Below are 57,671 nucleotides of genomic sequence, written 5' to 3'. Positions count from 1 at the left end.
ACCAGGCGGGCGGCCAGGCGGTCGGCCTCGGCGTCCAGTTTCCGGTAGCTGACGCGGCGCTGGCCGTCGACGACCGCAATGGCGTCCGGCGTCCGCAGCACCTGCGCGGCGAAACGTTCCTGAATGGAGGTGAATCGCATCACGCACCTCTTTTCCCCGACAGTTTTCAATGGCGCGAATTGGTGTTCCGACTTGCAGAAAGCGTCCCACCTGGATCACCGGGAGACATCTCCCGAATTGCCCTGACGGGGCGGGCGCGGTGGCGGATTCTGATCAGCGCACCGCTGACGCGTTCGGTGCGACGTCGAGGCGAAACAGATCGTCCGGGTCGACCCGGCGGCGGACCCGGTCGACCACGGCGACCTGGTCGGCGTCCAGGTGCAGCTGCGGCTGGTCGACGGTCTCGACGAAGGTAGGTGCCGTACGCCCGGTGTTCCAGGGCGTCAGCGTCCGGCGCACGGTCGCGCAGTGCCCACGGATGTCGTCGACCGTCACCAAACCGAACGGCATGCCCCCGCTGACGTAGGCGTAGCGGGCGGGGAGATGGTCGAGGATGCCGCCGTCCGGGTCGGGCACGGCCAGTGCCCCTCCGAGTTGACGCAGCTCGGCGTTGATCAGGGGGGAACCGGAGTCCGGCCCCACCGAGGCCAGGAACGCCGCCGCACCGGATTCGTCCAGCTCGTCGAGCAGCATGTGGTCGCCGACAAGCGGCACCGGCTCGGCCGGGTCCAGGTGGGTGGCGAGCACGTCGATCGGCCCGGCGGTGGTCCAGCTGTCCTGGATTGTCGGCGCCACGGCGCGCAGCGGACCGAGCAGCTCGTCGGCCACCCGCTGGGCGTCGGGCAGCTCGTCGGCGGTGGCCGCGAGCACCGCGCCGTCGACGCACACCACTGTTCCGGCGGACAGGGCAGACGGGATCACCCCCTCGATGGCCGGCAGGTTCATCACCCGAAACGTGGTCGTCGCCCGGTCCGGTGCGTGCCGGGTCCAGCCTCGCCACGCGTCCAGCAGGGCGGGCGCGTGGGCCGCCGGCCAGAACGCCGCGCCGGTCACCACGGCGGCCACCGGATGCAGCGCGACCTCGACGGCGGTGACCACGCCGAATCCACCGCCACCACCGCGCAGGGCGTGGAACAGCTCCGGATCGTTGTCCGCGTCCACGCGGCGGTACTCCCCGTCGGCGGTGACCAGTTCCACAGCCCGGACCCGGTTCCCCGCCAGGCCCACCTGCCGGCCGTAGAAACTGACTCCGCCGCGCAGCAGATAGCCGACGACGCCGACGGTGGGCGAGGAACCGTGCGGCGCGGCGAGCCCGTACGCGGCGGCGGCCTGCGCCACCTCGCCCCACCGGGTGCCCGCCGGCACCCGGGCCACCCGCGCCAGCGGGTCGATCGACACCCCGCCGGTCAGGCGGGTGCGTATCAGCAGGCCGCCGTCGACCGGCCGCGCGGCGGCGCTGCCGTGGCCCGTCGAGTGCACACGAACGTGCCAGCCGCGGCGGCGCGCGTCCAGGATCGCGGCGCGCACCTGCCCGACCGTGCGGGCGGTCACGGCGGCTGCCGGGCGTACGGGAGCCGCAAGGTTGAACACCTCGACGGCGGCCCGGTATCCGGCGTCCGCCGGGAACAGCGTCAGCCCGTCCACCTCACCGACATTGGTCACCACAGCCTCCAGGGGGTTCCGGCGCGCCGGTGGCCGGCGACGCGGGGTGTCAGCCCACCGCGAAGTGGGCCCGGGTGTACTCGCGGGTGGCCCGGGTGGGAAGGAAGACGGCGAAGCCCGCGTGGGTGTGCAGCATGGACATGTCGCGCCAGATCCGTTCCAGACGCTCACCGTGGCGTACCGCGCTCGAACCGGCCGTCGGGAACAGGTGCCGCTCGACGGCCTGCCAGCACAGCCGGATCACCTGTCGGCAGATGGTGGCCAGGCGCAGATCCTGCTCCCGGGTGAATGCCTCTGGTCCGGCGGCGCAGAGCGCGTTCCACTGGCGGACCGCGTCGCGCAGAGCGGCCTCGGCCGTCGCGATCATGCCGGTGGCCTCGCCGTACCAGATCTGGTAGTCGGGGTCCTCCGCGCGGCCGACGACCGGCGGGAATGCGGTCCGCCGCGACCGCATCAGCTCGCCGTAGACGTCCAGCGCGCCGTACGCCATGCCGATGGCGAGTGCGGCCACCTCGAACACCATGAAGCTGATCGGGCCGCCTCCGTACTGCGGGTTGCCGTGCAGCGTCCGGCCGGGCGTGCCTGCGCTCACGTCGACCTCACTGAGGTGGGTGTCCGGGAGGACGAACCTCGCGGGCAGGTCGGCGTCGACGGTGATGCTGTGCGATCCGCTGCCCCGCAGTCCGAGCTGCCCGCCCCAGTCGTCGAGTCGCCGCCACTGCTGCCGGGGTGCCACGAACAGCACCGGTCGAGGCGGCCCACCGTCGGTCGGCTCGGCCAGCGCGTGCCCGAGGAAGTGCGTGCCGTACGGCGCGCCGGAGCAGTAGTTCCAGGTGCCGGTGACCCTCCAGCGCCCGTCCGGGCCTCGGCGTGCGGTGCCGGAGGGAACGATCGTCGCCGGGCAGACGAAGTCGCCGCCGGCGAAGAGTTCCGCCTGGGCGGGCTCGTCGAACAGGGTCGCCACGGCGACCGCGTGGGTGGCGCCGAGGCAGTACATCCAGCCGGTCGACGGGCAGGCCCGGGCCAGTTCGGTAACCACGGCGAGGAAGGTGCCGATGTCTGTCTCGTAGCCGCCGTAGCGGCGCGGCACCAGCATCCGGTGGAACCCGGCGCGCTGGAACCGGGCGTGCACGTCCGAGGCGTAGAAGGTGCGGTCTTCGGTTTCGGCCTGCCGCTGGACCAGCAGCGGGGCCAGCTCCCGGGCGCGTTCGAGCAGTTCGGTGGGACTCGGGACGGGCTCCGGCGACGAGGCGGGCACCGACCCGGCCTGCTCCCTGACGACCGCCATGGCAGCACGCTCCTTCACCGTCGATCCTCGTCGCGTCCGCCGCGCCGGGTGGCGCGGACGGTCGCCCTGCCGCCGGTCCGCGGCCCGGCCAGCGTCACACCGCGCCGGCCGGACGGTCACCTTCCGGGTTGCGGTCTGCCGCAGGGGCCGGACAACGCCGCCGATGCCGACCGAGGGTGCGACCGCACCGCCGTCCGGGTCGCCCGGCGGCGCTGCGCACGCTGAGAGAAGGGGCGTCCCCGGGCTGCCGGTAGCGTCGATCGCGGTCACCACGGCCGTGCCGGCGCGCGCCCGGCCGTCGGGCCGCGCCGACCGCCACCACAGGCGGTGTCGGCTGGATTCCCCCGCAGGCCCCCGCAGGCCCGCCGAGCCCGGGCCCCGCACCGAAGGAGCCCCTCAGGATGGACACCGCGCCAAGCGTGACCACCGGCCGCCCACTGCTCAGCGGCATTCCGCTGTCGTACAACCAGGAGTTCCTCTGCGGTTTCGACCGCGGCGACGAGGAGGGCCCGTTCGGCCCGCACAACCACATCGTGCACGGCTGGCGGCTGCGCGGGCGGGTGGACGGCCCGACGCTGCGTTCGGCCCTGGGTGACCTGGTCGTCCGCCACGAGACCCTGCGGACCCGGATCGTCCGCGACGAAACCCAGCCGCACCAGGAGATCTTCGCCGCCGTCCTGCCCGACCTGGACGAACGCGAGGAGCGTGGCCTCGACGCCGAGGCCCGGGAGCTGCGGGTGGAGGAGCTGCTCAACGAGATCGAGTCCGGCGAGTTGCCGGTCGGCCGGCTGCCGCTGCTGCGCGCCACCCTGATCCGCTTCGACGACGACGACGCCCTGCTGGCCGTCGTCGTGCACCACACGGCGACCGACGGCTGGTCGGTGCGCGTCCTCGCCCGCGACCTGGCCGACCGGTACGCCGCCCGACGCGGACACCCGGGCCACGACCTGCCGCCCACCACCCCCTACCGGGAGTACGCACGATGGCAGCGGTCGCTGCCTGCGGAGTCGGCGGAGCCCGCCCGGCGGTACTGGCGCGACGAGCTGCGCGAGGCGCGGATCTTCGCGGTGCCCACGGACCGGCCCAAGTCGACCGGCCTGCCGGAGTCCACCGCCGTGTACCGGTTCCTCATCGACTCGTCGCTTGTCGCACCGGCGCTCCACGTGGCCCGGGCCACCCGCAGCACTCCGTTCATGGTGCTGCTGGCGGCCTTCACGGTGCTGGTGAGACGACGGACCGGCGCGGACGACGTCGTGGTGCCGACGTTCTCGCCCGGCCGCGCCGACGACCGGTTCACCTACACCGTGGGCCCGTTCTTCAACCTGCTGCCACTGCGTACCCGGTTCGAGGGCTGCCGGACGTTCCTCGACGTCGTGGCCCGCGTACGACGGTCCTGCCTGGACGGCTACGGCCACGACCTGCCGTTCCCGCAGATCGCCGCCGAGGCCCCCGAGCTGATGCTCCCGGTGATGGGCGACGACGGCGCGGCCTGCGTGTTCCAGGTCTTCCCGTTCCCCTTCGTGCTCGACGACGAGTGGGTGGGCGACCTCGTCTGGACGGAGATGCGTCGACGCCTGCTCTCCCAGCAGGTCGGTTCGGACGTGCCGAACGGCGCACTGTGGACGCTCAACCTCGATCCGGCCGGGGACGTGGTGGGCAGCGTGCAGTACAACAGCAACCTCTACGACGAGCGCACGATCATCGAGTTGGTCCGCGGCTACCGCGAGGTGCTGGCCGAGGTCGTGTCGGCGGCCGACGGCCCGCTGCGTTCGGCCTGACCGATGCCGCAATCGAGAAGACCCGTGGCGGCCGGGACCGCTGCCAGGATGAGGACAACCTCCACTCCGGCCGCCCGACGACGGCCGCGCACTCTCCGACGTTTCCCACCCGCCCGGATCGTGGCGTCGGCGGGCGCCCGCGCGCGAGTGGAGTACGACGCAGGAGGTGCCCGATGACCCAGGCCGCCCAGGCGCGCTCGACGGCCCCCGGCCCGGAGCCGGACGGCGGCACGGCCCGCCGGTCCACCCGCCCGCTCACCGGCGACGAGTACGTGGAGAGCATCCGCGACTCCCGGGAGATCTATCTGTACGGTGACCGGGTCCGCGACGTGACCACGCACCCGGCGTTCCGCAACCCGGTCCGGATGACCGCCCGCCTGTACGACGCGCTGCATGATCCGCAACACCGCGCCGAGCTGACCGGGCCGACCGACAGCGGCAGCGACGGCTGGACACATCGCTTCTTCACCACCCCGCACAGCGCGGAGGATCTGGTGGGCGCGCAACGGGCCATCGCGGCGTGGGCCCGGATGAGCTACGGGTGGATGGGGCGCAGCCCCGACTACAAGGCGTCGTTCCTCGGCACGCTGGGCGCCAACGCCGACTTCTACGACCCGTTCGCCGACAACGCCCGCCGCTGGTACCGGGAGTCGCAGGAGCGGGTGCTGTTCTGGAACCACGCCATCGTGCACCCGCCGGTGGACCGCAACCGCCCGGTGGACGAGATCGCCGACGTGTTCATCCACGTGGAGCGGGAGACCGACGCCGGGGTGGTGGTGAGCGGGGCGAAGGTGGTGGCCACGGGTTCCGCGCTTAGCCACTACAACTTCGTGGCGCACTACGGTCTGCCGATCAAGAAGAAGGAGTTCGCCCTGGTGGCGACAGTCCCGATGGACGCGGCCGGGGTGAAACTGATCTGCCGCCCGTCGTACGGGGCAGCCGCCGCGGCGATGGGCAGTCCGTTCGACTATCCCCTCTCGTCCCGGCTGGACGAGAACGACACGATCCTCGTGCTGGACAAGGTGCTGATCCCCTGGGAGAACGTCTTCGTCTACGGCGACATCGGCAAGGTGCAGACATTCGCCGGCCGGTCGGGGTTCGTCGAACGGTTCACCTTCCACGGCTGCACCCGGCTGGCCGTCAAGTTGGAGTTCATCGCCGGGTTGCTGGCCAAGGCCCTGGAGATCACCGGCACCCAGGACTTCCGGGGCGTGCAGGCCCGGCTGGGTGAGGTACTTGCCTGGCGCAACCTGTTCTGGGGTCTGTCCGACGCCGCCGCGCGCAATCCGGTGCCCTGGCGTAACGGCGCGGTGCTGCCCAACCCGCAGTACGGCATGGCGTACCGCTGGTTCATGCAGATCGGGTATCCGCGGGTCCGCGAGATCATCCAGCAGGACGTGGCCAGCGGCCTGATCTACGTCAACTCTGCGGCGGACGACTTCCGCAACCCCGATGTCCGCCCCTACCTCGACCGGTACCTGCGCGGCTCGAACGGCACGGACGCGGTGGAGCGGGTGAAGGTGATGAAGCTGCTCTGGGACGCGGTGGGCACCGAGTTCGCGGGTCGGCACGAGTTGTACGAGCGCAACTACGCCGGCAACCACGAGAACACCCGGGTGGAGCTGCTGCTCGGCCAGGTGGCCGACGGGCAGCTCGACGGCTACAAGGCGTTCGTCGAGTCCTGCCTGGACGAGTACGACCTGGATGGCTGGACGGTGCCCGACCTGTCGTCGATGGAGGACGTCCGGGCGCACCTGGCGCGCGGCGGTGGGTGACGCCGAGCGCGGTCGGAGGACCACGCGGACCGCCGTCGCGCGACGCGACGCACCGAGTGACGACATCAGCACCATCCGCGCCATCCATGGCGTACGATCGTCCGCATCTTGTGGACGGTGTCCACAAGATGCGGACGTCCCGCTGGCGCCCAGCGCCCGGACGAGCCCCGAGACAGCCCTGGGAACGAGGAAGGAACTCCCATGCACGATGCGACCCTGACGGCCGTGGGCCAGCGGGCAGGACGCCGACAGTGGTTGGGGTTGGCTGCGCTGGCCCTGCCCACGCTGCTGGTGGCCATCGACAACGGCGTCCTGATCCTGGCGTTGCCGAAGCTCAGTGCCGACCTCGCGGTCTCCGGCACGCAGCAGTTGTGGATCACCGACGTCTACGGCTTCATGCTCGCCGGCTGGCTGATCACCATGGGCACCCTCGGAGACCGGGTCGGCAGGCGCCTGTTGCTGCTGGTGGGTGCTGTCGCGTTCACCGCCGCGTCGGTGCTGGCCGCCTACTCCACGAGCGCGGAGATGCTCATCCTCGCCCGTGCGGCGATGGGCATCGCGGGCGCCACGCTCATGCCGTCCACACTGGCTCTGATCATGAACATGTTCGCGGACGCCAAGCAACGCGGGTTCGCCATCGCCACCTGGGCCACCTGCCAGTTCGTCGGCTCGGCCCTCGGCCCCGTCGTCGGCGGCCTCCTGCTGGAGCACTTCTGGTGGGGTTCGGTCTTCCTGCTCGGCGTGCCGGTGATGCTGATCCTGCTGCTGGTCGGTCCGGTGCTGCTGCCCGAGTACCGCAGCCCGGGCGCCGGGCGTCTCGACCTGGTGAGCGTCGCGCTCTCGCTCGCCGCCATCCTGCCGATCATCTACGGCATGAAGGAGTTGGCGGTGCACTCCGGCGCCGAGCCGCTCGTGCCGACCACCGCCATCGTCGTCGGCCTGATCTTCGCCGTCGTCTTCGCCCAGCGCCAGCGCCGCCTGGAGTCTCCGCTGCTGGACCTGAGCCTGTTCCAGAACCGGTCCTTCACCGTCCTGCTGTCCGCGATGCTGTTCACCGGCGCCGCGATGGCCGGTCTCGGTCTGCTCAGCAGCCAGTACGTGCAGAGTGTCGCCGGCCTGACTCCGGGCGAGTCCGGCCTGTCACTGGCCCCGATGGGCATCTCGATCGCGGTCGGGACGATGCTCGCGCCGGTCCTCGTCCGGCGGATCAAGCAGGGCACCGTGATCTCCGTCGGCCTCGCCATGTCGACGCTCGGCTTCGTGCTCATGACCCTTGTGGACGCGACCGGCGGATTGGTCGTCGTGGTGCTCGGCATCGTGCTCATCTTCCTGGGCGACGGGCCGCTTGTCGCCCTCGGCACCGGCCTGATCATGGGCTCGGTGCCGCCGGAGCGGGCCGGTTCCGCAGCCGCGATGTCCGAGACCAGCCTCAACCTGGGCGGCACCCTCGGCATGGCGGTGCTGGGCACGGTGGGCGCCGCGATCTACCGCGGCCAGATGAGTGACGCCGTGCCGGCCGGGTTGTCGGCGGACGAATCGGCGGTCGCCAGGGAGACGATCGCCGGTGCCACGGCCGTGGCCGACGGGCTGCCGGCCGGGCCCGCCGCGCAGTTGCTCGACGCTGCCCGGGAGGCGTTCACCACCGGGCTCAACGTGGCGGCGGCGATCGGTGTCGCCATCTTCGTGGTGTGCACCATCCTTATCGCCGTCACGATGCGGCAGCGCGACAAGGAGACCGTGGCGAGCGAGCCGACCCCCGCGGAGGAACCGGCGACCGCGTAAGTGTGATCGGGCACGAGCCTTCCGGCGTGCACGGCTGAGGTCCCCCCGGTCAGCCGCCGCCGGACTGCGGGCCGGTGGAGTGTGAACACGCACTCCACCGGCCCATTTTTGGTGCTCGGTGCCGGGCGCGTCGCTCGCGGCGGGAATGCGGCGCGGCGGGTATCCGCCCCCGCGCAAGGTGCGCAATCTGAAAGACGTGCGGTCAGTGACCTCGTTGCTAGTTTTCAGCAACCAGTCAGCCGCATCGACCGGAACTGGCGTCGAGCGGTCCTCGCCGGCAGCGCTGACGAACGGGAGCTGCGAGGTCGTACGCCAGGAGCGGTGACGCGGTTCGCCATCCATCCCGCTCCCGAAGGTAGCCTCCCATGACAGCTGGACAGGACGTCAGACCCACCCGGCTTCCCTCCCTGACCGGGCTGCGGTTCCTCGCCGCCCTCCTGGTCTTCATCAACCACGTGCAGCACTTGGGCATCTTCGCCAACGCGTCGGTGCAGAAGGGGTACGTCACGGCCGTCGAGAACGCCGGCCAGATGGGCGTCTCCTTCTTCTTCATCCTCAGCGGTTTCGTGCTGACCTGGGTCGCCCGGCGCGACGACACCGTCGGGTTGTTCTACCGGCGGCGGTTCTTCAAGATCGTCCCGAACCACGTCGTGGCCTACCTGGCCTCCCTCGGCCTGCTACTGGCAGCCGGGGTGCCGCTGATGGCACCCGAGGCGTTTGCCAACCTCTTCCTCATCCAGGCGTGGATGCCCAGCTCCGACTACATCGTGTACTCGATCAACGGGGTCACCTGGTCGCTCTCGGTCGAGTTGCTGTTCTACATCAGCTTCCCGCTGCTGATCCTGCTGGTGGGCCAGCTGCGACCGCGGCGGCTCTGGGCCTGGTTCGCGGGAATCGCAGTCGCGTCGGTGGTCCTCCCGCTCGTCGTCGCGCAGTTCCTGCCCGCCACCCCGAAGAGCCCGTTCGCCGGTCCCGACTCCTGGCCGGTGCTGTGGATCAGCTACTTCTTCCCGCCGATGCGCCTGTTCGAGTTCGTCGCCGGCATGATCCTGGCCAAGATCGTCCTGGCCGGCCGGTTCCCGCGGATCGGCGCGCTGCCGATGGCCCTGCTGACCGTCGCCGCGTACGTCCTGTCCGTCATGGTCCTCCCGCCCTACTCGGCGTACTACGTCTCGGCGCTCTACCTGGTGCCGATGGGCCTGCTCATCGCCGCCCTGGCCGTCGCCGACGACGAGGGCCGACGCACCGCGACCGGCAGCCGGCCGATGGTGTGGCTCGGTGAGATCTCCTACGCCTTCTTCCTGATCCACCTGTTCATCCTCTTCAACACCCACGGCGCGCTCGCCGGCCAGTGGGCGGGTTGGGGCGCCTACGAACGCAAGGCGCTCAGCACGCCGCTGGCGGTGCTGTTCATCCTGGCCGTGCTCGCCCTCTGCGTGCTGCTGTCCTGGCTGATGTACGCGTTCGTCGAACGGCCGATGATGCAGCACTTCTCCCGTCCGCGTCGCAGCGGACACCCCGTCGGCGCCGCCCCCACCGATCCAGCCGCCCAGCCCACCTCGCCCGCACCCGCCGGGTCGTCGGTGAACCCACCGGCGTCCACCTCCACCGGCGCCTGACCCCCTCTTCGTACGCCGCCTCCGCCCCGGGGCTCCGTCCACCGACGGATGACCCGGGGCGGAGGTCTGCCCGCGCCCCGCCCGACCCGACCGGGACGGCCCCGGAAGCGGCCGGTCCCGCAGACCGGACCGTGCCGGCGAACACGGCGAACGGCCAGGTCCCCGGGGGAACCTGGCCGTTCGCCGAGCGCTGGGCTCAGTGGTGGTGCTCGCCACCGTTGACGTCGAGGCACTGGCCGCTGACCGCCCGAGCCAGGTCGGACATGAGGAACACCACCGCGTCGGCGACGGCGTCCGCCTCGGGCAGGCGGCGCAGGTCGATGTTCGCGGCCACCTCGTCGTACACGTCCTGCACGGATACGCCGCGCTCGCCCGCCAGGTGCGCGAACCAGCCACGCAGGGCGTCGGCCCAGATGTAGCCCGGCGCCACCGTGTTCACCCTGATGCCGCGCGGACCCAGCTCGGCGGAGAGCGTCTGGGCCAGGGCCAACAGGCTCGCCTTCGACATCTTGTACGCCCCGAACAGGGGCTTGGACTCGCGGATGACACTGGAGTTCACCATCACCACCGAGCCGGCGCTCTCCTCCAGGGCCGGAGCGAAGAGCCGGGTCACCCGCAGCGCGCCGAAGACGTTCGTTTCGAAGCCGGCGCGGACCGCGTCGAAGTCGACGTCGTCCAGCCCGACCAGGGGCGGATTGGCGAAGGCGTTGTTGACCACCGCGTCCACCCGGCCGAGGGTGCCCACAGTGGCCTCGACCAGGGCGGCGACCGACGCCTCGTCGGTGATGTCGGTAGGCACCGCCAACGCCCTCCGACCCTCCTTCTCGACCTCCTCGGCCACCTCGGCGAGCACCGACTCGCTCCGCGCGGCCAGCACCACGTCGGCGCCCCGGCGGGCGCTCTGCACGGCGATCGCGCGACCCAGACCGGGCCCGACGCCGGAAACCACCACAACCTTGTCCTGCAACATGCTCGGCTCCTCACGAAATCGGGACGGGACGCGGCCGGCCGTCGACCGGCCGACCGGCGCACCGCCCGCCCACGGCGGGCGGGCGGGTGGACGGGTCAGGCCGGCAGCTCGACGGAGAGGCCGTGCCGGAACACGTCACCCGGGTCGTAGCGCCGCTTCACCGCCTGCAGGCGGGGGTAGTTGCCCTTGTAGTACAGCTCCTGCCAGGGCACACCCGACGTGTTCCAGGCGGGGTCGGCGAGGTCGACGTCCGGGTAGCCGATGTAGGAGCCGTCCGTCCGGTCGTCGCAGACCGGCACCCCGCCGGTCTCGGCGAACAGGTCTCGGTAGAACTCGCGTACCCAACCGATGTGGACGTCGTCCTCGGCGGCGTCCTGCCACATACCGGCACTGCACATGGCCTTGAGGATCGAATCGCGCTGCGGCATGGCGGTGGCGTCCGGCGCGACCGCGCCCACCCGACCGCCGAACCCGGTGAGCAGGATGCAGGCGCTGGGGTTGGCGTAGTCGTCCCGGGTCAGGTGCCGCCACACCGCCGCGAGTTGCCGGTCGGTCAGACCGCGACGCAGGTAGGCCGCCTTGTTCTTGTACCGACCCTTCGGGTCGTTGGGCCAGCTGTACGACGGCATCCACTCACTCATCCACGGCATCACCTGGTCGACCGTCATACTCGGCTCCACACCGCTGCCCGCGCACATCGCTTCGAGCTGGGCGTCGAGCAGCTTGTCGCTGCCCGGAACCGACTCGTCGATCACCGCGGTCATCACGAACATCGGCGCCGATCGGTGCATGACGATGAGGTTCGTCCACATGTGGGCGTACGGGGAGTCCGGGGCGCTGTTGCGCTCGTACCAGGTGCAGTAGTTGCGGATCAGGGTGGTGAGCGCCGACTCGGTCATCGTCTCCCACGACCACATGACGTCCCGCCGCCGCATCCGGGCCGGCGCCTTCGGCAGGACCGCCTCCGGCTCGTCGGACGTCGCGTCCGGGCTACGCATCCAGTAGCGGGTGATGACGCCGAAACTGCCGCCCCCCGCCCCGGTGTGGGCCCACCACAGATCGTGGTGCGGGTCGTCGGGCTCGCGGGTGGCGACCACCGCCTGCGCCCGGCCCTCGTCGTCGACCACGACCACCTCGACGGCGTACAGGTGGTCGACCACGAGACCGTCGCGGCGGGACAGGTGGCCGTAGCCGCCGGCCGAGAAGTGCCCGCCCACGCCCACCTCGAAGCAGGTGCCGGCCGGCACCGTGACACCCCAGCGCGTGAACAGCGCCCGGTAGACGTGACCCAGCTTCGCCCCACCACCGATCGACACGGCGCGAAGCCGCTCGTCGTACGAGATGTCGTCGAGCTGGGACAGGTCGAGCAGCACCTGCGTATCGGGCAGGGCGCTGAAGTTCTCGAAGCAGTGCCCGCCGCTGCGCACCACGATCCGCTTGCCGGCTGTCACCGCGGCCTGGACCGCCTCGACGACCTGCTCCGTCGACGTCGGCACCCGGATGACCTCCGGCCGGGCCACGAACCGGTGGTTGTAGGCGTCGAGCAGGTTCTCGTAGCGCGGGTCGTCGGGGGTGACGGTGGCGGCGCCGGCAATCGTGCCGGGTCGATCGGTCATGGTCATGGAACTCCCTCCGGTAGGCGTTCGCGGTCCACCGACCGTGGCACGGGGCCGATCGGTGGGGCATCTCTGGACGTGCGCTCTGCGCCGGGCGCGACGACCGGAGGCGCCCGGCGCGTGCCCGGGCGCCTCCGGTGCTGGTCACCGCAGCGGTCGGACGAACTCCCGTACGTCACCGACGAACAGTTGGGGCTGCTCCAGGGCGGCGAAGTGCCCGCCCCTGTCGAACTCCGTCCACCGGGCCAACGTGGGCAGGATCGCCTCGGCCCACCGGCGGATCGGGCGCACGGCGTCGTGCGGGAACACCGCCACCCCGACCGGCGCCCGCAGCGGCCACGGGCCGGCCCAGGTGCCGACGAACTCCTCGTCGAGCCGGTTGGACTCGTAGTAGAGCTGGGCGCTGGAGCCGGCGGTGCCGGTCAGCCAGTACAGCGAGGCGTTGGTGAGCAGCCAGTCGCGGTCCGCGGCGTCCTCGGGTCCCTTGGTGGACTCGCTCCACTCCCAGAACTTCTCCACGATCCACGCGAGCTGACCGACCGGCGAGTCGGTCAGGGCGTACGCCAGGGTCTGCGGGCGGGTCGACTGGATCTTGCGCCAGCCGGCGCCGTCCTGCTCGAAGTGCGCCGCGAACTCCAGTCGGGCCAGGTCCTCCGCCGGCAACCCCTCGAATGCGGCCGGATCCTGCGGCGGGAACGTCGCCAGCATGTTGACGTGCACTCCGAGGACGTGGTCGGGGTCGGCGAGACCGAGTTTGAGCGACACCGGCGAGCCCCAGTCGCCGCCCTGCGCCACGTAACGGTCGTAGCCGAGCCGGCGCATCAGCTCCGCCCAGGTCCGGGCGACCCGGTCGATGTTCCAGCCGGTCTCCCGCGGCGCGCTGGAGAAGCCGTAGCCGGGCATCGAGGGGATGACCAGGTGGAAGGCGTCGCGGGCATCGCCGCCGTGGGCCGCCGGGTCGGTGAGCGGCCCGATGACGTCGAGGAACTCCAGGAACGAGCCCGGCCAGCCGTGGGTGAGCACCATCGGCACGGCGGTCGGCTCCGGCGACCGGACGTGCAGGAAATGGACGTCCACACCGTCGATGTCCGTGACGAACTGCGGGATCTGGTTCAGCCGGGCCTCGGCGGCCCGCCAGTCGTAGCCGTCGCGCCAGTAGCCGGCCAGCTCCCGCAGGTAGTCAAGCGGGACGCCGCGGCGCCAGCCCACGTCGGGCAGCTCGCCGGGCCACCGGGTGTGGTCGAGCCGCAGGCGCAGGTCGTCGAGGGCTGCCTGCGGTATGTCGATGCGGAACGGACGCATGGGTCACCTCTCGCGGTCAGACGGTCCGGGGGCGCGACGGCAGGGGCAGCCGCCGCCGTACGGCCTGCCACAGGACGCGGGCCGCGGTGCCGGGGCGCATCAGCGCCGACGGCGGGTCGATCAGGCCGGCGGCCCGGATGAAGGCGTTGGTCAGATGGGCGTCGTGGGCGGCGCCGTCGTGCAGGCGGGACACGTACGCGTTGGCCAGCCGGACCTGGAGCGTCCGGTGACCCTCCACCCCGGCGTAGCCGAGGTCGGCACCGGCGGAGAAGCCCCACGGCACGGCCACTGTGGTGGCGATGTCCCGGAAGAACGCCGCGGCCTGCGGCAGGCCGCCCCGGCGCAGGTGGTCGCGCAGCACCAGTGACTCCAGCGCCGCCACCGTCATGCCCTGGCCGTACACCGGGTTGAAGCTGCACACCGCGTCGCCCATCACCAGCAGGCGCTCGGGGAACCGGTCGAGCTGCTCGTAGTGACGCCACACGCTGGCCGGGAACTGGAACGTGACCGGGTCGTCGATGGGCTCGGCGTTCTTGACCGCCTCGTAGATCTCGGTCGCGGGCAGCGACCGGACGAAGGCCAGGAAGCCCTCCGGGTCGGTGGGCGGGTGGTCCCCCAGCACCCCCGTGAGCGAAAGCTCCACCCGGTTGCCCGGCCCCGGCAGGCGGTAGAAGAAGCCGCCGCGCGGGTGGCTGGGCGTCGCGATCGGGATGACCGCGATCTCCTTACCGAACGGGTCGTCCGACAACCGGTAGTGCCGGGTCGTGTAGGCAAGGCCCACCTTGACCCGCTGCTCCGGCGGCCTGGCGTAGCCCAGCTCCGCCAGCCACGCCGGGGTCCGGGAACCACGTCCGGTCGTGTCCAGGACGAGATCGGCGTCGAGCACCCGCTCGGCCTGGTCGTCACCGGAGCGCACCCGCACGCCGGTGACCGCGCTGCGGTCCGCGGTGGTGACCAGGTCGAGGATGTCGTGCCGCTCCAGGAAGGTGACGTTGTCGATTTTCTGGACCCGCTGGCGGACGTGGAACTCCAGCACCGGCCGGGTCGCCGGCACGGACAGCAGGCCGGTGTGCCCCGAGCGGACCCGCCGGCCGTTGAAATACCAGCGGATCCCGCCGCTGAAGTCCCCCGGCGTGACACCCGCGTCGATGAGCTCGGTGGTCAGCCCTGGAAACTGCGCCTCCAGGATCTGCTGCCCCCGGGCCACCAGTCCGTGCGCGTGACCGCCGTGCGGCACACCGCGCCGGACCCCCTCCACCCCGGTCAACTCGTCGCGGTCGACGAGGATCACCTCGGAAAACGACTCGGACAGCACCCGGGCGGCCAGCAGGCCGGCCATGCTGCCGCCGAGCACCACGACCCGGTCACCGACACGGTTAGCCATCGCGGCCCCCTCTCTGCTCTCGCGACCCGTGGCTCAGGCGCCGACGGGGGTGTTCTGGTAGGCGGCGACCAGCCACTGCCCGTCCTCGCGGCCGATCACCCAGGTGGCCCGGATGGTGCGCTCGGGCGCGACCTCGGTCTCGCCCGGGGCGAGCACGCCGCCGCGGGTCACCACCACGACGACGTCCTCGCCGACCGCGCGGACCGACAGCGGCTCGCCGAAGACCCGCGTGCCGCTGTACGGGCCGGCGTACGCCTGCCGCATGAAGGCCCGGATCTGCTCCCGGCCGGTCAGGAACACGTCACCCGGCAGGATCATCGTGCCGTCCTCGGTGAACGTGTCGGCGAATGCGTCGCCGTCGTTCTTCTCCCATGCCGCGACTATCCGCGACGGTACGGCGACGGCTTCCTCGGCAACGCTGAACTGGTTTACCGGCATGTTCTTCTCCTTGTCGACGACTGCGCAAAAAGGCGACGGCAGGGCCGCGATGAGATCCGGTCTGGCCGGCGCCGTGACGCGGTCGGTACGCGCCGGTACCTGCCGGCGGTCCGACCACTGGGAGCCTGGCACCTGCGGATGCGCGGTGGCACCTCCTGGATTGCGGTCCGTTCGACCGGCCCGCCGAACTGCTCCGGGGCGGCGGCACGATGGCGCCTCCGCACCCGGTGCGGCAATTCTGAATAACTGGATCACGGCGCCTGCTGGTTACAGTCGAGCGGGCACAGCGCTGCTGAAGCCGCCCATTGTTCGGGGCCGAATAATCAATTAATCGCCGACCAACCGATACGTGCGGAACCACTCCGCGCACGATGTCGGTGGTCGACGGTCCCCATTTCTCCCGGAGGTTTCGCATGACCGGTCAGGCTGTGATCATCGACCCCAGTGGCAGGGACATCCACGGCGAGGGCGCCCGCATCCGCGCCAACGGGCCGGTCTCCCGGATCGTCCTGCCGGGCGGGGTTCCCGCGTGGTCCATCACCGGGCAGGAGGCAGCCCGCGAAGCCATGGCGGACCCGCGTCTGTCCAAGGACCCGCGCCGACACTGGCGCGCGTACACCGAGGGCCACATCGGCGACGACTTTCCGCTGATCGGCTGGGTGCTGATGGAGAACATGACCACCAGCTACGGCCCCGACCACGCCCGGCTGCGCCGGCTGACCGCGAAGGCGTTCACCCCCCGCCGGGTGGAGGCGCTGCGCCCCCAGGTGCACCAGGCGGTACGCGAACTGCTCGACGACCTCGCCGCCACACCGTCCGGCGAGGTCGTCGACCTCAAGCGGCGGTACGCGCACCCGCTGCCGGCGCGGGTCATCTGCGACCTGTTCGGGGTGCCCGAGGAGTCCAGGGCGCAGATTCTGCGCGGCGGTGAGGTCAACGTGGACACCACAATCAGTCCCGAGGAAGCGGCGGCCAACGTCGCCCAGTGGCACCAGGACCTGCAGGACTTCGTGGACGCCAAGCGCGCGGCACCCGGCGACGACCTCACAAGCGACCTGCTCTCGGCGCAGGAGGAGGACGGTTCCCGGCTCAACGAGGGCGAGCTGATGGGCACCCTGCACCTGATGCTCGCCACCGGCACGGAGCCGGTGATGAACCTGATCGCCAACACCGTACGGGCGCTGCTGACCCGACCCGACCAACTGGCTCTGGTGCGGAGCGGGGCGGTGCCCTGGGGCGACGTCATCGAGGAGACGCTGCGGGCGGAGGCGCCGGTCGCGCACCTGCCGTTCCGGTTCCCGCTGGAGGATGTCACGATCGCCGGCGTCACCATCCCGCGCGGCGAGCCCGTGCTGATCAACTTCGCGGCCATCGGACGCGACCCGCAGGTGCACGGCGCGACCGCCGACCGGTACGACGTGACCCGCGCCGACAAGACGCACCTGTCCTTCGGCTACGGGATGTACCGGTGCATCGGCAACCAGCTCGCCCTGCTGGAGGCGTCGATCGCGTTGCCGGCGCTCTTCGAGCGCTTCCCGGATCTGGCGCTCGGCCTTCCGCCGGAGCAGATCGAGCCGCAGGTCACCTTCATCATGAACGGCGTCGCGGAGTTGCCCGTGCGGCTCACCGCCGCGGTGCCGGCGGCGGCCTGACCGTCACCAGTGTCCCGACGAGCCCGAAGAGGTGGTCCAGTGATGAAAGCCGCGGTCGTACCGGGTGTGAAGCAGCGGTGGGAACTGCGCGAGGTGCCGACGCCCCAACCGGGTCCTGGGGAGGTGCTGATCCGGGTCAGGGCCAGCGGGGTGTGCGGCAACGACGTGTGGCTCACCGACGGCACGTATCCGTACCCGCCGCTCGATCCGATGATCGCCGGGCACGAGCCCGCCGGTGAGGTGGTCGAGGTGGGGCCGGGCGTGACGTCGCGTCAGGTGGGTGACCGGGTCGGCGCGACCTGGGTGCAGGGCACCTGCGGCACCTGCGCCTACTGCCGCCTGCACCTGCCGTTGACCGGCCAGTCGGGCATGAACTGCGTGGCCCCCGCGATGACCGGAATGACCCGTCAGGGCGGGCACGCCGAGTTCATCGCGGTGCCGGCGGCCAGCACGGTCCTGCTGCCTGCGGGGCTCCCGTACGAGCAGGCCGCCCCGATGCTCTGCGCCGGCTACACGGCGTGGTCGGCGCTGCGCGCCGCCGATCCGCAGCCGCACGAGCGGGTGGCGGTGCTCGGCATCGGCGGGCTGGGTCACCTGGCCGTGCAGTTCTCCCGGGCCTGCGGGTTCGAGACCATCGCGATGACCCGCAGCGCGGACAAGCACGACCTGATCCGCAAGCTCGGGGCCGACCTGGTGCTCACCGACGGCGACGACCTGCGGGACGCCGGCGGCGCCGACGTCATAGTGGTCACCGGCACGTCGTACGCCGCCGCCGCGCAGGCCCTGTCGGGTCTGCGGGTCAACGGCCGGATGGTGCTGGCGACAATCGACCCCGCCGGCTCGTTCACCATCGACCCGAGCCGGCAGTTCTTCGCGCAGAACCACCGCGTGCTCGGTGCGACCCACAACGGCCTGCCGTACCTGGTGCAGGCGCTGGAGATGGCCGCCCAGGGGGCGGTGACCCCGATGGTGGAGCCCTTCGAGGCGGAGCAGGTCGCCGCGGCTGTCGACCGGGTCGCCTCGGGCGACGTCCGGTTCCGCGCCGTCGTCACCTACTGACACCCGACGGCCCGCGCGCCGGTCGACCCCACCGGGTCGGCCGGCGTCGCCGTCACAGCCCCTTCTCCACCATGTCCAGCAACAGTTGCCCGACGTGGGCGGCTTCGGCGTCGTCCACACTGCGCAACGGCCCGTCGATGAGCAGCGTCGCCAGGCCGTGGACGGCGGACCAGGCCAGGAACTCGGCCTGGGGTCGCCGCCGCGCCGGCAGGGCACCCACCTCCACGAGTTGGTCCAGGGCACCGGCAAGTAGCGCGAACGGGCTGTGCCCACTGTGCCCGCCCTTGTCCGGGCTGGTGGCGGTGGTCAGGTCCGCGGGCACCGAGACGGCGGTGCGGAACAGCCCCGGCTCGGCTCGCGCGAAGCGCAGGTAGCCGGTGCCGACGGCGCGCAGGTGTGCCCGGGCCTGGGCCACCGGGTCACCGTCGGCGGGTACGGCCGCGAGTTCCGTCTCGATCGCGATCGCCAGCGCGGACTGGGCCGAGGAGCACACCGCGTGCAGCAGGGCGTCGCGGTCGGCGAAGTGCCGGTAGGCGGCGTTGGGCGCCACCCCCGCCCGGCGGGTCGCCTCCCGCAGCACGACCGCGTCCGGTCCGCCGGCCCGGGCCATCTCCAGGCCCGCTTCGAGCAGGGCCCGGCGCAGGTCGCCGTGCCGGTAGGTGCTGCGTCGCTGGCCTGGTGACCCGGTCTCCGGGCCCGGCTGTTCGGCGCGCAGACCAGTCATCGTCGCTCCATGTGGACACCGTACACAAGCAGGTGGACCGCCGTGAGCCGGCACTCCGAAACTCCCTGAGCGTAACCGCGCCGCCCGACGCCGCCCCGGCGCGGACCGGCCCCGGACAGACGGATGCCCGCCAGCGCCTCGCGCTGGCGGGCATCCGGATCGACTCAGATCAGCTGGCCCGTGCAGGCGTCGTCGATGTACGCCTGCTTCGCCGCCGCGTCCCGGTTGGACTGCAGGTAGCGCGACCACCCACGGCGTTCGTGCGAGGTGCAGTCCAGCTCCACGACCTCCTGGGTCGGCCGCAGGAAGCCCGGCTTCGGCGGGTACGGCAGGAAGCCCTCCTGGTCCTTGTAGTAGAGGCCCTGCCACATCTCGGTCTTGTCCCGCCACACGCAGACCAGCATGAAGTACTTCGCACCGTCACGGTGCAGCATCACGAAGCCGATCTCTTTGCGAAACTCCAGCCGCCCGGCCTCGACCTCGGCCCGCAGGAAGGCGCGCGCCTCGTCGCTGACCTCGGGCGTGGCCTCCTGGTCGGCCAGGCGAATGTCGTACCACTTGAGATACCCACCGGGCACAGCCAGGTTCTCGCCGGGGAAGATCTGCTTGTCCTGGTGCTTCCAGTCGCTCGGGTACTCGGCCAGGTCGTCAAGGTGGGAAATCGTCTGGGTCACGGAACCGCTACCGCCTCACTTGTCGTTGCGAACATGTCGGGGATCAGCTGCCGAGGGCGTACAGGTCTTCCTCCTCCCACCTCCTGAGTCGCTGGTAGTCGGCCTCCACCTGCTCGACGTCGGGCGAGCTGAGGTAGACGTAGCCGGGGGACGTGGCCAGGTCGACGGTCGGCCCGATCGGAGCACCCTCCTGGGCGGTCAGCACCAGCTCCAGGAAGGAATCCAGGGAACGGATGCGCTCCAGGCGCTCTCCGGTGGGCGCGACACCGGAACGTGGGTTGATCAGCGTCACGTACCGGAGCCGGCTGAGCAGCCGGTACGACGGCAGCGCGCCGGTGAGCAGGTCCTGCGGTCGGGCGATCGACCGGGCCAGACAGTCGATCTGGTCGGTACCGAGACACCGGGAGACGATGGCCGGCACGTGGGAGCCACCCGCCCGACCGGCGGCCTCGACCAGCACCGGCCCCTCCTTGGTCAGCATGACCTCGGTGTGCCCGGCGCCGTTGCGCACCTCCAGGGCGTCCAGCACCGCCCGCACGTACGTCACCAACTGCTCGACCACCGGGTCGTCCGGCGACACCGGCTCCTCGTAGTCGTACATCAGCGCGCCGCTGTCGAGCTGGCGCTTGTGGTAGCACCAGACCTCCACGAGGTGGTGCACCCCGTTGCGGCTGACCGTATTGACGAAATGCTCGTCGCCGTGCAGGAATTCCTGGCCCAGCACCGTGTCGTTGCGGGCGCTGTACCGGTCGGTGCTGCTCAGCACGCGATCGGCGGCCGCGCGCACCTCTGCCGGCGTCCGGCAGACGGCCACATTGTCGGTCCCGGCGCTGGCCCGGGGCTTGACCACCACGGGCCACTCCCCCAGGTCCTGCGCCCAGGCGACCAGCTCGTCGACGGAGCCGGTGGCGATGCTGCGCGCGGTGGCCAGACCCGCGGCGCGAACCGCCTCGGCCATCTCGTGCTTGTCCCGCCGGGCCTGCGGCCGGCTCATGCCGTTGCCCGGGGTGCCGAGCGCCGACGACAGCGCCTCGGCCAGCAGCACACCCGACTCGGTGCCGGGCACCACGAACTCGACGCCCAGCTCCCTCAGCCGGGCCGCGGTCGCTGCCAGGTCGCCGTCGTGCGCGATGTCGTGCTCGAAGCCACCCGGCTCGTACGGCAGGTGGATGTCGGGGCTGCCCGACTGGACGTGCACGACCTCCACGCCGTAGCGGGCGAGGGCGGCGGGCAGGAACTTTCCGATGCCGCTCGCGTCGACGATGGCTGCTCGCATTACAAACTCCCTGATTCGGTCCGGGCCGGCACACCGGCCGGCACCAGTGGCGTGGATCGGGGTCGCCGTTCGTGCCGGCCCCGGGCGAGCACTCCGAGGCCGACCAGCACGGTTATCCCCACCACGCCGACCAACGTGAGGGGCGAGGGACGCAGGCGCTCGTCCGGCAGTTGCAGCAGGAAAGCCATCGGCGGGGAGAGCGCGGAGATCAACGAGGCGGTGATCGGCTCGGTGTGCTTGATCCCCACCTGGATGAGGTACATGGGCAGTCCGACACCGATCACCGCGACGACCAGCCCGGGCAGGAGGGCCGGCGGCAGCTTGCTCGGGTCACCGACCAGCACGAACCCCCAGGTCGTCACCATCATGAGGAAGAAACGCACAGCGAGGACCGACTGCGGGTCCAGCCCGGCGTCACTGAGCCGCTTGGAATAGATGACGTTGGCGGTGGAGGTCACCCCACAGACCAGGGTCAGTGCGAGCCCGATCACCGCCGCGCCGACGCCGACGTCACCGACCCCGCTGCGCCCGGTCACCGATGCCCACACCAGCAGGGCGAGGAAGCCGCAGATGGCCACCGAGACGGCGACCTCGGCGCCCAGCACGCTGCTGCCCCGGCGCAGCAGCGGACCCATCATCACGGTGAGCACCGGCCCGACCGCCAGGCCCACGACGTTCACCACCGCCGGCTCCAGGTACTTCAGCGCGAACAGCAGCGACAGCCAGGTCACCGCGGTGGAGACGTTGATCGCGATGACGTCGTACCGTCGGGTCCGCAGCGGCGCGAAGGTCGCTGCGGGGCCCCGACGGGCGAGGTCCAGACCGACGAAGAAGATCCCGCACAGGGTGAACGAGACGGCCGCCAGACTCAGCGTGTCGACCTTCTGGAGCTGGTTGCCGGCGTAGACGTCCACCAGGGCGGACATCGCGGCGAAGAGCAACAGCACCAGAATGCCTTGGTTCGTCCGCCGGCTGGCGACCGCCGTCATACAGCCACCGTCCGGGGAATGCTCGCTGCGGCGAGTGCAAGCGTCTCGGAGTCCAACGCGTCGTCCTCCAGGTCACCCGCGAAGTACTTCTGGTAGGCGACCAGGTCGAAGTGGCCGTGACCGGAGAGGTTGAACAAGATGGTCTGCGCGGTGCCCTCCTCCCGGCAGCGGATCGCCTCGTCGACCGCCGCCCGGACCGCGTGGGTGGACTCGGGTGCCGGCAGGATGCCCTCGGCGCGGGCGAACTGCACGCCCGCCTCGAAGCAGCGGGTCTGCGCCACAGCCACCGGCTCGATCAGCCCGTCCTCCACCGTCCGGGTGATCATCGGGCCGATGCCGTGGGCCCGCAGGCCGCCCGCGTGCACCGGCGGCGGAACGAACTCGTGGCCCAGGGTGTGCATCCGGAACAACGGCCCCAGCCGGCCCGTGTCGGCGTAGTCGTAGGCCACCACGCCGCGGGTCATCGTCGGGCAGGCCGCAGGCTCGACAGCCAGCACCCGTACCGGTCGGCCGCCCCGCAACTGCTCACCGATGAACGGGAAGGCCAGCCCGGCGAGGTTGCTGCCACCGCCTGCGCAACCGATCACGACGTCGGGGTAGTCGTCGGCAAGCGCGAACTGACGGATCGCCTCCTGCCCGATGACGGTCTGGTGCAGCAGCACGTGGTTGGCCGCGCTGCCGAGGACGTACCCGAGCGACGGGTCCGCGGCGAACGCCTCCAGAGCCTCCGAGGTGGCGATGCCCAGGCTGCCCGGCGAGTCGGGGTGCTCGGCGAGGATCGCCCGGCCCACCGCCGTCTCCTCGCTCGGGCTCGGTACGCAGACCGCGCCGTAGGTCTCCATCAACGCCCGCCGGTACGGCTTCTGCTGGAAGCTGACCCGCACCATGTAGACCTTCGCGGTCATGTCGAAGAAGGAGGCGCTCAACGCCGTGGCGCTGCCCCACTGCCCGGCCCCGGTCTCGGTGACCAGCCCCGTCTTGCCGGCCATCTTGTTGTAGTACGCCTGCGGGATGCCCGTGTTCGGCTTGTGGCTGCCGGTAGGCGCGACGCCCTCGTACTTGTAGTAGATGCGCGCCGGGGTGCCCAGTGCCCGTTCCAGCCGACGGGCCCGCACCAGTGGGGACGGCCGCCACAGCGCGTAGATCTGCCGGACCGGCTCCGGGATCTCGTACTCCCGCTCGCTGCCCGTCTCCTGCTCGATGAGCGGCTCGGGCATTGTGTGCGCCATCTCGTCCCGGGACAGAGGCGCTCCCGTCGCCGGGTTGAGCGCCGGTGCCAGCGGGCCACCCTTCAGGTCGGCCGCCAGGTTGTACCAGGTGGTCGGGATGTCCTTCTCGTCAAGCAGGAACTTGGTTCTCTCCAGCACGGGAGTCCTCCTGTGTCGTTGCCTCGGCCACCAGCGAGCCGGCGGCCGTCGTGTGCGAGTTGGCGAACAGCAGCGGATGGGCCGACCGGATGCCGCCCACCACGAGGTCGTAGGGGACGTCGTCGAACTCGCCCCGCATGCGCAGGAACTCCATGTGCTGCCGGCCCTGCTCGTCGAAGGGGTGGTAGAGGCTGTCGGACAGCCCGTCGAAGTCCAGCGGCTTGATCCGGTAGAGCTTGCAGAGCAGCTTGTTGAACACCGGTGTGGCCTTGACCCAGGCGCCGTTGAGATGGACCGAGGTCAGGCTGTGGAAGCGGAAGATGTCGCCACCGACGAGTTCGCGCAACCGGGGCGAGGCCAGGTGGTTCCGGACGTCGCCGTAGACGATCCGGCTGGGCACCCCGACTGCCCGCAGCGCCGCGGCGTACAGGATCGACTTGTGTACGCAGAACCCGAAGCCGCGCTCGATCACCCCGCTGGCGGTGAGCCCGCGGCGGGACAGGTCGGCGCCGTAGACCTCGTACCGGATGCCGTCGCGGACGGCGTAGTACAGGCGGACCGCCTTGTCGATGTCCGTGCCGTCCGTGTCGTCGCCCAGCGCGTCGGCGACGAACCGCCGCACCGTGGGCGACTCGTGGTCCAGGAACTCGGTGGCCCGGACCAGCGCGGGATCGGTGCCGCTCATGCCTCACGCTCCCCAGTCGTGCTCCGCGCCGGTGCTGTCCGGCCCAGCCCCATGAGGGCGGCGACCCGCTGGCGCTGAATCTCGGAGGTGCCGGAATAGATGGTTCCCGACACCGCGTTACGCAGGTCCTTCTCCAGCCCGTACTCGGTGGTGTAGCCGTAGCCCCCGAAGACCTGCACGGCGGCGAGGGCGGATCGCACGTTGCTCTCGCTGACGACCAGCTTGGTGATGGCCACGTCGGTCGCGACGTTCTCGCCGGCCGCCATCCGCTCGGCGGTGTCGTACAGCCACTTGCGGGAGGTCTCCAGGTCGATGCGCATGTCGACGAGCCGGTTCGACACCGACTGGTAGGACCCGATGGCCGCACCGAACTGGGTCCGCGTGCGGGCGTACTCGACGCACCGCTCCAGGCGGTGCTGCATCTCGCCGAGCACTCCGGCGAAGCCGCACAGGATCTCCCACCGCATCACCGCGTCGAGCACCAGCAGCCCCGCGCCGACCGAGCCGACCACGTGGTCCCGGGGCACCCGCACGCCGTCGAGGAACAACTCGGACAGCGGCGACGTACGCAGCCCCATCTTTCCGACCGGCCCGCCGACCTGGAGGCCGGGTGAGTCGGAGCGCACCAGGAACGCCGTCACGGCGGCAGCGCTGCCGGGACGGCCGGTCCGCGCGTACACGACCACCAGGTCGGCGATGGGACCGTTGCTGACGAACGCCTTGCTGCCGGTGAGAACGAAGTGGTCGTCCTCGGCGACGGCCGTGGTGGCCATGTTGGTCACGTCGGAGCCGCCGGCCGGCTCGGTGATGGCGTGGGCACCGATCATCGTGCCCGCCACGATCTGCGGGAGGTAGCGCTCCCGCAGGGCCGCGCGGCCGAAGCGGTGCAACGGGACGCCGGTGCTGACCAGGTGGGTGCAGGCGGAGAAGATCAGACCGGCGTCCCGGCAGGCGTAGCCCAGTCCTTCCAGGACGTACATTGTGGTGGGCAGGTCACGGCCGAGACCGCCGTGACCTTCGGGAAAGGGCAGGCCGAACAGCCCGGTCTCCCGCAGCCGCTTCCAGCCGTCCCAGGAGAACTCCCCGCGGGCGTCGCGCTCCAGATGGTCTGCTCCGACCGCCCGGCCGGCCTGCTCGGCCGCGTCGCGCAACGCCCGCTGCTCGTCGTTCCATCGCATCCCCTGGCCGCCTCAGTACTCCGAGAATTCGGCGGAGTCCAGGTTGTGCCGCTCCGGACCGATCAGTGGGGGGTTGAAGATGCTGACCAACTCCAGGTCGCTCTCCGGTGCGGCGATGAGGAAGTGGGCGTCGTGCTGGTCGAGCGCGTACAGCACGCCCGCTCGCAGCTCCCAGCTCTGGGAGCCGTCGGCGGTCTGCACCCACCCACGGCCGCCGATGCAGTAACAGGCCTCCAGGTGGCGACGGTACGCCAGCTGTGATTTCGTCCCGGCGCGCACGACGGTGTGGCACACGGTGAAGCCCATGTTGTCGGCCTCGAGAATGAAGCGATAGCTGAGGCCGTTGCCCCACTCCACCGCCTCGATCCGTTCCCTGGTACGAACGATCATCAGTCCAGTCCTCGTGGGTCAGCTGATGGCAGCGTGGTCTCGGGCGGTGATGACGAACGCCGTCATGGCGGCGACCGACTGGAAGTTCTCCGGGGAGATGTCCATGTCGTCGATCGGGATCCGGTAGCGCTCGCCGAGCCAGGCAATGAGCTGGAGCAGCCGCAGGCTGTCCACCACGCCCGTGTCGATCAGGTCGTAGGAAGGGTCCAGCTCCTCCGGGGCGGTGCCGGGCAGGTACTCCGACACCACGTACCGTGTTATCTCGTCGGCAAGGCTCACAACAGCTCCCTCATCAGGTGGTCACGGACTCGGTGGCGGTCGACCTTGTCAGTCGGCCCGACCGGCAGCGGCTCGTCCACCAGTCGGAACGCGTCGGGGATGGCCACCCGGGTGAGCCGGGCGGCGCAGTGTGTACGCAGGGCGAGGCCGCTCGGCCCGCTGTGGACGGTGCGTACGACGGCGTGCAGTCGGGTGCCGGCGCCCGGGTCGGGCAGCGGTACGACGACCGCCTCCACCACACCCTCGTGGGCCTGGATGACCCGCTCGATCTCCTCGACGTTGACCCGTACGCCGCGGACCTTCACCTGCAGGTCGTTGCGGCCGATCAACGTCAGTCGGCCGTCCGGGGCCCGACGGACCAGGTCCCCGGTCCGGTACCACGTCCGCTCGCCGGAGTCGGTGACGCGGCGGAAGAACCGGCCGCCGGGCGCCGCGTCGCCGAGGTAGCCGTCGGCCTGGAACGGCGTCGCCACGACAAGCTCGCCGGTGCCCGGTCCGGTCACCACCGCACCGTGGTCGACCACTGCGGCCTCCACCCCGGGGATCGGCCTGCCCAGGGGCAGCGGGTCGTCCTCGACGGCCTGCTGCGGGCCGAAGGTATAGAGGAAGCTGTCGTTGGTCTCGGTGCAGCCGTACACGTTGTGCAGGGCCGCCCCGGGAAACATCGACGGCAGGCCGGCGCGGACTCGACGTGGGGTGTGGTCGCCGGTAAGCAGGACGTGCCGAACCTCCGGGAACGATCGCCCGTCACTCGCCTCGGTGAGAAGACGGAACAACATCGGTACGGCTTGGACGACCTCCGGCCGCGCGTCGGCGAACAGCTTCAGCAGGTACCGTGGCTGGACCGCCCGGGCAGGGTCGACAAGCACCACCTCGCCGCCGTGGCACAGGGTCGCCCAGACGTCCAGCAGGCAGAGATCGAAGTTGAGCGGCGCGTAGTTGAGCACCCGGGTGCCCTCGGTCAGGCCGAACTGGGCGGCCGCCCAGTCGACGAACCGGCCGATGCCGGCGGCGGGCAGCGGCACGATCTTGGGCAGCCCGGTGGAGCCCGAGGTGGTGAGCAGCAGGCAGGTGTCCGGCGGGAGCGCGGGCGCCTGCGGCGGCGCCGACACGGGCCGGACACGCAGGTCGGCCCCGTCGACCGAGATGACCGCCGCGCAACCCGCCTCGGCGACAAGCGCGTCGAAGACCTGCGGACCGAGGTCGGTGGAGAGCAGGAGCACCGGCTGCTCCACGGTGAGGCAGGCCAGTACGGCCGCCACGGTCTCCGGTGACTTGTCGGCGCGCAGCGCCACCGGAGCGCCGCCGGTCGGCACGCCGGTCAGGTGCGCCGCCGCCTTCGCGGCGAGCTCCCGCAACTCGGTGTACGTGACGGACCGGTCCTGCCAGCGCAACGCAGGCGCTGACGGCGTCCGGATCGCCTGCGCCTGGACACGGGACGCAACAGACACCGCCACCCCCCTCTCCCCTGTGCCGACGGCCATCACCCCCGACCGTTCCGGCGCACCGATCTTCGGGGCCGCCGCAGCGCCCGTGCATCTTTGAAAATGCGCTATCCCATCGACGGGAAGCCGCTCCGACGGAACGCCGGCGTGACACGCTGGTACCTCACCATATGAATGTGTACGGTGTCCACTACATGTCGGTGCTCGGACGCTGTCGCGTCCACTCAGGAAGGGCTGGAATGGCGCGAGTTCTGCTGGATGTCACGATGTCGCTGGACGGCTTCATGGCCGGCCCCAACGTGAGCGTCGAACACCCGATGGGTGAGGGCGGTCTCCGCCTGCACGAGTGGCTCTTCAACACCTCGACCAGCGAGGTGGACGCCGAGATCGAACGCGAGATGTCGACGACCACCGGCGCGGTGGTGCTCGGCCGGCGCACGTTCGACGTCGGCATCAACGTCTGGAACAACACCCCCTACGCGGTGCCCTGCTTCGTGCTGACCCACGACCCGCTCGCCGAACGGGTCGAGAAGAGCGGCACGTTCACCTTCGTCACCGAGGTCCGCGACGCCTTCGACCGCGCCACCGCCGCCGCCGGTGAGCGCGACGTCCGCCTGATGGGCGCGGAGGTCGGTCAGCACTTCCTCGCGGCCGGCCTGGTCGACGAGATCCGCATCCAACTCGCGCCCGTGCTCCTCGGCGCGGGCCGCCGCCTCTTCGAACACCTGGGTGACGAGCGCATCGAGCTGGAGCGCCTCGCCACGGTCGAGTCCCCGTACGTGACCCACCTGCGCTACCGGGTTCGCCGGGACGCCGCACCGCAGTCCTGACCCGCCGGTTCCTGCCCGGGCGCGATCCTCGCCCGGGCAGGACCGCAATCTGAACGAAGACGACGACCGCCGCACCGCCGCATGCTGGATTCCGCCGTACCGAAATCCCGACGACGGACGAAGGCGAGGCGGTTCCCGTGACCGTTCCCCCATTGCGTGGCTCGGTCCGCGCCGGCCGACCCCGGCACGCCCCGCGACCGGTGCCGTGGAGCACGCGGTGACACCGGCACAACCCGCCCGGGTGGTCGCCGGTTGCCTGCTCGGCGCGACCGACGCAGGCCCGGTCGTACGCCGGCAGGTCGGTGCCCGGCTGTACGCCGCGGACGGCACCGAGTGGCTCGACGCGGCCACCGGCGGGTTCGGCCCCGGGCACCCGGCGGTGACCGCCCGGATCGCGGCGCAACTGCGGCGGGTGGCGTTGTCCAGCCGGGTGTTCGTCAGCCGCCCGCTGGCCGAGGCGGTCACCGCGCTCGACGCGCTGGCACCGGACCCGCTCACCCTGTCGTACCTGTGCAACAGCGGCGCGGAGGCCCTCGACGCCGCCGTCAAGCTCGCCAAGGGCACACACCCGCGTCGGCGTCGGATGCTCGGGATCCGCGGCGTCGGCCACGGCAGCCTCAGCCACGGGCTCTCGCTCACCGTCGGCTCGGCGCTGACCGGGGACGCGCCGCTGAGCCCGGTCACCGTGTCGGCGGACCGCGCGGCCGACCTGGTCGACCTGGTCGACGACTCGATCGCCGCGGTCGTGCTGGCGCCGGCCGGGCCCGGTCGTGCCCTGGCCGATCTGCCGGTGTCGTGGTGGCGTCGTCTCCGGACGGCCTGCGACGAGACGGACGCCCTGCTGGTCCTCGACGAGCGGGTGACCGGCCCGGCCCGGGTCGGCGCGGGCCTGGCCAGCGACCTGCTGCCCATCCGGCCCGACGCGGTGGTGCTCGGTGAGTCACTGGGCGCCGACGCCGTGCCGGTCGGTTGCATGATCACCAGCCGGGCCCGCTACGACCGGGTGTACGGCCGGCGCAACCCGACCGTACAGGGCTCCACCTTCGGCGCGAACCCGCTGTCGGCCGCCGCGATCGCCGCCGTGCTCTCCGTCGTCCGGGACGAGGATCTGCCGGCCCGGCAACGGGATGTGGAGGCCGTTGCCCTCCGGATCCTCGGCGGGCTCGCCGACGACCGAGGGCCGGTGCGGGCAATCGGCGCGGACGGCTCGCTGATCTGGGTACGCACCGACTCGCCGGAGACCGCCGCTGCCCTGCACCGGGGCCTGGCGCGGAAGCGGGTACTGACCCGATCGCCCACCGGTGCGGTGATCGGCGTGCTACCGCCGCTGACCGCCCACCCGTCGGACATCGACGAACTGCTGAACCGGGTGGCCGCCGCCACGGCCACCCTGACCCCGCAGGAGGTGGCGTCATGACCACTGTGGACACCCGCGAGGACGTGCTCGCCGCCCTCGGTCAACACTGGAATCCCACCGCGGCGGCGATGCTCGCGGGCTCCGGACGCCCGATCGAGGGGCACGCCGACGGGACCCGGGTCTGGTCGGAGGACGGCGCGGAGGCGCTCGACCTGGCCGGCAGCTTCGGCGTGTTCCTGGTCGGCCACGGCAACCCCCGGGTCCGCGCCGCCGTGCTGGACGCCCTGTACGCGGCGCCGAACGTACCGCCCGGCGCGGTCCACCCCGCCACCGCCGAGTTGTGCCTGTTGCTGCGTGAGGTGCTGCCCAGCGGGCTGGCGCACTTCGCGCTCGGCTGCTCCGGGGCCGACGTCACCGAGACGGCGCTGCGCGCGGTCCGGCTGGCCCGGCCGGAGCGGCCCCGCATCGTGGTGCTGGAGGGCGGCTACCACGGCAAGACCCTCGGCTCGATGCCGGTGCTCGGCCAGCGGCACCAACGCCTGCAGTTCGAGCCGCTCGGCGGTGAGGTCGTCGTGCTGCCGTACGGAAACGCCGCCGCCGTCGAGGCCGCGCTAGCCGACGGATCCGTCGCCGCGGTGATCGTCGAACCGGTCCTCGGCGGCGGTTACCTGACCGTGCCTCCGGCCGGCTACCTTGCCACCGTCGCCCGCGCCTGCGCCGACACCGGCACGCTTCTGGTGGCCGACGAGATCCAGACCGGGTTCGGGCGGACCGGGCGGATGTTCGCCGTCGACCACGACGGGGTCACGCCGGACATCATGCTGCTGTCGAAGTCGCTCACCGGCGGCACCGTGCCGGTGGCGGTGTGCGCGCTGAGCGGGCAGGTCGTCGAGGACGCCCGCCGTCACCCCGAGTACGACGACAGGCTGCTCGCCGCCGACAGTTGCTCCTCCGCGCTGGCGGTCGCCGCCGCCGTGGCGACCATCATCGAGGTACGCGAGCGCGACCTGCCCGCCCGCGCCGCCGCGCTCGGCGCGCGGTTCGGGCGGGGCCTGGCCGAGATCGTCCGCCGCCACCCTCGGCACGTGCTCGACGCGCCCGCCATCGGCCTGATGGCCGGGCTGCGCACCCGCAATCCGGCGGTGGAGTTGATGCTCACCGTGGGTCTTGCGATGCGGGGCATTCACGCCGGGTTCTCGCTGAGCGAGGAGATCCGCCGGCCGGTTCTGCGCCTCTATCCTCCACTGACGTGCACCGACGAGGAGATCGACAGGGTTCTGGCGACCACCGAGGAGGTGCTCGCCGACCTGGATCGGCGTTCCCGGCTCATGACCACAGTGACGACCTGGCTCCTGCGTCGCCAGTACGGGCGGCACGCCGCCCGGGTCCGTCGGTTGATCGGGCTGTCGTTCCGCCTGCCCTGGTGATCCGTCGGTCGTCTCACCCCCCGCCGACGGCAAGTCATCCACTGTGGACTCGGATTGAGCCGCGCGGCCGGCGGCTTCGGCACTGCCGGCGTAATAGGCTGCCCCAGTGACAATGACCCTCGTGAATTCCCTCCGGGCTGAGCTTGGCGTCGCTGCCGTGGTGACGGACCCGCAGACCACACAACCGTACGCGCGGGACATGATGCCCCTGGCGCCGTCGGGAGTCCCGTTGGCTGTGGTGTTCCCCGCGGACGTCACGCAGATCCAGGCATGTGTCCGGCTGTGCGCCGATGCCGGCGTGCCGATCGTGCCGCGCGGGGCGGGCAGCGGCCTGACCGGCGCGGCGAACGCGATCGACGGCTGCGTCGTGCTGGTCATGACGAAGCTCGACAGCATCCTGGAGGTCGACCCGGCGAACCGGTTGGCAGTCGTGCAAGCGGGGGTGGTCAACATGGATCTCCGCACCGCCGCCGCAGCCCATGGATTGTTCTACCCACCCGACCCGTCGAGCTTCGACTGGTGCACGATCGGCGGCAACCTGGCCACCAACGCCGGCGGACTGTGCTGCGTGAAGTACGGCGTGACCACGGACCACGTCCTCGGGCTACAGGTCGTGTTGGCCGACGGCAGTCTGCTGCGCACCGGCCGTCGCACCGTGAAGGGGGTGGCCGGGTACGACCTGACCCGGCTCTTCGTGGGCAGCGAGGGCACGCTGGGCATCATCACAGAGGCCACGGTGGCGCTTCGTCCGCTGCCGCAGGCACCCGGCACCCTTGTCGCCGCGTTCGAGTCCACCGAAGCGGCGGGCGAGGCAGTCATCGGCGTCGTGCGGGCGGGCGTCATCCCCTCTCTCATGGAGATCATGGATGCCATCTCGATCCGCGCCGTGGAGGCGTACCTGAAGTGTGAGATCGGTACGCCGGGCTGCCAGGCCCTGCTGCTGTGCCAGTCCGACTCGGGCGGGTCGGCGTCGGAGCGCGAGCTGGCGACCATCACACGGATCTGTCAAGACGCCGGTGCCACGACCACCCACTCGACTCAGGATCTGGCGGAGGGCAACCTCCTCCTGCAGGCCCGCAGGGTGTCGCTGACCGCGCTCGAGAGCCAGGGCCACTGTCTCACCGAGGACGTGGCCGTGCCCCGGACACGAATCGCCGACCTGATCAGCGGCTGCGCCCGGATCGGCACGGAACTCGGCCTGCCGGTGGCGGTAGTGGGACATGCCGCCGACGGCAACATGCATCCCACCATCATGTTCGACCCCACGGTCCCCGGTGAGTCCGACCGAGCGCGGCAGGCGTTCGACCGCATCCTCGAACTCGGCCTGGCGCTGGGTGGGACCATCACCGGAGAACATGGCGTCGGGCGGATCAAGCGCGAATGGCTGGCGCGGGAGTTGGGCGATGTCGGCCTGCGGGTGCACCACCAGCTCAAGGAGACCTTCGACCCGCACGGGCTGTTCAATCCGGGGGCGATGTTCCTGCCCCGACACTGACGGGCTCAGCCGCTACGGCCGGAAGCCCTCGGTCGCCCGCAGGAACGCGTCGTTCTCCTCGGGCGCGCCGATCGTGACCCGCGCGCCGTCTCCCGGGAACACCCGTACGATCACCTTCCCCGCCGCGCAGTGCTCGCCGAACTCGACCGCCCTCGGTCCCAGGGGCAACCACAGGAAGTTGGCCTGTGACGGCACCGTCGCGTAGCCGAGGCGCGCCAGCGCCTCCGACACCCGCGTCCGTTCCCGCGTGGTCTCCCGGCACAGAACACGGATCGCGTCCTCGTTGTCGAGTGCCGCGATCGCCGCCGCCTCGGCCAGCCGGCTGACTCCGAACGGAATGCCCACCTTGCGCACCCCTTCCGCCACCAGCGGCGCTGCCACGCAGTACCCGATGCGGACGCCGGCCAGGCGGTGCGCCTTCGAGAACGTTCGTAGCACTGCCACGTTGTCGTGGGTCGCCGCGAACTCCAGGCCGTCGGGCAGGTCCGGGTCGGTGCCGAACTCCCGGTACGCCTCGTCGATCACGGCGAGGACATCCGGCGGTACCGCGTGCAGGAAGTCGCGGAGGGCGTCGCGCGAGACCGCCGTACCGGTCGGGTTGTTGGGGTTGCAGACGAACACGACGCGGGTGGCCGGCGTGATCGCCGCGAGCATCGCGGTCAGGTCGTGTCGTTGGTCGGCGTCGAGCGGAACGGCGACCGGCGTCGCCCCGACGATCCGGGTGAGGACGGGGTACGCCTCGAAGGACCGCCACGCGTGCACCACTTCGTCACCGGGCCCGCAGACCGCCTGAAGCAGTTGCTGGCACAGGCTCACCGATCCGCAGCCGACCGCGATGCGGGACGGGTCCACCGTCAGCGAGTGCGACAACCGGTCGACCAACTCCGACGACGTCCAGTCGGGGTAGCGGTGCATCGCGGCGGCGGCAGCAGCCACTGCGGTGACGACCGCGTCGGGTGGGGCGACCGGCGACTCGTTGCTGTTGAGCAGGACGGCACCCGGCGGTTGCCGGGGAATGACGTACGGCGGGAGCGCGGCCAGGTCGGCGCGGATGGTGACGCTCACCGCGCGCCGCTCAGCGAGGCGTGTGGGACAGGATCGGTGAGCCGGTACACCGCGTTCCTCATGGCGACGACCCGCCGGTAGTCGGCGAGCACGTCGGCGTCGGAGTCGCCTGCGAAGTACACCCGAAGGGTGCTGGTGAGCAGGTCCACCGTGGGGAGCATCCGATCACCGGGGCGTAGTTTGGGCACCACCAGGCGGACCGTTGGCAGTGCCGCGATGCTCGCCAGGACCTCCTCGTCGACCGCCTCGACCGTGCCGGTCGCGCTCGTCTCGGCGTTGTAGACCAGGGCCGCGCGCCGCCGCTGGTACACGGTCCCGCCGTGGAGCCGGACGAACTCGTCGGGCCGCACGAAGGAGAGCGCGGTGAGGTCGGCCTGGTTGCCGCCGAGGCACAGATCGTGGAACTCGGGGTCCATGTTGCCGTTGAGACGCGCACCCACCTCCACCAGCGCCGGGCCGTCCGCGGTCATGATGACCTCCGCGTGCGCGGCACCGTGCCGGATGTCGAGCGCGGGCAGGACGGTGTCCACGTAGCGGATCAGATCAGCCACCGGCGCCTGGTCCGGCGCGAGCAGGACGTCCTTGTCGTAGAGCCGGCGGCCGTCGCGCAGCGGCTTGTCGTACCGCCAGATCCCGCACACGTGCCGTACGCCGTCGTGTAGCACGACGTCCACGATGTATTCGACGCCGTCGAGGTACGACTGCATGAGCACCTCGGCATTGGGCTGCTCGAAGAGGTTGGTCGTGCCGAGGATCCGGGTCGCAGCAGCCCTGACCTGGTCGGCGGTTCGGCAGATGGCGACCCCGTCGCTCGACGCCGAACTCAGCGGCTTCACCACGTACGGGAAGGACCCGTCGGCCGTCGCCAGGGCGGCGAGTTGCGCGGCATCGTCGGACTTCCACTGTCGCGCGCACCGGATGCCCGCAGCGCGCAGTGCCTCGGTCATGTGGAACTTGTCGCGTCGGGCCAGGGACAGCCGGGTGCCGTTGCCGGCGAGACCAAGTCGTTCCGCGAGCTGGTCGGCGACCGGTACGCCGCTCTCCTGCCCGGCGATGATCCCGGCGACGCCCATCTCGGCGAGCCGCGCGGCGGTGCGCTCCACGCCGTCGTGCACGATGTTGCCGACGTATGGGCTCAGGTCGGGAGCCGGCGTGCAGGTGAGCCACCGGGGTGTGCTCTGAACGTGCAGGACGGCCGCTCCGGCACGGGCGAACGCTGCCGGGAGGAACCTCCCGGCGGAGTAGCCGTCCACGACGGCGAACAACCCGGTGCCGCCCGCCGGCATGCTCATACCATCGCCTCCGAGCTGCGCTCGGCGCCCTCAGCTCCGACCGGCCGGGGCGTTTTGGCGCCGGCCGCGATGCTGACGCGATGCACGGTCCGGGACACCCCGGGCTCCACCTCCGTGGCGACGTGGTAGGTCGTCGCGGTCCGCCAGATCAGGAGGTCGTTCGGTGTCCACCGGTGGACGTACACGTGGTCGGGGTCCTGCACCAGGGCGTCGACGAGGTCGAAGAACGCCTCGTTCTGGTTGGCGTCGAACCCGACAACGGAGTCCATGTACTCCCGGCTCGCGTAGAGATATCGGCGGCCGGTGTGCGGGTCGGTACGGACCACGGGGTGCTCCACCGCCGGGTACTGCACCGCAACGAGGGCCTTCATCTCCGCGATCGAGAGCCCGACGTGCTCGGCGCCGATCCGCTGCTGCTTGGTGAGCGTGTGCCGGCCGGTCCGACCCTCCAGCAACTGCTTCCAGTCGGTGGGCAGACGGTCGTACACGTCGAATGCGCTGGCGAAGAGGGTGTGGCCGCTGGTTGCGGGCACTCGGACACCGTGCAGCATCGTGTAGGGAGCGGGGTCCTGGGCGAAGGACGAATCCTGGTGCCAGAAGTTGCCGACCCGGGGGATGCCGACCGGCCGGTTCCCCTTCACCTCGTTCGACGAGACGAGGATCTGCGCGAACTCCGGGTGCCGGTACTCGGCCAGCATGAACGGCACCGGGTCACCGAGTCGTGAGGCCAGCGCGATCTGCTGCTGCGGGGTGAGGTCGAGGCCACGGACGACCACCAGCTCAGAGTCGTGCAGGCTGGCCGTGAGATCGTCGAAGACCGCGCCGCGCTCAAGGTCCCGGTAGGTCAGATCGGTGTATTCCACGCCGATGAACGACGTCAACTGTCTCTTGTGCATTGCTGCCTCCGATGGTCGCGGCCTTCGACGCGAGCTGGACGTGCTGCGGTGGCAGTCGACCAGGCGTGCCGGCGCACAGGCGTCCACATTGACCGCACTGAATGCCAAATCGTCGCCGTCGGGCCGGTAGGGGCCACCCGGTCACCGGGGAGTCGCAACTCCCGCCGCCGCCACTCCGCCGCACCGATCCACCCGTCGGCACGGGCACACCGGCCGTTGAGTGACGCGCTTGCCGGTCGAGCCAATAGACGAAGCTTTGCCCACTTCCGGTGGTCCTGTCAACGCCGTACCCGACCCTATGCCGATCGTCGGCGATCGGATTCCGTGGGAGCCGGCACAATCAGCGCCGCGGCAGTTTCATCGCACGGATGTCGGCGACGATGTCGGCGACGACGGGTCGCTCGTTGGGTCGCTTCCAGGCCAGCGCCGCTGTGCACTGGAGGTCTCCCGCCAGCGGCACGATCACGACGCCCGCCCGCGCGTAGTGCTGCTCCGTGCTCTCCGAGAGCAACGCGACGCCGGCGCCGGCCGACACGAGTTCGAGGGTCTCCTCCAGCGACCCGGAGCTGACCGTTCCGAGCGGGGTCACATCGAGGATCTGGGGATGCCGGAAGGCGTTCCAGGCCGCGTCCGGTGAGCGCGGCACGACCCAGTGGCGGTCGCCGAGCTCGTCCGGCCGCACCTCCTCACGGCCGGCCAGCGGGTCGGTGACCGGCAGGGCGATCGCTCGCCGATCCGTGGTCACGACCAGTTGTTCCAGGTCCTCGGCCGTGAGTGGCGGCCAGATGATCGCCAGGTCAGTCGTGTCCGAGGCGAGCCCGCAACTGGGGTCGTCGAAGTCGAACCGCCGCAGCTCGACCGGGCGACCGAGACGCTGCTGGGCGATCCGGACGATCTGCCCGGTCACCGACGAGGCGGCCTCCCCCATGAACCCGAGGGTGAGGCCGTGGGGTTCGTCGTCGAGCAGAATGCCTTCCAGCTCGTCGGCGACGTGCACGAGTTGCTCGGCCCGGGACAGGACCCGCAGCCCCCGCTCGGTCAGTGACACCCCACCCAGCTCGCGCTGGAACAGCTTGGTGCCGGCGTGGGCTTCCAGCCGGGCGACAGCGGCGCTCACGGTCGGTTGGCTCACCTGCAACAGGCGGGCCGCCTCACCGAAGGATCCCTGTCCCGCCACGGCCACGAAGGCGCGCACGGACTGGAGCGTCATGACCACGGTACGACAATAGACGATGTCTATCCCCATAGCGATATCTTGGGGCGCGCCGATCCCGGGGGCCGTGGAAGTATCACCACCGAGGCCGATCACTACGCCTGCCCACGTGCGCGAACCTGTTGTTCGGCCTTTGGGACGCCGAAATTAGTCGAGGGGAATCAGCGGTGAAACGTCCTACAGGTGTGTTGGTGGATGCCTACAGCACGGGTAACTTCCTCCCCAGCGCCTTTCGTCGCCTCGGCGTCGCGGTATTCCACCTGCAGAGCACCCCGGAGCTAATGCCGAGCATGCTGGCGCCCGCACGGGACAGCTACGAAGACTTTCTCGTGTACGACAACGAAGAGACAGCGGTAAAGGATCTGGAGAAGATCTCGCCGCTGTTCGTGGTGGCGGGTCAGGAGCCCGGCGTTCCTCTCGCCGACCGGCTCAGCGAGGTGCTCGGCCTCCGGACCAACGGTTCGGCGCTGTCGTCCGCGCGACGCAACAAGTACGACATGATCGAGGTGGTGCGTGCCGCCGGCCTCGTCACGGCCGACCAGACGCTTACCAGCGACGTCGAGCAGGCCCTCGAATGGGCGAACACCGGTGGCCACTGGCCGTGCGTCACCAAGCCCCTCTCCTCGGCGTCGACGGACGGCGTGTTCGTCTGCCGCGACGAGGCCGACCTCCGCAACGCCTTCAGGTCGATCCTCGAATCCAAGGACATCTTCGACATACCCAACCAACAGGTGCTGGTCCAGAGCTACCTGGAGGGCACCGAGTACATCGTCGACACGGTGAGCGCGGACGGTCACGCGTATGTGTGCGGCGTCTGGCGCTACGACAAGCAGCTCCTGCCCAACGGCAAGCCGATCTACAACCGCGATGTGCTGATGAACGCCGACGATCCGGTGTGCGGCCCGCTGATCGCGTACACGCGGAAGGTGCTCGACGCGCTGGGGATCCAGAACGGCCCGGCGCACTCCGAGGTCATCATGCGCGCCGACGGTCCGGCCATCGTGGAGGTCGGAGCACGGCTCAACGGCAACATGCACCCCGGCTTCCACGACCTCTGCCTCGGCGGCAACCAGGCGGATCTCACCGCGCTGGCGTACGCCGACACCGACCGGTTCCTCGACGAGTACGGGGGCAAGGTCTATCAGCGGCGGCAGCCCGCCATCGTCTTCAACACGCCTACCGAGCTGTCCGGCCGGATCACCTCGATCAACGACGACGCGGTGCGCCGGATCCGGGAGCTGCCGTCGGTGGTGGAGCTGACGGTCAAGCGCAAGCCCGGGGACGTCCTCGTCCCCACCCGCGATCTGCTGACCAGCCCGCTGCGGGTCTTCATGACGGCGACCGACGAGGCGTCCCTCGAACGTGACTATCGTGCTGTCGACGACATCCGGGAGTCCGTGTACGGCCTCGACACATGAGGCCGACCCTTCGGGAGAACCTCGCCAGTCTTCGGCCCATCCGCGGCCTCCTCATCTCCGTCGCGGTGGCGCGCAGCTCGGTGATGCTCTTCCCGTTCTACGGGGCCTACCTGGCGGTCACCCGCGAAGAGCTGTCTCCGGCCGGCGTCGGCCTGGTGATCGGCGCGTTCGGCGTGGGCGCGCTGGTGGCCGACCTGGTCGTCAGCCAGCTGAGCAGACGGCTGTCGGAGCGCAGAGTCGCGGTGCTCGGCATGATCGGCGTCGCGGTGTCGGTCGTCGTGGTGGCCGTGATGCCGGGCATGTGGCCGCTGGTAGCGGTGACTGCCGCCTGGGGCTTCTGCTACGAGCTGATCAATCCTGTCTCGTACACGCTTGTCGCGATGATCATGCCGGATTCGCAGCGGCGGTTCGCCTTCGCCGCCGTGCGGCTGGCGGTGAACGTGGGCATGGGCATCGGCCCGGTGCTCGCGGGCGTGCTGTTCAACGTGTCTCCGAGCTTGCTGATCTGGGGCACCGCCGTCGGCTACCTGATCGCCGCCGGCATCCTGGCCCGCGCCAAGCTCGCCGGGATCCAGCAGAGCGTGGTCACCCCGGCCGCAGAGGCGGTCGACGACGCGCCGAGCCATGACCGGCGCGGCAGTGAGGTGAGGTTCTGGTCCTTCTTCGCCTCGATCATGCCGATCCATCTCGCCTACGCGTTGCCGCCCACCATCATCAGCGCGTACGTGATCCAAAATCTCGGCAGCCCGGCGGTGTGGGTGAGCGCCATCTTCGCGGTGAACGCGCTGCTGGTCATCACCTGCGAGATCGGCCTCAACCATCTCATGAACCACTGGCGGCGCCGCACGACGCTGCTGGCCGGTTACGCCTGCGCGCTCGTGGGTTTCGGCCTGATGGGCTTCGGGGCGAATCCCTGGATGCTGCTGCTTGGCACCGCCTGGTGGACCGTCGGCGAGATGATCGTCTTCCCGGCCATGCTGGACCACGTCAGCGCTGTCTCACCGGCCGCCCTGAAGGCTCGCAACATCGGCCTGTACGCCGCCGGTGTGAACGTCGGTGTGCTGGCGGCCCCTCTGCTGTTCCTCCCGCTCCTCGCGGCGACCGACGCCCGGGTCTCCTGGGCGGTGGTGGCCGGCGTCGTCGCCCTCGGCATGATCTCGGTGGCGGCGTTGAGCTCCGTGAAACACCTGTGGACGAGCGATGAGGTGGTGCCGGCCACCCTGGAAGGGACAAGCCGATGAACGCCGTGTCGTCAACCGCCGGGGCCGATCCGCTGCATTTCAACGTCGCCGGTGCCGGCGTACCGTCACCGGCGGTGACCGACGCCATCCGACAGTACCTGGAGCTTGAGGCGTCCTCGGGTCCCTACGAGGCTGAGGCGGCACACGGCGAAGGGCTTGTCGCGGCGGCACGTGCCGGTCTCGCCGGCCTGCTCGGCGCTGAGCCGTCCGGTGTCGCCCTCTTCGACAACGCGACCCGTGCCTGGACGACCCTTGTGGGAAACCTTCCGCTGGCCGCGGGCGACGTGGTCTGGGTGTCGGAGTACGACTACGTCGGCAACCTGTTCCACCTCGCCGAGCTGCGCCGACGTGTCGGCATCGACATCGTCGTCATGCCGTGCACCCCGCAGGGCGACGTCGACCTCGACTGGATCGCGAAGCATCTCAACGACGACGTCGCCCTCGTCTCGGTGTCACACCTGCCCTCCTGCTGCGGGGTGGTGGTCGACGTCGCCGGGATCGGCGCGATCGTCCGGGGATCCCGCGCGCTGTTCGTGGTCGACGGGTGCCAGGCGGTCGGCAACGTCGATGTCGACGTGGCGTCGATCGGATCGGACGTCTACACCGGCGCGGGCCGCAAGTTCCTGTGTGGCCCCCGGGGCACCGGCTTCGCGCACATCTCCGACAAGTACCGCGCCGTCGCCTCGCCGGCCGTGCTGGACGTGCACGCCATGACGGTCTCGGCAGCACTGGACACGAAGGCGCTGATCAGCGACGCGTCGAGCTTCGAGCTGGCCGAACGGAACATCGCCGTGTGGGCGGGGCTGGGCGTTGCCGTCGAGGAGCACCGTGCCCTCGATCCGGTGGAAGCCCAGCGATCGCGGGACCTTTTCGCGGTACTGGAGAGGGAGGTCTCCGCCATGCCGGGCCTCACCCGGCTCGGTCAGGCCAGCCGGAGGTCGGGAATCGTCTCGGTGACAAGCGAGCGGCTGCCGGTCGCCGACATCTACGCCCGCCTTGCGGAGCAGGGCATCAGGGCCTGGGTGGGTCACGGTGCGCACACGCCGTTGTTCGCGCTCGACCGGGGCGCCGACGACTTCCTTCGGATCTCCATGGGCCGCGGGACCACCCCAGCCGATGTCGAGAGACTGGTGACCGCTCTCGCCGACGTGACCCGGTGAGTTCGGCACAGGTGGCACGGCTCTGACCCACAGTCGCATCTGAATCACGGGGGTTCCATTGGTTCTGACCGAGTACAGATTGACAGTCACGACCGTCCTCGAAGAGGCGACGAGCAGGCTCAACCTCTTGACCGAGCGGGAGAAGGACGTCTTCTACGCCCTCGGGTGCGGGATGGCGAACGCCGAGGTGGCCCGTAATCTCACGATCTCCGAACGCACCGTCAAACACCATGTCACCGAGATCATGGCGAAGCTCGGTCTGGAGTCTCGGCTCAAGGTCGGCATCGTCGCCTGCATCACGCTGTTGACAAGTGAGGCCGCCGACAGCCAACAGTCGGCTCCACCGGCCACACCTCCCGCGACACCGCCGGGAGTCGGCGGCCCCGCCGGCACCAACCTGACAGGATGGATCCATGGCCAGGACCCTGGGGACAGTCGCGTTGACAGGCGCGGCCGGCGCTATCGGAACGGTGGTTCGCCCGGTTCTGGCCGAGCACGCTGACCGGCTCGTCCTCCTCGACGAGCAGCCGATCTCCGACGCGGGCCCCACCGAGACGGCACGGATTGTCGACCTACGCGATCCGGACGCCGTCGTCGCGGCTCTGGAGGACGTCGACTGCGTGGTGCACCTCGGCGGTATCGCCGACGAGGCCCCACTGGCCGATCTGCTGAACGTCAACGTGCTTGGCACGTACCACGTGCTGGAGGCCGCTCGTCGACATCGCCTGCGTCGCGTCGTGCTGGCCAGCAGCAACCGGATCACCGGCTTCTATCCGGCTGACGAGTTGGTGCACCCGGACTGGCCGGTGCGTCCCGACGGCCTCTACGGCGTCAGCAAGGCGGGGATCGAGGCGCTCGGTCGTCTGTACCACGACAAGTTCGACACACAGGTGGTCTGCCTGCGCATCGGCAGTATGGAGTCGGCCCCGACCGAGCCGCGCCACGCGGCGACCTGGCTCAGCCCACGCGACTGTACCGGTTTCATCCTGGCCTCCCTGACCGCGCCCGATCCGGGCTTCCGCACCCTGTACGCGGTCTCGGACAACGCCAAGCGATTCTGGGACGACGCCGGATGGGCGGCGATCGGCTACCGGCCCGTCGACAACGCCGCGCGGCACGGATACGGCGACGACCCAGCCGAGGGGGACGACGTGCAGGGCGGCGAATACGCGTCGGCCCCCTACACGCTACGGAACATGTAGCGCCAGCTCGTCCCGTCACTCCTCCCGCAACTCGATCGCCTCCACCGGGCAGACGGACCTCGCCTCCCGCACAGCCTCCACCGAGTCGGCGGAGAGGTCCTGGGCACGTACGGTCGCGATGCCGTCCTCCGGATCCTGGTCGAAGACCTCGGGAGCCGTCAGCACACAGAGACCTGCTCCGACGCACGCGCCGGCATCCACACTTACCCGCATCTCCACAACCTCCGGGGACAGAGTCGGTTCACCACGTCACCAACAACTCGTGCACGCCGTACACGGCCATGTCTGATTTGAACCGGACGGCCTCCAGCGGTGTCGCGAGCCGCAGCCCCGGCGTGCGCCGGGCGACGCCGCCATACACCGCCTCCAACTCGATTCGGGCCAGCGCCTGCCCGATGCACTGGTGGCTGCCGTACCCGAAGGCGAGATGGTGACGGGCCGGCGCGGTGACGTCGAGTTCGTCACCCTGAAGGAAATGGTCACCGTCCCGGTTCGCCACGTCGATTGCGGCGATGACGCCCTCACCGGCACGGACCCGGTGTCCGTTGACCTCCACGTCCGTGGTGGCGATCCGCCGGATGCCGCGCTGCACCACAGTGAGGTAGCGCAGCAGTTCATCAGTCACCCGCGACACGGTCGCCGGTGTCTGGTCGCGACGGAGGTACGCGAACTGCTCGGGATGCTGCGTCAAGGCGAGAACACCGAGGGACATCATGTTCGCGGCGGTGTCGTGGCCCGCCGTCAGCACCAGCAACGCCATCGCCGCGAGCACCTCGCGGGTCACGGACCCGCTGCGCACGTGCCGCGCCGTCAACCGGCTGATCAGGTCTTCCCGTGGTCGCCGGTCACGCTCGCCGATGAGCGCGACAAGGTAGTCGAAGATCTCGCCGCGTGCCGCGGTGGCCTCCGCCAGCGTCAAGCCCACCATACCCATGGTGGCCGTGCGGCTCCGGACGAACTCCGCGTCCTCGTGCGGCACGCCGAGCAGCTCACAGATCACCGACAACGCGGTGGGCAGCGCCACCGTCGCGACGAAGTCGCTCGGACTCCCGGCGGAGATCAGCGCGTCAAGGTGGCCGTCGACCACTCGGGTGATCTGTGCGCGACGTTCCTCGCTGCGTCGGACGGTGAACTCGGGCATCAGCATCCGCCGGTTGGCGGCGTGCTCCTGCCCGTCCATGACGAGCATCGTGGCGCCGACATTCACCTCCGCCGCCGCCACGCCACTGGACAGCGGAAAGCCGGGCCGTGACTTGTCGGCACTGAACCGGGGGTCGGAGAGCACCACGCGTACGTCGTCATACCGGGTGAAGAGCCACGGGTGGCTGCCGTCCCAGATCGTGACGCGTCGGGGGCCGACCGCGCGGAGCGCGCTGGCAGCCGGTGGCGGGTCGAACGGGCAGCCACGGCTCATCGGGTACGTCGGATGGTCGGCCGATTCGGCGACCGCAGCGGTCGCGTCAGGCTGGACAGGGGTCATTCCACTCCTTCGTCCTGAAGATGTCCCTGGCCGTGCAGGTACCCCCAGCACTTCTCGATCAGGTCCGGGCCGAAGGCAGGCAGGGTGACGCCGCGACGGTTGAGGTCCCGCACGGTGGCGTCGCTGTCGAGTCGCGCCCCGCCTCGAACGCCGTCGTCGCCCAGATGGTGCAGATAGGGCAGGGCGGGCAACTCGGTGCCACCAGCCGCAGCCGCACGGATCCGGTCGACCCACACGCTTAGCGGCACCGCGGACGACGTCGTGCCGAACATCCGGTCATGGACCGCCATGAAGGCACCGAGGTCGACGCCGTAGCGCTGGTGGAGGTGCTGCACCGGCATCGGTGCGTCGTCAAGCACCCCGCTGACCACCGCCCGCGCGGCGACGTCCACGGGCAGCAGGTCGGCGCGGGCCGCAGCGCCGGTCGGATAGCACCCCAACCGCCTGGCGGTAAGCAGCAGGCGGCAGAACATGTCGTCGACGTTGACGGCACCGTGGACGGTGTCGCCGAAAACCCGACCCAGCCGGTACACCACCGACTCGGCGCCCTGTGTGGACGCCCTGGCGATCAGGCGCTCGGCCGCCCACTTGCTCGCCGAGTACCCGCGTGCGGGCGAGTGCCGCTCGTCGGCTGTGGAGGACCACTCGTCGACCTGGCGTGCAGGGCCGTCGGCGAACACCGCGGTCGTCGAGAGGTGGTGCAGACGCTTCGCGCGCCCCGCATCGAGCAGGCGGAGGAGTTCGGCGGTCCCACGCACGTTTGTGGGCGCGTTCACCGAATACGGTGACAGGTGGTGTACCCGTGCGCCGGCGTGCACGATGGCGTCGACGTCCGTGAGCGCCTCCCAGGTAGCCGCGGTCGCGCCCAGGGCAGGCGCCGCGAGGTTCCCGACGTCCACCGTGAGTCGTGGATTCGCGACGTCCAGGGCGACCAGGTACCGGTCGGCGACCTCCTGGAGCCGCCGTCTGCCCTCCCGTTGCGAGGTGGCTCGGACCAGACAGCGCACCTCGGCGTCGGTGTGCCGGAGCAGTTCCGCGAGAACGAACATCCCGACCAGTCCGGTGGCGCCGGTGAGCAGCACGTTCCGCGGAGGTACGGCAGGGGTGCCCCGGAAGCGCCACGAGGGGTCGAGCAGGGCTGACTCCTCCGGCACCGCCTGGGCGCTCGCGACGGCTACCCCCTCCCGGCGGCCCTCGATCCGGCTGACCACGGCACCGACCGTGGGCTCTGCGAGGAAATCCCTGATGTCGATGGAGACGCCGGTGACCTCCTCGATCCGGGTGAGCAGTCGGATCAGGCGCAGCGAGTGCCCGCCGACGTCGAAGAAGTCGTCGTCGAGCGATCTCACCTCGGTGTGCAGGATCTCGCGCCAGAGGGCGGCGACCACGCGCGCCGTCGTGGACAGGGTCGGGACGGCCGGCATCGGCCCCTCAGCGGCGGCCCGGTGCTGTTCCCCGCCGGGTCGGTCGGTGCGCTCTGCGGCACGGCGGGCGAGTTCCCTGCGGTCGGTCTTGCCGTTGCCGTTCGTCGGAATCTGTGGCACGGCCATGAACGCCGCCGGGATCATGTAGCGGGGAAGCCTGCGCGCCACGAAGGCGCGCAGCGTGTCGGAGGCGACCTGTCCGACGACGAAGGCCACGAGTTCGGCGTCGTCTCCTTCGCCGGCCAGCACCACGGCGGCCTCGGCGACGTCCGGGTGGCTGGCGAGCACCGTCTCGATCTCGGCCGGTTCGATCCGGAAGCCACGCAGCTTCACCTGGTCGTCGAGGCGCCCGAGGAAGTCCAGATTGCCGTCGGGCAGCCAGCGCACCCGATCCCCCGTGCGGTAGAGCCGCTGACCGCCGACGGCAGGAACGACGCCGAACCGGGCTTCCGTCGCCGCCGGGTCGTTCCAGTAGCCGACGGCCAGACCCGCGCCGCCCAAGCACAGCTCCCCCGGCACCCCGACGGCGGCGAGCTGGCCGAACCGGTCGAGCACGAAGGCCGACGTTCCGGGCAGCGGTCGCCCGATCGGAACCCGGGTCCGAAGATCGTCGGGAAGCACCTGGTGGGTGGTGGCCAGGATCGCCGCCTCCGTCGGGCCGTAGCCGTTGATCACCACGGTGGTGGCGGAGTAGTGGCGTGTGTCGCGCTCGTCGGCGGGTTCACCCGCCACCAGGAGGATCCGTAGCGACGGCAGGTTGGGACGCGCCAGCGCCCGGAGAAAGGAGGGTACGCAGACGAGGACCGTGATGCCGTTGCGCGCGACGAACCGGGTGAAGGCGCCCCGGTCGGCGCGGTGCTCGTCGGAGCAGTAGACCAGGGTGGCACCGCAGAGCAGCGGCATGAACTGCTCGTACGCGGCGACGTCGAAGCCGGGCGAGGTCGTCTGCAGCCAGATGTCGTCGGGCCGGAACGGATGCCGCCGCAGGTTGCCGTACAGGGTGTTGACCACTGCCGCGTGTGTGACGACCACTCCCCTCGGGCGGCCGGTGCTGCCCGAGGTGTAGATGACGTAGGCGGGGGTGTCGGCGTCGCCCACGCCGGTAGGAAGCGGGCTGGCGTCCGGGCCGGCGAACTCCTGCAACTGCCGGATGTCGACAGTGGGGGCGCCGAGGGGTTCGGCACCGAAGAGCTGCTCGACGAGGCCCTTTCCGGAAAGGACGAGGGCCACCTGCGCGTCGACAATCATCCGTGTCAACCGGTCGCGCGGATGCGACGGGTCCAGCGGGACGTAGGCCGCACCGGCCTTCAGGACAGCGAGCAGGGCGACCAACAGCTCCGGCGACCGCTCCAGGCAGACCGCGACGTACGAGCCGGGGCGCAGCCCTGCCGCGCGCAGTCCCGCCGCGACGCGGTCGCTGCGCTCGTCCAGCTCCCGGTAGGTCAGCGTCTCCTGGTCGCCCACCACGGCGATCCGGTCCGGCCCTCGGCGGGCCTGGGCGCGCACCAACTCGTGCAGCGGGCCCGGGGCGGCGTCGACGGCGGGCACCTGGCCGCCGACGGCAAGCGCCGCGAACTCGGTTGGTCCGGCGAGTCGCGCCTGCCGGAGGGGGTCGGTCGGGTGCGCGCTCAGCCACCGGAGCGCGTTCGACAGGTGCTCGCCGAGTTGCCGGACGGTGTCGGCGCGGAACAGGTCCGTGTTGAACTCGACCTCGACGGCGACCCGGTCACCGAGTTCCCGAAAGCCGAAGGACAGGTCGAACTTGGCGGTCCTTCGGGGCGGTGGCGGCACGGCGGTGACCTGGGCGGCACCCAGCCGTAGCGTGCCGCTCGACCGCTGCTGGTAGTTGACGACCGCTTGGAACAGCGGCGCACCGCCGAGGCCGACGTCCTCGGCAACGGTGTGCGTCGGCACGCCCTCCTGCCCGTACAGCTCCAGGCAGACCTCACGAACGTGCCGCAACAGATCGGCGACCGTGGCGTCCGGCGGAGGGTTGATGCGGGCGAGCGACATGGTGACGAAGTAGCCGATGAGGCGGTCGCTGCCCGGGACATCCCGGCCGGCGACGGGCACTCCGAGGGCGAGGTCGTCCCGCTCGGCGTAGCGGGACAGGACGACGTGGACGGCGGCGAGCGCGAGCATGAACCGGCTCACGCCGTGCTGTCGGGCAGCGGCGGCGGCAGCGGCGGTCAGCTCGGCGTCGAGTTCGAGGCGGACCAGGTCACCGTTTCCGGTCGGCGCTGCGGGCCTCGCCAGGTCGGTGGGCAGTTCGAACGGCCCCGGGTAACCGGCGAACCGGCGGCGCAGTGTCTCGGCGACCTCCGCGCGTCGCTCGGCCTGTCGGCGGCGCTCGCGGCGTACGTGGTCGGCGAACTGGAACTCCAACGGTGGCAGCGGGGATTCGTCGAGGTGCTCCCGGTTCTCGTAGAGCGTGGCCAGCTCGAGGAAGAAGATGCCGCACGACCAGTCGTCCGCGACGAGGTGGTGGAGGTTGACGTCGACCATCCACTTGTCGTCGGCGAGGCGGAGCACCTCGATGCGGACGAGGGGCTCGCCCAGCTCGACCTGGCGCGCGGCGGCGGTGTCGATCCGGGTCTGTGCTGCCTGTCGCGCCTCGTCGAACGGCAGGTGCCGCAGGTCGGTAAGGGTGACGGCGGGGCCGCCGTCGGCGGCGCTGACCTGCCACAGCCCGTCCGCGTCATGCGCGATGACGGTCCTGACGGCCTGCTGGCGGTCGGCGAGCGCGCGGATGGCACGCCGCAGGCCGGGCTCGTCGAGTGTGCCGCGGACGATGAAGGTCCGGCCGATGTTGTACCGGCCCGCGCCGGCCAGCCGATCCTCGAACCAGACGCCCTCCTGGCTCGGCAACAAGGGCACCCGCACGCTCGCACCTGGTGCCAGGCGGGTGGTCGGCGAGCCGCTGCCCTGCGCGACGCGGCGTGCCACGTCGCGGACGGTGGAGCCCTCCATGAGGTCCGCGAGGGACAGCGACACACCACACTCACGCCGGAGGTGGGCCAGGATCTCCAGTGCCGCGAGCGAGTCGCCGCCGAGACCGAGGAGGGTGTCGTCGGCCCCGACCACCGGCTGGCCCAGGACACGCGCCCAGATGGCGCCGATCATCCGCTGCGCTCCGGTCATCTCGGCATCGCCGCTCGGAACGCCGGCAGCGGGCACCGCGCCGAGGGCGGCGAGCCGTTGCCGGTCGGTCTTGCCGTTGGCCGTGCGGGGCAGCGCCCCGACGACGGTCACCGACGGGACCATGTGGCCGGGCAGGACGGCTGCGAGTCGGACCCGCACCTCGGCCGGGGTGAGGTGCGCCCCCGGCACCGGCACGACGAACGCGGTGAGGCGGCCGGCGGGGACTGCCGACACCATGACCACCGCGGCCTCACGAACCGACGGGTGGTCGTCGAGCGCGCGTTCCACCTCGCCGAGTTCGACGCGGTAGCCGCGCACCTTGATCTGGTCGTCCCCGCGACCGAGGTATTCGAGGTTTCCGTCGGGGAGCAGCCGGACCCGGTCGCCGGTGCGGTAGACCCGTTGGCCCTGGCGCGACGGATGCGGTACGAAACACGCCGCGGTCTTGCCCGGGTCCCGCAGATAACCGCGCGCCAACCCCGGCCCCTGTACGCACAACTCCCCCACCTGGCCCGGTGGCACGGGTCTGAGCTGCTCGTCGAGCACGAGGGCCGGACCGCCGAACAACGGCGTTCCGATCGGCACCGACGGCCACGCCTCGTCGTAGCGGGTCATCGGGTGCCAGGTGGCGTAGACGGTCGCTTCGGTGGGTCCGTAGCCGTTGACGACCGTGCAATCCGGCACCGTGGCCAGGACCTCGCGGACCGCCCGCACCGACGCCCGGTCGCCGCCGGACACGAGAAGCCGAAGCCCGCGCAACGCAGCGCGGTGATGGTCGACGACCATCGCCAGCAGCGGTGCCGCTAACCGCAGCACGGTGATCTCGTACCGCACCAGCAGGTCGGCGATCTGGTGCAGGCTCGGACGAGGGTCGGGCGGCAGTACGAGAGTGGCGCCGTTGAGCAGTGCGCCCCAGATCTCGAACACCGACGGGTCGACGGTCAGCGGCGCCAGTTGCAACAGCACGTCCTGCGGCCGTATGCCCAACCGGTCGTGACGTGCCAGCGCCACGACCGAGACGTGCTCGATGAGCACCGCCTTCGGCCGGCCCGTGCTGCCGGAGGTGTACATGGCGTACGCGAGAGCCGTCCCGCCCAGGTTTGGAAGGTCGCGGGTGCCGGCCACCCGGTCGGCGACCGTCGGGCCGTACTGGTCGTCGATCGCCAGCACGTCGATCCCCGGCGGGGCCAGCCGCCGGATCCGCTCCGCGTCCGGCGAGCGCACGAGGGCGTGCCGTACTCCGCTGTCGGCGAGCATCATTGCCAGCCGCGCATCCGGCAGCCCGGGGTCCAACGGCAGGTACGCCCCGCCGGCACGCAGGACGCCGAGCAGGGCTGCGACGACCTGGGGCGACACCGTCGCGCAGACCGCGACGAGGTCCTCGGGGGCGATCCGGTGGACCAGGTCCCGGGCCACCCGGTGTGCGCACACGTCGAGGTCCCGGTAGGTCAACGCGTCCGCGCCGCAGCGCAGCGCTACCCGCTCCGGCGACGTACGCAGGACCTGGTCGAATGCTTCCGGAATGCTCACGGCACCGGTGCCGCCGTCCGTCGGCATCGCTCCGACCTCCTAGGCGGGACGCTGCTGACGGGGACCGCTGTCAGTCGGTCCGGCGCTCTTCTGGAGGGCTTCGACCACAGTGGCCGTGTCGTAGAGGTCCAGGTAGCGGACGATCAGCCCGTCGCGGACCGTGAAGACGTTCATCCACTGCGCCTCGTACTCGGCGCCGTTGGCGATCACGTCGGTGCGGCTCACCCCGAGGACGACCACCTCGTCGCCGGCGGCGATGAACCGGTACGGCACACACTCGCGAACCCGGATCAGGCCCCGGACGATCTCGAAGAACCGGTCGAATCCGACCTCCCCGTGGTAGACGCCTGCCCACGGTAGCGACGGCGGCCCGTGGTAGATCCACTCGAACTCCGGGTCGAGCAGCCCTTTGATCGCAGGAAGGTCCCCCTTGTCGAAGAGGTCGAAGAATCGACGCACCACGGCCTCGGGCTGATCGTTCATGTGCCGCTCCTCAGCGGTAGGTGCTCGACGTCCGGTCGGCGGCGGCCACGAAGGGCGGCGAGGCGTTCCCGCACGACGAGCGCGCCGACCTGCCGCAGCATCGTGTACGGGCTTGTCGCGGCCAGCTCGGTGACGCGGCTCGCGAAGTACCGGGCCTCGGCCGTGCTGGCGATCGTGGGAAGGAGGAAGAGGTCGTAGACGACGAACACCCGGGCGTGGAGGATCCACCACAGCATGGTCATCGTCGTCAGCGCGTCGCCGTCCTGGCGTACGAACCGGCGCATCAGGCGAGGTGGTAGCACCTCCAGGCGTCCCATCAGCCCGACCACGAACCGACGGCCGATGCTCCTGGATCGCCGGGGCAGGGTGTCGATGCCAGTGGCCACGACGGCGGCGAGCGCCTCGGTCCGGCTCGGTAGTCCGAGGCGATCGACCTGGGCGACGGCGTGCAGCGCGACGTGTGCCCCGAACTGGTCGGCGTGGCGGTTGCGCAGGTCGTCCACGAGGTCCGGTGCGCTCCGGCGGGCCTGCTGGTACACCGACTCGGACACCATCGTGGCGCCGGTCGGAAAACAGCCGTAGCTCAGTGCCTTCGACAACGACACGATGTCCACCTCGGGCAGCCGGCCCTGGAAGGCGAACCGGCGGCCACACCGGTAGAACGACGTCAGCACCTCGTCGACCCCGACCAGGAAGCCGTGGGTCGTACGCTCCCGGGCCACGACGGCGAGCAGCTCGTCGGGGATGGGCTCGTACGCGTCGGAACTGCCGTGCACGATCTCGATCCAGACGAGACCCACGTCCCCGGTGGCGAGTTCCGCCTGAAACTCGCTGACGACGTCCGGGCCGAAGGGGTCGAGATATCGCACGTTCTCGTAGAGCGGCCCGAAGGGCTCCCTGGTACGTTCCGCCGCTGTCGCGAGCAGCGAGACCAAAGTCTTGCCGCCGTAGTTGTGCCGGAAGACGATCATCCGGCCGGTGCGCGGTCGGGCGAGCATGGCGAGGGTGACGCCGTTCTCCACGGCGGACGCGCCGCTGACGGCGGGAAAGGATCGGGCCAGCCCCGTCTCCGCGGCCAGCACCTCCTCCAACCGAGCGACGTAGTCCACGTCGTCGTCGTGTCGATCCAGCACGTCGCTGACCAGGTCGTCCGGGTTGTGCCCGTTGACGCCCAGGCCCGCGCCGCAGAGCCCGTCAAGCACCTCGACGCGGCGCCCGGAGTCCAGCTGCACGGTCAGCCGCGAACCCGAGGCGCGTACGACGTGCAGCGCCCCGTACGTCTTGCGGTGCAGTTCCGCCGTGCCCGGATTGACGTGCTCGGCGTAGGCGCGCAGGGTTCGCCCCCAGTCTCGGGCTAGTTCCTCGGACGCCCTGCGGACCGGGGCGTCGGCCGACCACCTGCGGTGCAGCACGGCCATGACCTTGCGCATCGCGAGCGAATTGCCGCCGTAGGTGTTCGAGTGCAGGAAGGCGCGCTTCCCCGACCAGACCGCGAAGAGTTCGGTAGTGCCGACGACCGCCCCGAACGGCACCTCGTGGTCCGTCAGGGACCCACCGACGAGGACGAGATCGGGCTCCACCGCCTCGGCGAGCGGAGAACGCGCCCGGGTGAAGTCGAAGGTGCCGAGGTCGAGTGCGATCGGGACGCCGCGCCGCCGGCACTCGACGGCGAGGCGACCGGCCTGGGCCTCGTCGAGTGCGGTGTCCCGGAGGATGACGCCGCAGTGCTCACCGTCTCGGAGCAGGCGCTCCAACTCGGCGGCCGTGTCGACCACCACGACGCCGGGCACCAGGGCTCTCGCCGGGCCGGCGTCCAGCGGATCGAACCGGCGGGCCAGCATGGGGTCCGGATCCAGCACGACGACCCGGCCGCCATGCTGGTGCGCCCGGTCGAGCCCGTGGTGGCGGAGCAACTTGACCGCACCGTGCAGCGCCTCGAGGCCCGAGTTGGCGAAGAACGTGCGGTGCCGCCGTGCCGGGTCTCGGCGGGTGAGCTCCCCCACCGCCGCGCTCAGCAGGTGACCCACCTGCGCCGCCTCGGTGGTGACGAACCACGACGGCATGACGAAAATCGGGTACTTCTCCCGGATCAGGTCGGTGAGGATCTGCCGGGTCTCCGGACCGATCCCCCCGCTCCGGTCGGTTGCGTCCCGGTGAGTCGAGGTAGACACGGGCATCCTTTCCTCGTCGGTGCGGCCGAGGACCGCCGCCGTGTGCTCGTCAGCGGTAGTCACGACCGAACTCGATCCGGCGCGGATCGTGCAGGTCTGCCAGGGCGGTGAGGACGTTCGGCGGGTACTCGGCGAGGCGGTGCAGGAAGTGCAGCCACCAGTTCTCGCCGTACACGGTGGCGACCCGGACGGGCACACCCTGGTCGCGCAGGCTGCGGAGGAGATCGGGCCGTACGCCGTGCAGCATCTCCACCTCCTCGACGCGGCTGAGCAGCCCGCGACGAGCGGCGAGATCGTGCACGGCGGGGTCCTGCGAGGCGCAGGTGACCCGGCTCTGGAGGGTGGTCAGCCGTTCGAGGAGGGTTACGTATCGTTCGTCGAGTTCTGGTCCGCGGGGCAGCGCCACGTCGGGCGACTCCCGGTAGACACCCTTGACCAGGCGGAACTTGGCGCCCGTGTCGGCGAGCGACTCGATGTCGTCGGCCGTGCGGTGCAGGTGCGCCTGGAGGGTCAGGCCGACGTTGTCGTACTTACCGGCCAGTTGCCGGAACACGTCGAGGATCCCGTCCACGAATGTGGAGTTCTCCATGCTGATGATGATGTCCATGCCCTTGGTGGCAGCTGCCTCCAGTAGGCGGGCCGTGTTCTCGTACGCCATCTCCGGTGAGATGAGAGCGCCCACGTTGGACAGGTCGAAGCCGAGCTGTACGGGTTGGCTCAACGCCTCGCTGGATTCGCTTATGAGCGCCTCGTACTCGGCCACGACGCCCTGGATCTCCGCGGCGTCCTGGGCCTCCTCGCCGACGACCTCGACACCGACGGCGTAGCCGGCCTCGGCGAGAATCGGCAGTCGGCGGAGAAGGCCCGCGCGGTTCTGCGCGACGATGTAGCGGCTGGCCGCGGGCCAGAGCGTCTCCCGCAGCAGGGCGCTCTCCGCGAACGCGGTTCGGTAGGACAGGCCGGCCGCCAGAACTTTCAGGGCGGCGGTGGCAGACCGCAGGTCAGGCTCCACAATGCTCATGTCGCGTCCGTCCGTGGTGAGGTTCGTGATCGTCATCGGGTCGCACCTTCAAGCTCAGCGGCACGCTGGGTGGCGTGCTTCATGGCCAGTACCTCGGCGAAGGTCGTGGACGCCGTCGCCGGATCCCCGCCTTCGCGCCGCCATCTGCGGTACTTCGAGGCGTAGCTGATCAACGTCTCCTTGTTTCCCTGCCCCGGCGGCCGGGTGACGATGCCGGCCCACATGCTGTCCCAACCCGCGTATGCCTTGTCCTTGAGCAGGGCGGCGTGCGCATTCTTCATATTCCAGAACGGCACACCCGTGTTGAGGTGGTGCACGAGGTGGTAGTTGTCGTGGTGCCGTCCGAGCAGAAAGTTCTCGATGGCCCAGCCGTGCCGGTTGCGGGTCATGAGGACCTGCTTTTCTTCGCTCTCGGGCAGCGGGTAATGCTCAGCGAGCTCCGTCAGCCAACCGATGGCGATGGCGGTCGTGAACATGGGCACGAACCAGAAGAGCAATATAAGAGTTGCCCATCCGAACGCGAATGCGATACCGACGATGGCGAGCCACTGGGCGACGATGATGAGACGCTCCGCACGCAGCGAGATAGGCATGGAGACCTTCGCCTGCGGCATCTTGCAGAAGATGCGGTCGTCGATGACGTACTTGATGTACTGCGGTGTGCGGAAGCCGAGGATGCTCAGCAGGATGTTCTTGCCGAAGAAGACCACATCGGATTCTCGGTGGTCGTACAGGCCGCACTCGACGTGGAACGAGTAGTCGGGATCCTTCTCGGGATCGCCCAGGTAGCGGTGGTGGTAGCCGATGTGCGTGTTCCGGTACGGGTTGTACAGGTGGAGCACGAGATAGCCGGAGAAGATCGTGCCGAGTATCAGGTTGAGCTTCTGGTTCCGGGCGAGCACCTTGTGTGACGACTCGTGCAGCAGGTTGACGAATCCCCGCTGCGTGGAACCGATCAGGATCGCGGATATCGGATAGAACCACCAGGACAGACCCAGACATAGATAGACAGAGAAGGCGATCACTGCGAAGTCGGTGAGTATGGCGAGCGGAGCGTGGTAGTTGTCCAGCTTGCACAACTGCCGCAACTCCTTTCGGACTCCGGCTTCGATGTTGGAGAAATCGAAGTCAACATGACCTGACAAAGCAGGCTCACGAGCAAGGTCGACTGGCATTACTCACTCCCGATTAGCAAGCGCGGCAAAGAATGCCGGCGAGGATGCCCCTGGAGATCCGACTACAGCCAGAGCAGGGGTGCCGAAACAAGAACCGGCGCAGGCCGGTCACAACAGCATCTCGGCATTTACATTGCTCTTGGTCAGCATGTACGCCGCGTCAGGGGGTCGGTACTGTACTAAAGTCCGATCACCGAAAGAGACGGCTCGAATACTTGCTGCCACCAGCAGCTAAACCCATGCTTGGGACAAGGACTGTGACGTATGTCACTGTAATGTCGGTCGATTTGTGCCGTCGCCGCGGCAGCGGTGCGTCGGTGAGCACGACCGCCCCGGCCCCGGCGAGTCGACGCGCCGGAGGCGGAAACGCCCCATCTCGAAGGCAGGTCGGCAGGTCAGGCCCGGGTCGACGGGCGCGCGTGTCGTGTCACCAGCGGTCGGGTCACCAGCGGTCGTGTCACAAGCGTTCGGGTCACAGCCCCGGCTCGGCCGGGAGCCGATGCCGACGGATCAGCCGCTGCTCGATGAAGGTCCGCCACACCCGGTCCGCGACCGTCCGTTCGACGATCCACAGCCGACGCTGCGCCTCGGCGAGGGTGAGCGGCGCGGTGAAGAGATCCAGGAACAGCCGGCTGCTGCGGTTGAGCGCGAACACCTGGCCGTCGGCCCGGCGGAACAGGTGCCGGTCCGCCGGCAGGTCGCCGGGGACGCCGTCCTGGTCGTCCGACCGCATCCGCCGGTACGCCTCTCGGACCTGCTCGTCGTCGTGGTCCACGAAGGAACCGTTGGCGAGGAACTCGGTCTCGTCGTCGCCGTCGTGTCGGACCCGGTCATTGGCGAGCACGCCGCGCACCGCCGTGCCGTAGCGGTCGTGGTAGAAGAACGTGTGCGGGGTGTCGGTGCTGCCCAGCCACGGACGGTGGTAGTGCCCGGGGTTGAGACCGGCCTTGGCCTGGGCGACCTCGGCCTGCGCCGCCTCGGTCACCGGCTCGTCGTACTGGAGGACCCGGACGATGTCCGAGCCCTCCACCGGCCGCACGTTCGTGAGGCCGAACCGCTCCGGCTCCTTCGCGACGATCGCGCCCGGGGTCAGCATGAAGTCTCCGAGCCCGCCGAGGGTCCACAGGTCCGGGTTGTCGCGCAGGAACGTGATGCTGTCCAACGCCTCTTCGCGGGTCTCGGTGGGAAACCCGGTGAAGCCCATCATCTGCACACCGATGTTGGCCTTGGTCATCGCGGTCATGGTGCGCCGTACCTGCTCCGGCTTGGTGCCCTTGTCGATCAGGTCCAGGATGCGCTGGTTGCCGGACTCGAAGCCGACCGAGATGGCGACACAGCCGCTGCGCCGCAACAGCTCGCAGCGCTCGTCCGACCAGTACTTCTCCAACCGGATCTCGGCGCCCCAGCGAAAGTCCAGCCCTCGCTCGACTGCCTGCTCGGCGAAGCGCAGGATCGTCGCGGGCGCGAGCACGTCCACCGAGAAGTAGATGAACTTGGCGAACTTCGACAGCTCCGTGACGTCGGTGATCATCTTGTCCACCGTGTCCTGCCGCCACGGGCTGGTGGGGCCGTCGGTGTTCAGGCCGTAGTCGCAGAACGTGCACTTGTTCCAGTAGCAGCCCCGGGTCGGCGAATAGTAGACGAACCGCTCCGGGCTGAGGTAGAGGTCCCAGGGCAGGCCGGAGAAGTCCGGGACCGGCATCTGCGCCAGGCGCTCGTAGCGCAGGGGCAACTGGCGCTGGCGGCCGTACTTCGGGTGCAGTCGGACGTTGGGGTGCCCCGCCGGCAGCGTCCCGGCCGCCACCGCGTCCAGGATCTCCGTGTACGCGCTCTCCCCCTCGCCGACCACTATCGCGTCGAAGTCGGCAAGCACCTGGAAGACGTACTCGGGTTTGCTTGCGCACTTCCAGACGTCCGAGATCTCCGTGCCACCGGCGACGAGGAAGGCGTCCGGGCAGGCCCGGCGGACGAGCCGCGCGATCCAGAGCGCGAACGGTAGCTGCCACTGGTAGGTGGCGCTGATCCCGATCACCTGGTGCCCAGCGGCGGCCAGCCGTGGGATCAACACGTCCTCGTAGTACGGCTGGAAGGGCCTGTTGAGCCGGGCGAGCATCGCCTCGTCGGTAAGCGCGGCCACCGAACCGATCGAGATCATCGGCGGCGGTTGCAGCCGGAAACCGGCGCGGAACTGCCCGGGGAACCCGACGGCGCCGAGCGCGTCCATCCAGGAGATCACGCCCTCGACGGCGTCCTGGTAGTGCCCGTAGTCGTAGAACAGTGTCGGATCCTGTAGGACCCCGATCGACCGGCGCAGCCGCTCCGGGTCGGGGTCGGGCAGGCCGAGCTGGTTCGCCCGGGCCATCAGCGCGTCCGGGCCGCTGAGGTCGTCGATCGAGAGCCGGGACAGCTCCCGCCGCAGCCACTCGTACGCCGACGGGGTGTGGGAGTGGTGGAACGCCTCGATGTTGGCGTCGATGATGTCCGCCGGCCGGTGACCCTGCGCCCGCGCGTACGAGTCGAGATAGTTCAGGGAGTGGTATCCCGAGGTGGGATCGGTAAGCGGGGGGTAGATCAGTGCCGCCTTCACCGTGCCGCTCATCGACGCCTCCTCAGCTGACCCGGGCCGCGGAACCGGCAAGGGTTTCCTCCTGCACGCGCTGCGCCACCGCCGGCAGCCGCGGGGCGCCGAATGCCTTGACGTACGCCACGAACGGTTCGGCGGCGTACCGGAACGCCGACAGGTCGACGAAGCCCCGGTCCCACGCCGCCGCTTCCAGCCCGTCGACGTCACAGCCCCACAGACTGGCGAAACACGCGTCGATGACCTCGGTGCGGAAGTGGAGCCGACCACCCGGGCGGCGGTGTCCCGTCGTACGCGGAACGACTGTCTCGTTCAGCGACGCGGCGATCGCCGCGACCTGCCGCGCGGCGGCGAGCAGCGCCGGGGTACGCAGCGGCGCCGCGACCATCCACAGCGCCAGGCTGCGGTACGGCGTGGTGCCGAACGCTCGCACCAGCATCCGCAGCACCGCCTCGCGATCGTCGAGGCCCCGTTCCCGGTCGGTGAGCCAGTCCCAGCCGTGGGAGCCCGCTGCGGTCAGTCCTCGCTGACGGGCCACCTCGTGGGCGCGCTCCTCGGCCGTCGGGTCGGCGATGTCGACAGCGGCCAGCCCGGCCAGCACGCTGCGTCGATGCCAGGTCGGCGTCTCAGGGTGCAGCAGCATCAGTGCCGCCGCGGCCTCCCGGTCGCTTACCCAGTGCCCGCCGACAGAAGCCCCGGCGAACCGTGATCGCCAGCTGTCCATGAAGCGGGTGTGC

46 protein-coding genes (2 of these 46 running past the window's edge) are annotated in these 57,671 nt (G+C 70.4%); 15 read left to right on the top strand and 31 right to left on the bottom strand.

The features are described 5' to 3' along the window. The 3 genes from ACLQ23_RS17270 to ACLQ23_RS17260 form a co-directional block, all read right to left on the bottom strand. On the bottom strand, nucleotides 1-140 hold the 5' portion of the coding sequence (locus ACLQ23_RS17270) for an amino acid adenylation domain-containing protein (RefSeq protein ID WP_425880798.1). It extends 1,597 nt beyond the left edge of the window; 140 of the gene's 1,737 nt are visible here — the first part of the coding sequence; the start codon lies at nucleotides 138-140; the stop codon falls past the left edge of the window. A 133-nt stretch (nucleotides 141-273) separates the two neighbouring features. Further along, nucleotides 274-1,662, bottom strand: a complete 1,389-nt coding sequence (locus ACLQ23_RS17265; protein WP_082377734.1) for an FAD-binding oxidoreductase — start codon at nucleotides 1,660-1,662, stop codon at nucleotides 274-276. A 49-nt stretch (nucleotides 1,663-1,711) separates the two neighbouring features. Beyond that, nucleotides 1,712-2,950 (bottom strand): acyl-CoA dehydrogenase family protein, encoded by a 1,239-nt coding sequence (locus ACLQ23_RS17260; RefSeq protein ID WP_053660731.1) that lies wholly within the window; start codon nucleotides 2,948-2,950, stop codon nucleotides 1,712-1,714. 401 nt (nucleotides 2,951-3,351) lie between these two features. Here ACLQ23_RS17260 and ACLQ23_RS17255 point away from each other — a divergent pair, with 401 nt between their 5' ends. The 4 genes from ACLQ23_RS17255 (at nucleotide 3,352) to ACLQ23_RS17240 (ending at nucleotide 9,904) form a co-directional block, all read left to right on the top strand. Then, nucleotides 3,352-4,728: a condensation domain-containing protein gene (locus ACLQ23_RS17255; RefSeq protein WP_053660733.1), complete on the top strand. Its 1,377-nt coding sequence runs from the start codon at nucleotides 3,352-3,354 to the stop codon at nucleotides 4,726-4,728. 173 nt (nucleotides 4,729-4,901) lie between these two features. Next, nucleotides 4,902-6,503: a 4-hydroxyphenylacetate 3-hydroxylase family protein gene (locus tag ACLQ23_RS17250; RefSeq protein WP_053660735.1), complete on the top strand. Its 1,602-nt coding sequence runs from the start codon at nucleotides 4,902-4,904 to the stop codon at nucleotides 6,501-6,503. A gap of 201 nt (nucleotides 6,504-6,704) precedes the next feature. Continuing rightward, nucleotides 6,705-8,285, top strand: a complete 1,581-nt coding sequence (locus tag ACLQ23_RS17245) for an MFS transporter (protein WP_053660738.1) — start codon at nucleotides 6,705-6,707, stop codon at nucleotides 8,283-8,285. A 365-nt stretch (nucleotides 8,286-8,650) separates the two neighbouring features. Continuing rightward, nucleotides 8,651-9,904 (top strand): acyltransferase family protein, encoded by a 1,254-nt coding sequence (locus ACLQ23_RS17240; protein WP_053660740.1) that lies wholly within the window; start codon nucleotides 8,651-8,653, stop codon nucleotides 9,902-9,904. Nucleotides 9,905-10,100: 196 nt separating this feature from the next. Here the strand turns inward: ACLQ23_RS17240 and ACLQ23_RS17235 are convergent, their stop codons facing one another. From ACLQ23_RS17235 to ACLQ23_RS17215, 5 genes are all read right to left on the bottom strand, one after another. Further along, nucleotides 10,101-10,874, bottom strand: coding sequence for an SDR family oxidoreductase (locus ACLQ23_RS17235; RefSeq protein ID WP_053660741.1), 774 nt, complete (start codon nucleotides 10,872-10,874; stop codon nucleotides 10,101-10,103). A gap of 95 nt (nucleotides 10,875-10,969) precedes the next feature. Next, on the bottom strand, nucleotides 10,970-12,496 hold the full coding sequence (locus ACLQ23_RS17230; RefSeq protein ID WP_157553019.1) for an FAD-binding oxidoreductase: 1,527 nt from the start codon (nucleotides 12,494-12,496) through the stop codon (nucleotides 10,970-10,972). A 138-nt stretch (nucleotides 12,497-12,634) separates the two neighbouring features. Then, nucleotides 12,635-13,792, bottom strand: a complete 1,158-nt coding sequence (locus ACLQ23_RS17225; protein ID WP_053660743.1) for an epoxide hydrolase family protein — start codon at nucleotides 13,790-13,792, stop codon at nucleotides 12,635-12,637. 16 nt (nucleotides 13,793-13,808) lie between these two features. Next, complete coding sequence (locus tag ACLQ23_RS17220; RefSeq protein WP_053660745.1) at nucleotides 13,809-15,176, bottom strand: FAD-dependent oxidoreductase; 1,368 nt, start codon at nucleotides 15,174-15,176, stop codon at nucleotides 13,809-13,811. Nucleotides 15,177-15,209: 33 nt separating this feature from the next. Next, nucleotides 15,210-15,614 (bottom strand): SgcJ/EcaC family oxidoreductase, encoded by a 405-nt coding sequence (locus ACLQ23_RS17215; protein ID WP_053660982.1) that lies wholly within the window; start codon nucleotides 15,612-15,614, stop codon nucleotides 15,210-15,212. 413 nt (nucleotides 15,615-16,027) lie between these two features. On the opposite strand from ACLQ23_RS17215, the gene ACLQ23_RS17210 reads away from it, so the two are divergent. Further along, nucleotides 16,028-17,266 carry a cytochrome P450 family protein gene (locus tag ACLQ23_RS17210; protein ID WP_053660747.1) on the top strand — a complete coding sequence of 413 codons (1,239 nt, stop codon included), beginning with the start codon at nucleotides 16,028-16,030 and terminating at the stop codon, nucleotides 17,264-17,266. A 42-nt stretch (nucleotides 17,267-17,308) separates the two neighbouring features. Continuing rightward, entirely contained in the window at nucleotides 17,309-18,325 is a 1,017-nt protein-coding gene (locus ACLQ23_RS17205) for an alcohol dehydrogenase catalytic domain-containing protein (protein ID WP_053660749.1), read from the top strand. Between the two features lie 52 nt (nucleotides 18,326-18,377). Here ACLQ23_RS17205 and ACLQ23_RS17200 read toward each other — a convergent pair whose 3' ends face one another. The 10 genes from ACLQ23_RS17200 to ACLQ23_RS17155 all read right to left on the bottom strand — a co-directional run bounded on the left by ACLQ23_RS17200 (nucleotide 18,378) and on the right by ACLQ23_RS17155 (nucleotide 27,344). Further along, nucleotides 18,378-19,049 (bottom strand): TetR/AcrR family transcriptional regulator, encoded by a 672-nt coding sequence (locus ACLQ23_RS17200; protein ID WP_053660751.1) that lies wholly within the window; start codon nucleotides 19,047-19,049, stop codon nucleotides 18,378-18,380. A gap of 164 nt (nucleotides 19,050-19,213) precedes the next feature. After that, nucleotides 19,214-19,723 (bottom strand): hypothetical protein, encoded by a 510-nt coding sequence (locus ACLQ23_RS17195; RefSeq protein WP_053660753.1) that lies wholly within the window; start codon nucleotides 19,721-19,723, stop codon nucleotides 19,214-19,216. 43 nt (nucleotides 19,724-19,766) lie between these two features. Continuing rightward, a complete protein-coding gene (locus ACLQ23_RS17190) occupies nucleotides 19,767-20,999 on the bottom strand; it encodes an ATP-grasp domain-containing protein (protein ID WP_053660755.1) in 1,233 nt (410 codons plus the stop codon). Further along, complete coding sequence (locus ACLQ23_RS17185; protein ID WP_053660757.1) at nucleotides 20,999-21,988, bottom strand: DMT family transporter; 990 nt, start codon at nucleotides 21,986-21,988, stop codon at nucleotides 20,999-21,001. The genes ACLQ23_RS17190 and ACLQ23_RS17185 overlap by 1 nt, the downstream gene beginning before the upstream one ends. Then, a complete protein-coding gene (locus ACLQ23_RS17180) occupies nucleotides 21,985-23,355 on the bottom strand; it encodes a TrpB-like pyridoxal phosphate-dependent enzyme (RefSeq protein ID WP_053660759.1) in 1,371 nt (456 codons plus the stop codon). The genes ACLQ23_RS17185 and ACLQ23_RS17180 overlap by 4 nt, the downstream gene beginning before the upstream one ends. Continuing rightward, a complete protein-coding gene (locus ACLQ23_RS17175) occupies nucleotides 23,327-24,040 on the bottom strand; it encodes a transglutaminase-like domain-containing protein (protein WP_053660761.1) in 714 nt (237 codons plus the stop codon). The genes ACLQ23_RS17180 and ACLQ23_RS17175 overlap by 29 nt, the downstream gene beginning before the upstream one ends. Continuing rightward, nucleotides 24,037-25,218: an acyl-CoA dehydrogenase family protein gene (locus ACLQ23_RS17170; RefSeq protein WP_053660763.1), complete on the bottom strand. Its 1,182-nt coding sequence runs from the start codon at nucleotides 25,216-25,218 to the stop codon at nucleotides 24,037-24,039. The genes ACLQ23_RS17175 and ACLQ23_RS17170 overlap by 4 nt, the downstream gene beginning before the upstream one ends. Before the next feature lie 12 nt (nucleotides 25,219-25,230). Next, on the bottom strand, nucleotides 25,231-25,608 hold the full coding sequence (locus ACLQ23_RS17165; RefSeq protein ID WP_053660765.1) for an ectoine synthase: 378 nt from the start codon (nucleotides 25,606-25,608) through the stop codon (nucleotides 25,231-25,233). Nucleotides 25,609-25,626: 18 nt separating this feature from the next. Then, entirely contained in the window at nucleotides 25,627-25,887 is a 261-nt protein-coding gene (locus ACLQ23_RS17160) for an acyl carrier protein (RefSeq protein WP_053660767.1), read from the bottom strand. Then, on the bottom strand, nucleotides 25,884-27,344 hold the full coding sequence (locus ACLQ23_RS17155) for an AMP-binding protein (RefSeq protein WP_197281665.1): 1,461 nt from the start codon (nucleotides 27,342-27,344) through the stop codon (nucleotides 25,884-25,886). The genes ACLQ23_RS17160 and ACLQ23_RS17155 overlap by 4 nt, the downstream gene beginning before the upstream one ends. Before the next feature lie 227 nt (nucleotides 27,345-27,571). Between ACLQ23_RS17155 and ACLQ23_RS17150 the strand changes: the two genes are divergently transcribed. The 4 genes from ACLQ23_RS17150 to ACLQ23_RS17135 all read left to right on the top strand — a co-directional run bounded on the left by ACLQ23_RS17150 (nucleotide 27,572) and on the right by ACLQ23_RS17135 (nucleotide 32,441). Continuing rightward, nucleotides 27,572-28,162, top strand: a complete 591-nt coding sequence (locus ACLQ23_RS17150; RefSeq protein ID WP_053660772.1) for a dihydrofolate reductase family protein — start codon at nucleotides 27,572-27,574, stop codon at nucleotides 28,160-28,162. Between the two features lie 217 nt (nucleotides 28,163-28,379). Then, the gene (locus ACLQ23_RS17145; RefSeq protein WP_197281666.1) at nucleotides 28,380-29,579 is read left to right on the top strand and encodes an aminotransferase class III-fold pyridoxal phosphate-dependent enzyme; all 1,200 of its coding nucleotides are present in this window, start codon (nucleotides 28,380-28,382) and stop codon (nucleotides 29,577-29,579) included. Further along, the gene (locus ACLQ23_RS17140) at nucleotides 29,576-30,946 is read left to right on the top strand and encodes an aminotransferase class III-fold pyridoxal phosphate-dependent enzyme (protein ID WP_355628173.1); all 1,371 of its coding nucleotides are present in this window, start codon (nucleotides 29,576-29,578) and stop codon (nucleotides 30,944-30,946) included. Before ACLQ23_RS17145 ends, ACLQ23_RS17140 begins: the two co-directional genes overlap by 4 nt. 112 nt (nucleotides 30,947-31,058) lie before the next feature. Further along, entirely contained in the window at nucleotides 31,059-32,441 is a 1,383-nt protein-coding gene (locus ACLQ23_RS17135; protein WP_355628223.1) for an FAD-binding oxidoreductase, read from the top strand. Between the two features lie 12 nt (nucleotides 32,442-32,453). Here ACLQ23_RS17135 and hisC read toward each other — a convergent pair whose 3' ends face one another. The 4 genes from hisC to ACLQ23_RS17115 form a co-directional block, all read right to left on the bottom strand. Next, nucleotides 32,454-33,506 (bottom strand): histidinol-phosphate transaminase, encoded by a 1,053-nt coding sequence (hisC, locus tag ACLQ23_RS17130; RefSeq protein WP_355628175.1) that lies wholly within the window; start codon nucleotides 33,504-33,506, stop codon nucleotides 32,454-32,456. After that, nucleotides 33,503-34,798, bottom strand: coding sequence for an ATP-grasp domain-containing protein (locus ACLQ23_RS17125; protein WP_231640232.1), 1,296 nt, complete (start codon nucleotides 34,796-34,798; stop codon nucleotides 33,503-33,505). Before ACLQ23_RS17125 ends, hisC begins: the two co-directional genes overlap by 4 nt. After that, on the bottom strand, nucleotides 34,795-35,694 hold the full coding sequence (locus tag ACLQ23_RS17120) for a TauD/TfdA dioxygenase family protein (RefSeq protein WP_053660783.1): 900 nt from the start codon (nucleotides 35,692-35,694) through the stop codon (nucleotides 34,795-34,797). The genes ACLQ23_RS17125 and ACLQ23_RS17120 overlap by 4 nt, the downstream gene beginning before the upstream one ends. A gap of 340 nt (nucleotides 35,695-36,034) precedes the next feature. Continuing rightward, on the bottom strand, nucleotides 36,035-36,904 hold the full coding sequence (locus tag ACLQ23_RS17115) for a LysR family transcriptional regulator (RefSeq protein ID WP_231640233.1): 870 nt from the start codon (nucleotides 36,902-36,904) through the stop codon (nucleotides 36,035-36,037). Nucleotides 36,905-37,098: 194 nt separating this feature from the next. On the opposite strand from ACLQ23_RS17115, the gene ACLQ23_RS17110 reads away from it, so the two are divergent. The 5 genes from ACLQ23_RS17110 to ACLQ23_RS17090 all read left to right on the top strand — a co-directional run bounded on the left by ACLQ23_RS17110 (nucleotide 37,099) and on the right by ACLQ23_RS17090 (nucleotide 41,928). Further along, nucleotides 37,099-38,325, top strand: coding sequence for an ATP-grasp domain-containing protein (locus tag ACLQ23_RS17110; protein ID WP_231640234.1), 1,227 nt, complete (start codon nucleotides 37,099-37,101; stop codon nucleotides 38,323-38,325). Continuing rightward, nucleotides 38,322-39,566 (top strand): MFS transporter, encoded by a 1,245-nt coding sequence (locus tag ACLQ23_RS17105; protein ID WP_053660790.1) that lies wholly within the window; start codon nucleotides 38,322-38,324, stop codon nucleotides 39,564-39,566. Before ACLQ23_RS17110 ends, ACLQ23_RS17105 begins: the two co-directional genes overlap by 4 nt. Further along, on the top strand, nucleotides 39,563-40,726 hold the full coding sequence (locus ACLQ23_RS17100; RefSeq protein ID WP_053660792.1) for an aminotransferase class V-fold PLP-dependent enzyme: 1,164 nt from the start codon (nucleotides 39,563-39,565) through the stop codon (nucleotides 40,724-40,726). Before ACLQ23_RS17105 ends, ACLQ23_RS17100 begins: the two co-directional genes overlap by 4 nt. Nucleotides 40,727-40,805: 79 nt before the next feature. Then, complete coding sequence (locus tag ACLQ23_RS17095; protein WP_197281667.1) at nucleotides 40,806-41,228, top strand: response regulator transcription factor; 423 nt, start codon at nucleotides 40,806-40,808, stop codon at nucleotides 41,226-41,228. Beyond that, a complete protein-coding gene (locus tag ACLQ23_RS17090) occupies nucleotides 41,140-41,928 on the top strand; it encodes an NAD-dependent epimerase/dehydratase family protein (protein WP_053660794.1) in 789 nt (262 codons plus the stop codon). Before ACLQ23_RS17095 ends, ACLQ23_RS17090 begins: the two co-directional genes overlap by 89 nt. Before the next feature lie 15 nt (nucleotides 41,929-41,943). On the opposite strand, the gene ACLQ23_RS17085 is transcribed toward ACLQ23_RS17090, so the two are convergent. The 9 genes from ACLQ23_RS17085 to ACLQ23_RS17045 form a co-directional block, all read right to left on the bottom strand. Further along, nucleotides 41,944-42,141: a ferredoxin gene (locus ACLQ23_RS17085; RefSeq protein WP_053660984.1), complete on the bottom strand. Its 198-nt coding sequence runs from the start codon at nucleotides 42,139-42,141 to the stop codon at nucleotides 41,944-41,946. Between the two features lie 28 nt (nucleotides 42,142-42,169). Then, nucleotides 42,170-43,408, bottom strand: a complete 1,239-nt coding sequence (locus ACLQ23_RS17080; protein WP_053660796.1) for a cytochrome P450 — start codon at nucleotides 43,406-43,408, stop codon at nucleotides 42,170-42,172. Further along, the gene (locus ACLQ23_RS17075) at nucleotides 43,405-49,530 is read right to left on the bottom strand and encodes an amino acid adenylation domain-containing protein (RefSeq protein WP_425880797.1); all 6,126 of its coding nucleotides are present in this window, start codon (nucleotides 49,528-49,530) and stop codon (nucleotides 43,405-43,407) included. Before ACLQ23_RS17075 ends, ACLQ23_RS17080 begins: the two co-directional genes overlap by 4 nt. Nucleotides 49,531-49,542: 12 nt before the next feature. Beyond that, a complete protein-coding gene (locus tag ACLQ23_RS17070) occupies nucleotides 49,543-49,986 on the bottom strand; it encodes a nuclear transport factor 2 family protein (protein WP_053660801.1) in 444 nt (147 codons plus the stop codon). Further along, complete coding sequence (locus tag ACLQ23_RS17065) at nucleotides 49,983-52,220, bottom strand: aminotransferase class III-fold pyridoxal phosphate-dependent enzyme (protein WP_355593408.1); 2,238 nt, start codon at nucleotides 52,218-52,220, stop codon at nucleotides 49,983-49,985. Before ACLQ23_RS17065 ends, ACLQ23_RS17070 begins: the two co-directional genes overlap by 4 nt. Then, nucleotides 52,207-53,214 (bottom strand): proline dehydrogenase family protein, encoded by a 1,008-nt coding sequence (locus ACLQ23_RS17060; protein ID WP_355593406.1) that lies wholly within the window; start codon nucleotides 53,212-53,214, stop codon nucleotides 52,207-52,209. Before ACLQ23_RS17060 ends, ACLQ23_RS17065 begins: the two co-directional genes overlap by 14 nt. Continuing rightward, complete coding sequence (locus ACLQ23_RS17055; protein WP_053660807.1) at nucleotides 53,211-54,353, bottom strand: fatty acid desaturase family protein; 1,143 nt, start codon at nucleotides 54,351-54,353, stop codon at nucleotides 53,211-53,213. The genes ACLQ23_RS17060 and ACLQ23_RS17055 overlap by 4 nt, the downstream gene beginning before the upstream one ends. Nucleotides 54,354-54,825: 472 nt before the next feature. Next, entirely contained in the window at nucleotides 54,826-56,952 is a 2,127-nt protein-coding gene (locus tag ACLQ23_RS17050; protein ID WP_053660809.1) for a B12-binding domain-containing radical SAM protein, read from the bottom strand. A gap of 10 nt (nucleotides 56,953-56,962) precedes the next feature. Then, a protein-coding gene (locus ACLQ23_RS17045) for a TfuA-like protein (protein WP_355593403.1) crosses the window boundary here: on the bottom strand, nucleotides 56,963-57,671 show its 3' portion. The gene runs 689 nt beyond the window's last position; 709 of the gene's 1,398 nt are visible here — the last part of the coding sequence; the start codon falls outside the window, past its right edge; the stop codon is at nucleotides 56,963-56,965.

The organism is Micromonospora sp. DT41 (genome assembly GCF_049841715.1).
In the GTDB taxonomy this organism is placed as follows: domain Bacteria; phylum Actinomycetota; class Actinomycetes; order Mycobacteriales; family Micromonosporaceae; genus Micromonospora; species Micromonospora profundi.
This window is presented reverse-complemented; position numbering and strand designations above follow the sequence as displayed.

Bases quoted from the DNA above. Each gene is read 5' to 3' on its own strand.
- ACLQ23_RS17260 (WP_053660731.1), bottom strand. From the start codon at position 2,950: ATGGCGGTCGTCAGGGAGCAGGCCGGGTCGGTGCCCGCCTCGTCGCCG.
- ACLQ23_RS17255 (WP_053660733.1), top strand. From the start codon at position 3,352: ATGGACACCGCGCCAAGCGTGACCACCGGCCGCCCACTGCTCAGCGGC.
- ACLQ23_RS17250 (WP_053660735.1), top strand. From the start codon at position 4,902: ATGACCCAGGCCGCCCAGGCGCGCTCGACGGCCCCCGGCCCGGAGCCG.
- ACLQ23_RS17245 (WP_053660738.1), top strand. From the start codon at position 6,705: ATGCACGATGCGACCCTGACGGCCGTGGGCCAGCGGGCAGGACGCCGA.
- ACLQ23_RS17240 (WP_053660740.1), top strand. From the start codon at position 8,651: ATGACAGCTGGACAGGACGTCAGACCCACCCGGCTTCCCTCCCTGACC.
- ACLQ23_RS17235 (WP_053660741.1), bottom strand. From the start codon at position 10,874: ATGTTGCAGGACAAGGTTGTGGTGGTTTCCGGCGTCGGGCCCGGTCTG.
- ACLQ23_RS17230 (WP_157553019.1), bottom strand. From the start codon at position 12,496: ATGACCATGACCGATCGACCCGGCACGATTGCCGGCGCCGCCACCGTC.
- ACLQ23_RS17225 (WP_053660743.1), bottom strand. From the start codon at position 13,792: ATGCGTCCGTTCCGCATCGACATACCGCAGGCAGCCCTCGACGACCTG.
- ACLQ23_RS17220 (WP_053660745.1), bottom strand. From the start codon at position 15,176: ATGGCTAACCGTGTCGGTGACCGGGTCGTGGTGCTCGGCGGCAGCATG.
- ACLQ23_RS17215 (WP_053660982.1), bottom strand. From the start codon at position 15,614: ATGCCGGTAAACCAGTTCAGCGTTGCCGAGGAAGCCGTCGCCGTACCG.
- ACLQ23_RS17210 (WP_053660747.1), top strand. From the start codon at position 16,028: ATGACCGGTCAGGCTGTGATCATCGACCCCAGTGGCAGGGACATCCAC.
- ACLQ23_RS17205 (WP_053660749.1), top strand. From the start codon at position 17,309: ATGAAAGCCGCGGTCGTACCGGGTGTGAAGCAGCGGTGGGAACTGCGC.
- ACLQ23_RS17200 (WP_053660751.1), bottom strand. From the start codon at position 19,049: ATGACTGGTCTGCGCGCCGAACAGCCGGGCCCGGAGACCGGGTCACCA.
- ACLQ23_RS17190 (WP_053660755.1), bottom strand. From the start codon at position 20,999: ATGCGAGCAGCCATCGTCGACGCGAGCGGCATCGGAAAGTTCCTGCCC.
- ACLQ23_RS17185 (WP_053660757.1), bottom strand. From the start codon at position 21,988: ATGACGGCGGTCGCCAGCCGGCGGACGAACCAAGGCATTCTGGTGCTG.
- ACLQ23_RS17175 (WP_053660761.1), bottom strand. From the start codon at position 24,040: ATGAGCGGCACCGATCCCGCGCTGGTCCGGGCCACCGAGTTCCTGGAC.
- ACLQ23_RS17170 (WP_053660763.1), bottom strand. From the start codon at position 25,218: ATGCGATGGAACGACGAGCAGCGGGCGTTGCGCGACGCGGCCGAGCAG.
- ACLQ23_RS17165 (WP_053660765.1), bottom strand. From the start codon at position 25,608: ATGATCGTTCGTACCAGGGAACGGATCGAGGCGGTGGAGTGGGGCAAC.
- ACLQ23_RS17150 (WP_053660772.1), top strand. From the start codon at position 27,572: ATGGCGCGAGTTCTGCTGGATGTCACGATGTCGCTGGACGGCTTCATG.
- ACLQ23_RS17140 (WP_355628173.1), top strand. From the start codon at position 29,576: ATGACCACTGTGGACACCCGCGAGGACGTGCTCGCCGCCCTCGGTCAA.
- ACLQ23_RS17135 (WP_355628223.1), top strand. From the start codon at position 31,059: ATGACCCTCGTGAATTCCCTCCGGGCTGAGCTTGGCGTCGCTGCCGTG.
- ACLQ23_RS17125 (WP_231640232.1), bottom strand. From the start codon at position 34,798: ATGAGCATGCCGGCGGGCGGCACCGGGTTGTTCGCCGTCGTGGACGGC.
- ACLQ23_RS17120 (WP_053660783.1), bottom strand. From the start codon at position 35,694: ATGCACAAGAGACAGTTGACGTCGTTCATCGGCGTGGAATACACCGAT.
- ACLQ23_RS17115 (WP_231640233.1), bottom strand. From the start codon at position 36,904: ATGACGCTCCAGTCCGTGCGCGCCTTCGTGGCCGTGGCGGGACAGGGA.
- ACLQ23_RS17105 (WP_053660790.1), top strand. From the start codon at position 38,322: ATGAGGCCGACCCTTCGGGAGAACCTCGCCAGTCTTCGGCCCATCCGC.
- ACLQ23_RS17100 (WP_053660792.1), top strand. From the start codon at position 39,563: ATGAACGCCGTGTCGTCAACCGCCGGGGCCGATCCGCTGCATTTCAAC.
- ACLQ23_RS17090 (WP_053660794.1), top strand. From the start codon at position 41,140: ATGGCCAGGACCCTGGGGACAGTCGCGTTGACAGGCGCGGCCGGCGCT.
- ACLQ23_RS17085 (WP_053660984.1), bottom strand. From the start codon at position 42,141: ATGCGGGTAAGTGTGGATGCCGGCGCGTGCGTCGGAGCAGGTCTCTGT.
- ACLQ23_RS17080 (WP_053660796.1), bottom strand. From the start codon at position 43,408: ATGACCCCTGTCCAGCCTGACGCGACCGCTGCGGTCGCCGAATCGGCC.
- ACLQ23_RS17075 (WP_425880797.1), bottom strand. From the start codon at position 49,530: ATGCCGACGGACGGCGGCACCGGTGCCGTGAGCATTCCGGAAGCATTC.
- ACLQ23_RS17070 (WP_053660801.1), bottom strand. From the start codon at position 49,986: ATGAACGATCAGCCCGAGGCCGTGGTGCGTCGATTCTTCGACCTCTTC.
- ACLQ23_RS17060 (WP_355593406.1), bottom strand. From the start codon at position 53,214: ATGACGATCACGAACCTCACCACGGACGGACGCGACATGAGCATTGTG.
- ACLQ23_RS17055 (WP_053660807.1), bottom strand. From the start codon at position 54,353: ATGCCAGTCGACCTTGCTCGTGAGCCTGCTTTGTCAGGTCATGTTGAC.
- ACLQ23_RS17050 (WP_053660809.1), bottom strand. From the start codon at position 56,952: ATGAGCGGCACGGTGAAGGCGGCACTGATCTACCCCCCGCTTACCGAT.